The following is a 57671-nucleotide window of genomic DNA, read 5'->3' as shown; positions in this document are numbered from 1 at the left end:
TTCAGCGTTGTCACGAAGAAAATATCGGGCTGTTAGTTGACTGGGTTCCAGGGCATTTCCCAAGTGATCCGCATGGGTTACATTGTTTCGATGGCACACACTTATACGAACATGCTGATGCAAGACAGGGATTTCATCCTGATTGGAACACGTATATTTATAATTATGACAGGCCTGAAGTACGCAGCTTCTTAGTTGCAAACGCGATGTTTTGGCTGGAAGAATTTGGTATAGATGGTTTGCGTGTTGATGCCGTTGCATCAATGTTATACCTAGACTACAGCCGTGAAGAGGGGCAATGGGTCCCCAATTGTTATGGTGGTAGAGAAAACCTTGGCGCAATCGAGTGTTTAAAGCAAGTTAACCTTCGCAGCTATGCAAATAACCCGGGCATTATGATGGTTGCTGAAGAATCAACTGCGTGGCCAGGAGTGACCCGTCAAGTGGATCATGATGGTTTAGGCTTTGGTTACAAGTGGAATATGGGCTGGATGAATGACAGTTTGCATTACATGCAACGAGACCCACTTTACAGACAACATCATCACCATGAAATGACATTTTCAATGGTCTATGCATTTAGTGAAAACTACATATTGCCATTAAGCCATGATGAAGTAGTGCACGGCAAAGGTTCGTTGATCGAAAAAATGCCAGGAGATGATTGGCAAAAGTTTGCAAATTTACGCGCATATTATGCTTTTATGTGGGCGCATCCGGGTAAAAAATTACTCTTTATGGGCGGAGAATTCGCACAGCGCAGTGAGTGGAACCATGATCAATCACTGGATTGGCATCTATTAGAACACCAAAGCCATAATGGTATTCAAAATGCCGTTAAAACGTTAAACAAAGTGTACAAGTCTACACCAGCTTTGTATGAATTAGATTCAGAGCCAGCTGGCTTCAGTTGGATTGATAACCAAAACGCACAACAAAGTATTTTTAGCTTTGTTCGTTATGCTAAAAAAGCGTCAGATTATGTTGTGGTGGTGTCTAACTTAACACCTAATGTATACCAAGGATATCAAATCGGTGTGCCGTCAAAAGGGCTGTTTGAAGTGGTACTTAATACCGATGATGAGTTATTTTTTGGCTCTGGCGTTAAGGTTAATGACGGTTTAATTGCAACTGAAGCATCACCGAGTCATGGCCATCAAAATAGTATATTAATCACATTACCACCGCTTGCGACAGTCTATTTGAAAAAGGTGTGCAATGAGTCTATCAATTGAGTTAAGCCAAGGGGCAATTAGCCCTTTAGGTGCGTCAATTAAAGATAATGGCGTTAATTTTGCAGTTTATGCCCCATTGGCAAAGCAATTGTATGTCTGTTTATTTGATGCCAGCGGGCATACCGAAGTGCTTAAATTAGCAATGAACAACAACGAAGGCGGAGTTTGGAGTTTATGTATTAGCCCGCTGCCAGTCGGTACGTTATATGGTTTTCGTGCTGAAGGCGAATATCAGCCTAAAAAAGGACTCCACTTTAACAGTCAAAAATTATTAATAGACCCATACGCAAAAGACTTATTTGGTGAGTTTACATGGAGTGAGCGCCATTATAGTCAAATGCCTATTGGCACATTAAGTGCTGTAAATAACGCTATTGATATGCCAAAGTCAAAAGTGACGCAGTTAATGCCATACCAAGGTGTTAAACCTAATCATAGTTGGGGCAAAACAGTCATTTATGAGTGCCATGTCAAAGGCGCAACTGCGCGCCACCCAAGTATACCTGAGCATTTAAGAGGTAAATATTTGGGATTAAGTCACGCTGTGTTTATTGAACATTTACGAGAGCTGGGCGTAACAACACTTGAATTGTTACCAGTGCATAGTTTTATCAGTGAACAATTTTTAACAGGAAAGGGCTTACAAAACTATTGGGGCTACAACAGCTTAAACTTTTTTACCCCTCATAAAGATTACCTTGTTGATGATGAAATAGCTGAATTTCAGCAAATGGTCACTGAGTTACACAGTGCTGGGATCGAAGTCATACTTGATGTGGTTTACAACCACACCGCAGAAGCTGGAATTGACGGCCCATTACTATCATGGCGGGGGTTAAATAATCCCGGTTACTATCGCTCTGTTGCGGAAGACCCAAAGGTCTATATTAATGATACCGGCTGTGGCAACACACTCAATATTGACGACCCATATAGCTTAAAAATGGTCCTCGATAGCTTGCGCTATTGGGTCGAAATCATGGGGGTTGATGGCTTCAGATTCGACTTAGCTTCAATTTTAGCTAGAACCGCTCACGGCTTTAATCAGCATCATACATTTTTACAAGCAATCAACCAAGACCCAGTTTTATCAAAAGTTAAGCTGATTGCCGAGCCATGGGATATTGGCCCAGGAGGTTACCAATTGGGTGCTTTTCCTGCACCGTGGCGTGAGTGGAATGATAAATACCGTGATGTTGTAAGGCGTTTTTGGTGTGGTGAACAAAATATGTTGCCTAAATTAGCTAAGAGATTACATGGTTCGTGCGACTTGTTTGACCACAATTTAAGAGGTCCGCTCAATAGCATTAATTTTATTACTAGCCATGATGGTTTTACGCTTGCTGATTCGGTCAGTTATGAAGAAAAACATAATGAAGCCAATGGTGAGCAAAACCGAGATGGGCACAGCGCTAATTATTCCTTTAATTGCGGTGTTGAAGGGTTTAGTAATGACCCTGAAATAACAGCTCTTCGTTTGCAGCAACAAAAAAATATGTTGCTCACATTGTTGTTGTCTAAAGGCGTGCCAATGCTAGCGTCAGGCAGTGAAATGGGCCATTCGCAAGGGGGTAACAATAACGCTTATTGTCAAAACAATCGTACTAGCTGGCTTGCATGGAAAGACTCGCAGCGTAGACATCCGCTAACACGATTTATTGATGACGTTTTACGATTACGTAAACAACATTGCGTATTTAAACATCGCGTATTTTTGCATGACACAGATAAGCGATTTGCAGTGCATTGGTTTAATGAGCTCGGCATGCCTATGCAAGAGGATGATTGGCATGATGGCAGCAAGCAATTTTTGATGTATAGCTTGCACGATGAACAATTAAAATCTGCATTACTAATTATATTAAATGCCAGTGACGTAACGGTAGCTTGTACGCTACCAGAGGCCGAAGAAGGTGATTGGCAGTTAAACATAACAAGCGTTGAAGAAGGTGTTTTAAAAGACACAAAACAATTTGAAGTTGCTGCGCATAGCAGTTGGGTATTTTCAGCTAATTTAGAAGGCGAATGTCATGGCTAAAAACAGTGAGCAAATATGTGTTGCAAAGGGCTGGCAAGATGCCCCTTTGATTGATGAAAGTACATTGGAAGACGATTTATCGCGGCACTTTTATTACACTTTAGGGCGTGACAAAGTGGGTAAGTCTCAGTTGTATTTATACAACGCACTAGCATTTACTATCCGTGACCGATTAGTTGCTCGGTGTCGTGCTACCAAACAGCAAATGAACAGTGAAAAGCGTCGTAAAACTGCTTACATATCGCTTGAATTTTTAATGGGCCGAGCCATGGGTAATGCGATTTTAAATCTAGATTTAGACGACCAAGTTAGCCAAGCATTGCAACAATATTGTACTAATATTGAAGATGTCGCCCAAGCAGAGCATGACGCAGGGCTAGGTAATGGTGGCTTAGGGCGCCTAGCCGCTTGCTTTTTAGATAGTTGCGCAAGCCTTGCATTACCTGTGGTGGGTTATGGCATTCGTTATGAGTACGGTATGTTTAATCAAGCAATTGAAAACGGTCACCAAGTAGAGCAACCAGATAACTGGCTTCGCGAAGGGCACCCATGGGAATTAAGCGCGCCAGAGCAATCTAAACGGGTAAAATTCTTTGGTCACGTTGAATGTTACACCGATAAAAATGGTCGTGAACATCGTCAATGGTTAGATACGCATGATGTACTCGCTGTCCCCTACGACGTTCCTATCCCTGGTTATAAAAATGATATTGTAAATACCTTACGTTTATGGAAATCTGAGGCCACCGACGAATTTGATTTAAGTGAGTTTAATGCAGGTAGTTATTCTGAAGCTGTTGCCCATAAAAACTTAGCCGAACAAATTACAATGGTGTTGTACCCTAATGACAGTAGTGAAAATGGTAAGGAATTAAGGTTACGCCAACAATATTTCTTATCGTCTGCGAGTCTACAAGACACAATTGCAAGTTGGGTATCACAGCATGGTGAAGACTTTAGTGATTTTGCTGATTATCATGTTTTTCAACTTAATGACACACATCCTAGTATCGCTGTTGCAGAGCTGATGCGTTTACTTATTGATGAATATGAGCTTGATTGGGACAAAGCGTGGCAAATTACAACAGCCACAATGGCGTACACAAACCATACTTTATTACCCGAAGCGCTTGAAAAATGGTCAGTATCGTTATTCTCTCGCTTATTACCGCGTATTTTAGAAATCATTTATGAAATAAACGCCCGTTTCCTAGCTCAAGTGGCGCAAGCATGGCCTGGGGATGTAGCTAAACAACAAGCACTTTCACTCATTGAAGAAGGTCCTGAGCCACAAATTCGCATGGCCTATTTAGCTATTGTAGGCAGCTATTCTGTTAATGGTGTCGCCGCGTTGCACACAGAGCTATTAAAAGAGGGGTTATTTAAATCATTCTTCGAGTTGTGGCCTGATAAGTTTAATAATAAAACCAATGGTGTAACACCTAGGCGTTGGCTTGCTCATTGCAATCCTAAATTGACCCAGCTTATTAGTGACAAAATTGGCAGTGAGTGGGTGGGTGAGTTTGCTCAAATTAGTCAATTACGCCGCTACTTTGATGATGAACAATTTCATACGCAATGGCAGCAAGTGAAGCTTGAGAATAAACAGCGTTTAGTTGACTTAGTAAAAGAACGTTGTGACGTCGAGTTTGATAAACATATGCTGTTTGATGTGCAAGTAAAGCGTATTCATGAATACAAACGCCAACTATTAAATGTGCTGCATGTAATTCATCTTTATGATCGTATTCGCCGCGGTGACACTGAAAACTTAGTGCCTCGCTGTGTACTGTTAGGTGGAAAAGCTGCACCGGGTTATTACATGGCAAAACGCATTATAAAGTTGATTAATAATGTTGCTGAAGTTATTAACAAAGACCCATTAGCCAAACCTTATTTACGGGTTGCATTCTTGCCAAATTATAATGTAACAGCAATGGAAACTATCTGTCCTGCAACGGATTTATCAGAACAAATATCCACGGCCGGTAAAGAAGCATCAGGCACTGGTAATATGAAGTTCATGATGAATGGTGCATTGACGATAGGTACCTTAGATGGTGCAAATATCGAAATAAGGGATGCGGTAGGCAAAGATAACTTTTTCTTATTTGGTGCCAAAGCACAAGAAATAGAGTCTATTAAGCAAAACTATAATCCGTTGCATATTATTCACTCTACACCTGATCTACTTAATGTAATGCAACTAATTGAAAGTGGTCACTTTAACTTATTTGAACCAGGTTTGTTTGATGACATTATCGGCGCGATTAAAAGCCCGCACGATCCTTGGTTAGTTGCTCACGATTTTGAGAGCTTTGTAAAAGCCCAGCGTGACGTGGAGAGCGCGTATCAAAACCAACCTCATTGGACTCAAATGAGTATATTAAATACGGCCGCCAGTGGCGTATTTTCAAGTGATAGAACAATTAGCCAATACAGCGATGAAATTTGGCATTTGACACCTTTAACAGCAAATAAAACGAACATCAGCACAGATTAATACGGAGATAAATTATGCCAAGTTATGCAAATCGTTACATAAGTAGTTTAACAAGAGAAACCTACGCGCTTATTTTAGCAGGAGGGCGAGGGTCGCGACTCCATGAATTAACTAATTGGCGTGCTAAACCCGCTGTATATTTTGGTGGTAAGCATCGAATTATAGACTTTCCGTTGTCCAATTGTATTAATTCAGGCATCAGGCGAGTGGGTATTGCGACACAATATAAATCGCATTCATTAATTCGCCATGTTAATCGTGCATGGGGCCACTTCAAAAAAGAACTGGGTGAATCGGTAGAGATATTACCAGCATCACAGCGTTATGGTGACGAATGGTACTGTGGAACTGCTGATGCTGTATTTCAAAATATGGATATTATTCGTCATGAATTACCAAAATATGTGATGATTCTGTCAGGCGATCACGTTTACCGTATGGATTACGGTGCATTATTGGCTAAGCATGTTGAAACTGGCGCTGATATGACGGTGTGCTGTATCGAAGTTGATTGTGAAGAGGCGGCAGATACCTTTGGAGTAATGACCGTTGACGAAGAAAAACGTGTAAAACGTTTTGATGAAAAGCCAGCTTCTCCAAGTTCTATTCCGGGTAAACCCGGTACGTGTTTAGCGTCGATGGGTAATTATGTTTTTAATACCGACTTTCTGTTTGAGCAATTAAAAAAAGATGCTGAAAATGAAGGGTCAGGCCGTGACTTTGGTCATGATATAATTCCTTCAATTATTGAGGAGCATAACGTTTTTGCATTCCCATTTAGAGATCCCGCACATGAAGGCCAACCTTATTGGCGCGATGTAGGTACACTTGATTCATTTTGGGAAGCTAATATGGAACTTGTTATGCCAGAACCACAATTAGATTTATATGATCCAACGTGGCCAATTTGGACTTATCAAGAGCAATTACCGCCAGCTAAATTTATTTTTGATAACGATGATAGAAGAGGTATGGCAGTTGATTCAACCGTATCAGGTGGCTGTATAATTTCAGGATCAGTAGTTAGAAAATCCTTGTTGTTTTCTAATGTTCATATTCGTTCCTATTGTGAAATTGAAGAGTCAGTCATTTTACCAGGAGCAATTATTCATCGTAACTGTAGAATACGCCGTGCCATAATTGACCGTGGCTGTGAAATTCCTGAAGGTGTTGAAATTGGTTTTGACAAAAAAGCCGATAAAGAAAATGGCTTTAGGGTGTCTAATAAAGGTATTGTGCTTGTTACCAGAGACATGTTAACTGAGCTTGCCAAAAAAATTGAATGCCAAGAGCAAGAAAAGAAACGTTTAGCTTAAGCTGTAGGAAGTAAATAAATAATGCATGTATTGATGGTTGCGGCCGAAAATGACGCGTTACCTAATGCCAAAGTTGGGGGAGTTGCTGATGTAATACGCGATTGCCCAAACGCATTAAGTAATAAAGGGATTTCTGTAGATGTTATAATTCCTGACTACGGATTTAGTCACTTAGACAGAGAACTGTTAGGGACACTGAACGTGGCGTTTGCAGGCCATAGCCATCAAGTTGATGTATGGCAAGTGCATATTGCTAACTCAACATCAAGACAACTTGTTTTGTCGCATCATTATTTTAGCCAACACAATGGCAACGTTTATTGTAATGATGAACCAGGTCGACCTTTTGCAACTGATGCCACTAAATTTGCTTTGTTTGGTGCGGCTGTGTGTGAAGGGTTACTGCAAGGGATTATTCCATCTCCCGATGTTATTCATTTACATGACTGGCATAGTGCATGTGTTGCTTTACTATTTAAGTTTGATAAACGTTTTGAAGCTCTGCTCAATACAAAGTTGGTGTTCACTGTGCATAATATTGCATTACAAGGGATCAGGCCGTTTAAAGGCGATGAATCAAGCCTAGAGGCTTGGTTTCCATCGCTTGGTTATGATGGTCATGTGTTATGCGACCCACGTTACCCGCATTGTTTTAACCCAATGCGAAGTGCCATTAACCTCGCTGATAAAGTGCATTTAGTATCACCCAGTTACGCCAAAGAGGTGTTGTTACCGAGTGAACCAGATAAAGGGTTCTTTGGTGGTGAGGGGTTGGAAAAAGACTTACAGAATGCTGCTACTTTGAACAAAGTAGTGGGTGTGCTCAATGGCTGCGAATATCCACTAAGTAACGGAAAAGAGCCAGCTTCGCTAGACGCTTTATATGATGAAATAGAGGCGGATCTATTTACATGGATGGCTAAAAGTAAGCAATTAGAATCAGGTTACTATATTGCACACCAGCGCTTATTGTCATTTATTAAACACAGTAGTAAAGGCCCATTGGTGACAAGTGTCGGGCGTTTAACTGAGCAAAAAGTATTGTTGTTACGCCAACCATATAACGATGCATTACTTGTAGATGAATTATGTAAGCAGTTGTCAGAACTCGATGGCAGGCTCATCATTTTAGGGTCTGGTGACAGTGCACTAGAAGATGTATTAACTCAAGCCATGGCAAGAAACAGCAATCTTTTATTTTTAAAGGGCTATGGGCACAAGATTGGCGAATTGCTTTATCAACTAGGGGATTTATTTTTAATGCCTAGTTCATTTGAGCCTTGTGGTATTAGCCAGATGTTAGCTATGCGTGCCGGGCAGCCATGTTTGGTGCATCAGGTTGGTGGACTGAATGACACGGTGACGCATTTAGAAAATGGGTTTTGTTTCACAGGCAACACGCTAGAGCTGCAATGTGAAAACCTCCTAAATTGCTTTATTGAGACACTTACACTATATAATAAAGAGCCAAAGAAATGGCTTCAAATTGTTAATAATGCGCGCAATGCCCGATTTACCTGGGATGAAGTCGCACAACAATATATAGACATCATGTACAAATAAGCTAAAAAGATTACTTTTTATAATTTTACTAGTTATAATGTTTGGATACATAAAGTGATTAAATGATTTTTTACTACTTATTAAACAAGTAGTAAAAAATCCAGAAGAAGGGCAATCTAGTGCAAGTATTTGTTGCGCGTCAAGCAATATTCAATCGTCGCCAACATGTTGTTGCGTATGAATTGTTGTTTCGTAATAGTACAGACAATTTTTTTCCTAATATCGACGAAAGTGTCGCTACTGCAAAGCTTATTATGGAAAATCAGCTCAACTTTGGCACCCGTCACATTACCTCTGGCAAGAAAGCATTAATCAATATTGGCCCCGATTCATTAAAAATGGATTTATGCACATTTTTACCTTCCAATGATGTTGTTCTTGAGCTACTCGAAGATATAGAGCCGACAGAAGAGAACTATCAACTTTGCCGCAATCTGTTCCATAAAAACTACGTTTTAGCACTTGATGATTTTGTTTATGAGCCTAAGTGGGATCGCTTCCTTAAGTTTATAAAACTAATTAAATTTGATATTCAGATCACCCCGCTTAAACAATTAAGTGGTTTAATTGCAGAGCTGAAGAAGAATAAAAAAATTAAATTATTGGCAGAAAAAATTGAAACCACAGAGGACTTTCAATTAGCACATAAAATGGGGTTTGATTATTTTCAAGGCTACTTTTTTGCTAAACCTAAAGTAATTGAACAAAAAGACATTGATATGAATCATGCGCTGGCTTTATCAATTTATGCGCAAGCGATGAAAGAAAACCCAAATATCAACACAATTGCAAGTCTGTTTCAGTTAGATACAGCCCTTGCGTTTAAACTATTAAGGTTGATAAACAGCGGTGTTTTTCCAGTGCAAAAAGAAATAGAATCGATCAGACAGGCTTTGGTTTACTTAGGGCAAGAGCATATTAGAAAATTTGTTAGTTTAATAATTACTGCACATGTGTCTAAATCTAAACCTGCTGAATTGGTAAAAATGTGTATAATTCGCGCGAGATTTTGTGAACTACTTGCTCAGAAAGTGGCCCCGAGCCAAGCTAACAGTGCATTTTTAACCGGACTCTTTTCATTACTGGACGCTATTTTAGATAGGCCCATGGCGCAACTACTTGATAAGTTACCTTTCCCAGATGATATTAAATCTGCACTTATGGCGGAAAAGAATACACTTTTCTATATATTGGAAACAGTCAAAGCGTATGAGTCTGGTAGCTGGTGGGCATTGGAAAAAGCAGTGGTATTGTTAAATACTTCAAGCGATGGATTACCTAAATTATATGAAAATGCGTTAAGCTGGTCGAATACTCAAAAATATCATTAGAGCTCTGTAATGCGAAATAAAAACATGGACGTAATTCGTGGCATAGCCGTTTTAGGCTTAATGTACATGAACGTTTATTTCTTTGGTTTATTTGAATTTGGCTATGTAGCACAACCAGTTCCCCCTTTATCCGATTATGTAATTCAGACTGTAAACCTCTTTTTTATTGATGGCCGTTTTCGTAGCTTGTTTTGTTTACTGTTTGGTGCGGGGCTATATATACAATGGCAGCGATATCAAAATATCAAAACTCTTAAGAAGCGTTTAAACGTTTTGGCGGTATTTGGCTTACTACATGGTTTTTTGCTGTGGGCGGGTGATATTCTGTTTATATATGCCTGCGCAGGTTGGTTGACGTGTAGATATTTAAACGCAGACAACACACTAATTATTAAGCGTGCATGGCAATTTTTGCTAATAGGCGCATTGATGAGCGTGGTTTTAATGTTAATGGAGCCCCATATTGCTATCAATCGCACTGATAGTGCATTTTTACAAAGTTATGAGCAAACAGTGTCGAGCTTAGGCAATATAATGGGCACAAATGCGGTAATGTTTGTCATTATGATCATTGCAGTGCCTTTAATTACGCTATGGATGAGCGCTGCCGTAATGCTTGTTGGCGTATATATTTATAAATTAAAAATATTTGATGATGGTTTACCGGCTGCCACCGTTCGTACTGTTGGATGCATTGCTTTTTTACTGTCATGTTTAAGAGTGCTATTGGAGTACCAACATTTTCAATTGACTCAAGTGCTGAAAGAACCATTGAATTGGCTAGCCGCTTTATTTACCGCTTTACTGTTAATTCATATCATTGTAAAAGCAGCTAATAAGGATAATTGGATCATAATCGGCTTTATGCGATTAGGTAGAATGTCTTTAACCGCTTATATTTCTCAAACGGTATGCTTATTTTTGCTATTCAAAATAGTGTATCCACATTGGATATTAAGTTTTAATCGGCTTGATTATTTTTATCTAGTGTCAGTACTTGCATTGATCCAATATTTTAGTTTTTGGCTTTATAGTTGTTATTTTAAAAAAGGGCCACTTGAATTAGTCTGGCGAAAACTGTCAAGGTAAAGCTAGTAGGCTATGCTTAAATTCTGGCATATAAGATTAGGTCACAATATGAAAATTCTGCTTTTAATACTGTGTTTAATTGTGAGCTCACAAGCCGCGGCAAGTAATGCAATTTCAGTTTTATTTGTTAATCCATCAATTGAAGGCGAACCATTTTGGGCCAAGGTTCAGGCTGTAATGGAAGTCGCAGCAAAGCAAAATAATGTTAAGCTTGATGTTATTTATGGTGAAGGGAATCGTTATATCCAGTTAGCCGAACTTAAAAAATATCTTCAGTACAGAGCCACTCCAGATTACGTTGTTTTATTAAATTACCCCGGTGGTGCTGAGCAATCCATGTCACTACTAGAAAAATTTAATGTAAAATTTATTACCTTAGAGCAAACAATTACAGGCGAAGAGCGGGCAGCTATTTTAGGCCCTCAAGAGCAATTTAAATTTTGGCTTGGTGAAATCTACCACGATAACTTCACCGCAGGCTTTATGTTAGCAAAGGCACTGCTAGAAAAAGCAACAGCGAAGGCGCTTACACCTCATGTGGTAGCTATAAATGGTCACTATGGCACTGAGTCGGATGCACGAAGCGATGGGCTAAAAGCCTATTTGAAGCAGAATGACTTAACTCTTAACCAAACAGTATATGCTGGTTGGTCTAAACCTGAGGCGATGGATAAAACTAAAAAGTTACTTAAAAGATATCCTGAAACCAATATCATTTGGAGTGCATCTGATTTAATGGCATTAGGTTCTTACACCGCAGTAAAAGAGAATAATGAACACCCTTATTTAATTGGCGGGTTTGATTGGCTCAGAGATAATTTAAATTTAATAAAGCAAAATAAACTCACTGCCAGTGTAGGGGGGCATTATATGATGGGAGGTTGGGCACTCACTACTTTGGTTGATTATCATAACGGGCATCCTTTTTGGCATAACAACACCAAGGTTGAGTTTGAACTTGGGGTGATTACGCAGGACAATATCAATAAGTATGAATACCTTATAGATATTGACGATTGGTCTTTTTTAAATTTTAAACAACTTTCCTTATTCCACACTAAACAGGCTAATTATGTATTTGATGTGTCTCAATTACGTAAAGACAAAAGCCAAAGTGAAAATTAACCGCGTAAAAACTTTAGCCCTAGCTCATACCCAAACCAATCCAATATGCATAGTTCAGCGTTTCACTGGGGATGATATAAAGGCGTAATTTTCAACAATGTTAGTTCATTTTAATAAGTAACCTGAACTCTGGATAATAAATTTATCTCCAGCGGCTACTTTCAACGCTAACTGCGTTGAATTTACTTGCAATAGACCAGCTATTGACGCGTAAATTCGCCTTGTTATCGCTAAAAGTCTCCGGCTGGAGACTAATAAATATATTTGTAATTTAATATCAAGACATTAGTACATCTCTTAACCAGAGTTCACGTTAAGTAACAACAATAAAGTAAGTGCTTGTGAAACGCCCCAGTGTTGGTTTAAAAGCGATATATACTGCGTATTGATTACAACAATAGAACCACTATTATTTGCAATCAATCCCTTGCCTTAATCGCTTTTAATTCCAACTGTAACTCGCATCTTAGGGCGGTTTGGGTATACAATATCGGCCTTTAAAATTAAAACGAATTGGCCATGACAGATTTAAAACGATTAAATAAATTTATAAGTGACACTGGTTTTTGCTCGCGTCGTGAAGCTGATAAGTATATTGAAGACGGTCGTGTCACTGTGAATGGCAATCGACCTGAAATGGGTGTAAAAGTGGCGGTCACTGATAATGTATTGGTTGACGGTAAACCACTTAAAAAAGTGCCTAAACGCGCGTATATTGCTTACAATAAACCGGTAGGTATTACCTGTACTACCGAGCGTAAAATTCAAAGTAATATTGTTAAAGCGGTTAATTACCCGGACCGAATTTTCCCTATTGGTCGTCTTGATCGCCCCTCTGAAGGGCTTATCTTTTTAACCAACGAAGGTGACATCGTTAACAAAATCCTTCGTGCCGGTAATAATCATGAAAAAGAATACGTAGTAACTGTTGATAAACCCCTTAACCGCCAGTTTGTAAATAAAATGGCCGGTGGCATTCCCATCCTCGATACAGTCACTAAAAAATGCAAAGTAACGCAAACCGGCGCAAAAGAGTTCACTATTATTTTGACTCAAGGCTTGAACCGACAAATACGTAGAATGTGCGAATACCTTGGCTATGAAGTAGTCACATTAAAGCGCACGCGTATTATGAACGTGACGCTCAAAGGTTTAAAAGTAGGGCAATGGCGTCATTTAACTGAGCAGGAAATGGCATTAATTAATGATTCAATTGCGGACTCTGGCAAAACAGAAGAGCGCTCAATTGATGAAAACAAACAAGCCACAGCCGATGTTAAAAAACGTGACTTTCAAAAGCACGTTGAAAAAGCAAAGTCGCAGCAGCCAGCAATAGCCAATAAGTCTTTTAATAAACCTCGTGCAACAGCAAAACGCAGAACAGGCACACTCAGTTTAAAAAAGTAACTCAGTAAACTTTTAAAAGGCCAAGTAATGTGAATTACTTGGCTTTTTTTGTTAGCTTTTCTTAGGCACTTTAATTCTAAACACCATGGTATAAAGTACCGGCACTACGATTAATGTCAGTATTGTAGCAAATCCTAATCCAAACATAATGGTTACTGCCATTGACTGGAAGAACACATCAAATAACAGTGGAATCATGCCAAGTATTGTGGTGATAGCAGCCATCGCCACAGGGCGGACACGGCTTACACCGGAATCAAATACGGCTTGGTAGGGGTCTTTGCCTTCGCTGAGTTCGAGGTTTATTTGATCGACTAAAACAATGCCGTTTTTTATCAGCATGCCACTCAAGCTTAATAAGCCTAATAAAGCCATAAAGCTAAATGCTGCATTCATTAGTAATAAACCCGCGCTAACACCAATGATGGCCAGTGGCACAGTGGCCCAAATAACGAGTGGCTTTTTAACAGAGTTAAATAACAACACCGTCACTGCAAACATGGCGAGGTAGCCAAGAGGCAATGAGCCAAATATCGCTTTTTGTGCTTTTGATGCTGACTCAAATTCGCCGCCCCATTGCAGCTCATAGCCATGAGGGAGTTTTATTGCTTCAATACCTCCCCTTACACGAGCAAACAGTTTAGCAGGCGTTTCATCACCAATGACATCGTGGTCGGCCATAACTGTGATGGTACGTTTGCGGTCGCGACGCATTATCAGGCTGTCTTCCCATTCTACAACAAACTCATCAACCACTTGGGTAACGGGCACAAACACGCCAAGTACAGGGCTGTATATTTGTAAGTCACGCAGGCTTTCAACGTTCAAACGCTCTTCTGCAGGAGAGCGGGCAATGATCGGTAATTGTTGAGTGCCGTCTTTATACACGCCGACTTTTTTGCCTGATAAACTAGTCAGTAATAGTTGATCTAAGTCTGTTTTAGCAATACCTAAACGACGTGCTTTTTGCTCGTTTAGTTGAGGTCGAATTAGTTTTGAGCGCTCGCGCCAATCATCACGAATATTAAACGCGCCAGCATCTTGGCTGAGTACTTCTTTGGCTTCTTTAGCAAGCTTTCGAAGTATCACTGGGTCAGCACCAGAGAAGCGTGCTTCAATTTTAGCGTCTGTCGATGGGCCAATTTCCATCCGCTTAATTTTAAGTTTGGCATCAAACACGTGGCTGTACTCATAGTCACGTACTTTAGCAATCATAGTGGAGACGGCTTCACGGTCTTTTACCCGAATAATTAATTGCCCATAAGCTGGGTATGATTTTTCAGGTGCGTAGGTCAACATAAAACGTGGCGCGCCTTGGCCTATGGTTGAGGTGACTTCTTCTACCAGTTCATCTTTTTGTAAAAAGGCTTCAAGTTTAGCAACGCCATCCATGGTCGCATGGATATCAGCGCCTTGTGTATGCCAGTAATCTACATAAAACATCGGGGTATTTGATGCAGGAAAGAATGCTTGTTTAATGAATTTAAAGCCAAAAATTGAGCTGACAAGCAGCACTACCATTAATAACAAGGTCGTTTTACGAAAACGCATTGCATTACCTAATAGACTTTTATAAATATTGAACATAAAGCCTTGGTAAGGGTCTTCTTCGGTATTTTGATTTTTAAACTCAGATTGTTTAAACATTAAATCAGCAAAAAACGGCGTTAGGGTAATAGCTGTTATCCAGCTTAAAAGTAATGAAATAAGTAATACCCAAAATAGGCTACCAGCAAATTCACCACTGGCATCAGAGCTTAACCCAATAGGCGCAAAAGCGGTGATTGCGATTACCGTTGCACCGAGTAAAGGCCATTTTGTTTGCTGCACAATATTAGCCGCGGCTTTAACTTTTGTTTGCCCGCGCTTTAAGTTGATTAATATTCCTTCAGTGACAACGATGGCGTTATCGACCAACATACCTAATGCGATGATCAAGGCGCCTAGCGAAATACGCTGCAAATCTATCGCAAATAGCTTCATAAAAATGAAGGTTCCTAATACGGTAAGTAATAATATAACGCCAATTAGTACGCCACTTTTAAGCCCCATAAATACCAGCAATACAACGATGACGATTGCAACAGCTTCTAATAAACTAATAATAAATCCGCTGACTGATTTCTCTACTTCGACTGGTTGGTTATATACGGTGTTTATTTCCATGCCATGTGGGCGTTGGTATTCCAGTGATGCTAAATGGGCTTGAATATTTTTGCCAACATCCACCACATTAACGCCGGTACTAAAAGACACACCGACTAATAAAGCTTGTTGTTGGTTAAACCGCATTACGTTATTAGGTACTTCGGCGTATTCACGGTATACCGTTGCTACATCACCCAAATAAATTAATTCACTTGCGCCTGGTTTTGAAATGAGTAAGTTTTCAAGTTCAGTAACGTCTTTAAACTCCCCTGTAGGGTGAAGCCGTATTGATTCATCACCAACGCGTACTTTACCTGCATTAGACACAGTATTTTGTGATTGGAGTAACTGGTAAATTCGATTGGGGGCAATCCCTAATTGCGCAAGTTTACGGGTAGAAATTTCTACCATAACTTGTGCTTGTTGTTCTCCACTAACGGTCACTTTACTTACGCCATCCACCAAAACTAGCTCACGCTTTAGGTAATCAACGTAGTCTTTGAGTTCATCATACGAGTACCCATCGCCAGTGACGGCGTACATTACACCATAAACATCACCAAAATCGTCCAGTACAGTGCTTGGATAAACACCGCTTGGTAACGAGGATGCATTGTCATTAATTTTGCGGCGTAGTTCATCCCAAATTTGACGTAAATCCTGCTTGCGATAAGTACTTTTCATTTCAACGGAAATTTGCGATTTTCCCGGTGATGATATGCTTGTCACATAGTCAACATAGGGCAATTGTTGAATAGCGTTTTCGATCGGGAAAGTAACTTCCTCCTCGACTTGCTGCGGTGATGCGCCAGGGTAGAGTGTAATAACCATGGCTTTTTTTAGTGTAAACTCGGGGTCTTCTAGCTGCCCAAGGCCTAAATAAGAAACCGCACCACCAATTAATAAAAGCAGTGCAAACATCCAACTAACCACTTTGTGTTTGATAGCAACTTCTGCAAAGCTCATTTTATAGGCCTCGCTCTTTTTGCCACGGACGTACTTGCATGTCTTCTTTTAGGTAATGCACACCGGCAGCGACCACAGTTTGGCCTTTTTTAAGCCCAGAAAGTACTTCTATGCCACTTCTATGCAATTGGCCCACTTCAACTGCTTGCTTGTTTACTTTGCCTGTTTGTTGATTATACACCCAAACATAACTGCTATTAGCTTGCTCTGTTGGCTCAGAAAACACTGCTTCAACTGGTAATAAAATGTAACTCGATTGTGAATGTGTAATTTTGCTTAAATCGATATCAACTCGGCCAGTCATGCCTGCAAGCAGATTGAAATCTTTTGGTACTGGCAGTGAAAACACAACTTTGTATGTCAAAGTGGCAGGATCTGCTTGAGTATCAAACTCTTTAATAGTGAGAGTGTATGATTTATCGGGATAACCATCGAATACCACTGTGGGCTGATAGTTTGCATCTTTATCAATACGGGCGATGAGCTTCTCTGGTACTTGAATAACGACATCCATTAAATCACGGGTTTCTAAGCGCAAAATATTTTGCTTTGCTTGAATGTTTTCATAATTTTTAACAAATACCTTTGCAACGGTGCCACTAAATGGCGCGCGTAGCTCACTGTTATCTAAGTTCGTTTTAGCTATTTTTAGCGCTGACTCTGCAACTTGTTTGTTCGCTAGTGCTTGGTCTAGCTCTGATTGGCTGGTGATGGATTTATCAAATAACTTTTTGACTCGCTGTAGTTGTGACTGAGCTAGTTCAAAACGTGCTTTGCGTTCATCGTACTGGAGTTGAAAGTCTTCTGGGTCAAGTTTGGCAAGCAGTTGCCCTTTTTCAACATGCTGACCTGCTAAGGCGGGAAATTTAAGTAATTCGCCATTTACCCTAAAGGCCAAATAAGACCCTTGATTAGCGACTACCTCTGCAGGGAAACTGCGTATGGTTTCGTCTGAATTAGCACCAATATCGAATAATTTTACTGGACGAATAGGCTGCTCTATTGTCGTATCCTTGGCTGCTTCTTTACACGCAACTAAACTCAGCATGAGTGATGATAAAATCAAAACTGACAACAGTTTCATGGTCTTCTCCGTGGCTATGAAAACATAAATTAGATGCAGCATACGCCGCAAACATATAAAATAAAAATTATTAAATTTTAAAAAGATCATAAATAAAGTTTATGGTTATTTACAAGGATGCAAAATGAACCTTGTTCAACTAAAGATGCTAGACGCTATCGTGTCAACGCAAAGCTTATCAAAAGCGGCAAATGTATTGCATAAAACGCAACCAGCTTTAACGCTTGCTATAAAAAAACTTGAGCAAGAGCTCGGTTTTGAGTTGCTCGATCGTACACAGTACAGGTTAACCCTCACTGAAAAAGGGAAGTTGTTTCACCGAGAAGCTGTTCAATTATTGGTAGCGCAATCTCATTTAAGTCAGTTAGCCAGCGAGCTTGCACTAGGCAATGAAGCAAGTTTTAAAATTTGTTATGAACAGCTCTGCCATGCACCTTTATACAACGATATAATTTGTGAAGCATTTACTGAGTTTCAAAGTACAGAATTTAGCGTTAGCAGCGGTAAGCGATTTGCGTCTTTAGAGCAAGTGAATAAAGGACTAGCTGATTTAGGAATAGGACCTTGGTTTGACCTTTTTCATGCAACTGGTGATTTAGAAAGTTTACCAATAGGAAAGCTAGATATTGGTATTGTGTGCGCAAAGGGCTTGGTACCAAAACAAGTTAACTACGAGCAGCTTCAGCATTATCCTTGCCTTGCAATGTTCGAAAGTGAAATGAGCTTTGACTCTGAGCGACTTTCTTATTCAAAAGGCTCGGCAATTATGAAAATTGATGACATTGCCACCTTAAAATCTTTTTTAGTCTCCGGAGCTGGTTGGGCAATGATCAGTATAGGACACTGTCAAGCTGAGCTTGATGCAGGTCTATTACAACAGGTTGAAGTATTGGACAGAGAGCATATGTTTAGCGCTCAAATTCGCGTTTTTAGACAGCATGCAACGCATCATGGCCCTGTTGCTCGAGCAATATGGCAAGGTTTTAAACAAGCAAGTGAACAGTTTAAAAATGAAAGACAATAAAGCATCCAAAGAAGAAAAAATTTTTACTGTAATAGCAAATATTCCAGCAGGTTCTGTTGCAAGTTATGGGCAGGTTGCTGCAATGGCTGGACTTGTTAATAATGCGCGTTTGGTCGGGCGGTTATTAAAGCTAATGCCAAAAGATTCAACTATCCCTTGGCATCGCGTGATTAATAGCCAAGGGAAGATCTCTTTTGCAAAAGGTACAGCGCAATACATTCGGCAATATCAGTTATTGCTCGCTGAAGGGATTGTTTTTAAAAACGGCAAAGTCAATATGAGACTGTATCAGTGGCAATAAATTGGGTGATTAATAAACATATTGGTTAATTGCAATAAAATGGCAAACACAGCCTAACATCACAAATACATGCCAAATTGCATGGCTAAATTGACGGTGTTTGGCACTATAAAAAATGGTGCCTAAACTATAAAATAGCCCGCCACTGAGTAGCCACCACAGTGCATTGATATTAACATTTAAATAGAGTGGGTATACAATTGCCACAGCAAACCATCCCATTAATAAGTAAGTGGTGAGCGACACCCTTTTATTTTGATTTTTTACAAATAATTTGTAGCAAACCCCACCTAAAGCTAAAGACCAAATAAATACCAAAGTTAAAACGGACACTAAGCCAGATAAACAAAGCACGAGAAATGGTGTGTAAGTGCCCGCAATTAAAATATAAATAGCGCAATGGTCACACTTTTTATAAACAGCACGCGCTCGCTCAGATGAGCTACTGTGATAAAGAGTTGATGCTAAAAATAATAAAAAAAGGCTCACACCATAAACTAGTGCGCTTACACCTTGCATCACGTTTTCAGATTTTACTAGCAGCTGCCAAAGCACGTATATCGAAAAAATAACGCCAGCACCATGCGTCACCACATTTAATTGCTCTTCTTTTTTTGAATAAGCAGGGATAACACTCATAACACACTCATTAAGATTAATGGCTAAAGGAGTTTCAGTGTACAAGTGTACGCTGAAATTTTCAATGTAAAATTAGAGGCTAAATTTTGGTTAATTTAACTAACTACGGTGGCTAAAAAAACCATGACCTGAATGTTCGCTGAAAGTGTATTTATTTTTATCAATACATATCAATAAGTTAAATTTTATTTTTCAGTTGGCACAACCTTTGATTAAGTAATAGCGACTAACTTAATAACTCAATAAGGAATACCATTATGAAAAGCTTAATGAAACTATCGGTTGCGGCACTATTGGTTGTTGGCTCTACACAAGTAAGTGCAAATGATGGTCAATTAGACCTTACACAAACGCTATCAAATAACATTGCCTCATACATTGAAAAAACCAGCAATGAACTGCAACAAAACTTAAAGCAATCATTACTAGTTGATTCACAAAACATGTTAACAAACCTGTTCTCAGAGCAAGCAGAAAAGGTAACTAATGTGGCTAAAACCAATACTAAAGAGCAAATAGTTTCAGTAGAAACAACAAAAGTAGAGGGTTAATCTGATGAGCAGTGAATTAGGATTATTTGTTTTAATGTTAGCGCCTGTTCTTAGCTTGTTAAGTGCTTATGCTTCATTTGAACTGTTAAGAAATATTGCTCAATGGCTAAATGTAGGCTGATCGATTAAAACAACTTTTGATGTTGATCTTATACACTGCGATGCACGTAAAGTAATGCATAGTTAAATTAATGTAGTAGGGCAATATGATACGTGCAATCTTCCCATTACCTGTTTTTATTTTACCTGGCGGGTATACGCGACTTAGAATATTTGAAACGCGTTATTTGGACATGGTCAAGGAAGCGCTAAAAAATGATGGTCAATTTGTCCTTTGCGATTATGACTCGCAGACATATAGCAATGTTCCTGAAACAGGTTGTCTAGTAAAAATAGTTGATTTTGATCAGGATGATAATGGCAATTTGCTGATAGATATCAGTGCGCAATCAGTTGTCACCATTAGTAATGTTACCTTCAGTAAAAACAAATTACGCTATGGCGAAACCAAACTACTACAGGGCCCTGGCTGGCTTAGCCATACTCAGCCTTTGAGTTTTGACGACCAAATACTTAGAGACTCTCTTGAAAAATTATTTGCAGAGAATCATGAGCTTTCTTCCATTTATAAATCTACCTGTTTTGATGAACTACCTTGGGTTATAGCCCGTTGGCTTGAACTAATTCCTATATCTCATAATAAAAAACAACAACTTGCCTTCAATTCTGGCTTTGCGAATATCCAAAATTTCCTCCATACTGTAATTAATAACGAATTTACCTAAAAATGTGATCTTATTATTTATCTCTACGTATTGAGTAGAAGTGAATATAAAGGGGAACTAACAATGGTAAGTCAACAACCTTCAACACGTTGTACACCTAAAACAGGTAACTTCACTGCCATGGCGGATACACCGAGCAAAGAACTTGCGGATTCTTTATTTGCAGTTGCATCAAGCAGAGATAAAAAAGCATTTGCTTATTTATTTTCTTATTTTTCTCCAAAGATAAAACGCTTTGGCATAAAACAGTTTAACTCTGAGGCACAAGCTATGGAGCTTGTGCAAGAAACGTTAACCTCAGTGTGGCGAAAAGCCCACCTATATAACAATGATAAAGGTGCAGCGACTACCTGGGTTTACACTGTAATGCGAAATGCATCGTTCGATATGCTTAGAAAAATGAAAAGCACAAAAGAAGATTGCATAAGTGAAGATATTTGGCCCTTGATCGAACAAAATGAAACTGAAAACTATGAGTTCAGTGATCACTTAGAAGATAAACAAATTAAAAATTATCTTGAAAAACTACCTCAGGCTCAACGTGATGTTGTGCGTGGCGTGTATTTTCAAGATATGTCACAAGAGCAACTGGCTGATCAATTAGGTATACCAGTTGGAACAGTAAAATCCAGACTTCGTTTAGCGCTACAAAAACTTCGCAACGAGATGGGAGAAAGTCATGATTAAACACCATCCAACAGATGAAATTTTATCTCAATTTGTTTCAGCAGACTTGCCTGCAAGTCTAAGCGTAGCAGTTGCTATACATGTTGATATGTGTCCGTGTTGTAAAAGTAAAGTAGCTGCAATTGAGGCTAAAAAAGCGGAACAAGTGTTTACTGACGAGTCTATTAATAACTTTTTAGCTGAAGAAGAGTTTGAAGGTGCTTCAGACTTGCTTGATGCTATAACAATGGATGAATCAGTTGACGAAATATATGAGGTTAAACCTCAAAGCATTAATATAAACGATCAAGAATATCAATTGCCTCGCAGTTTATCGCGTATCCCACATAGCAAGTTTATGCAAATGGGTAAGCTTTCTCGCTCTCGTGTTGCTTTAGATGATGGCTCATTACGTTCAAGTTTGTTACATATTGCCGCAGACGGAGAGATACCTGAACACACACATACAGGTTTTGAGCTCACTCTTCTACTTGAAGGGGAATTTAGTGATGAAACTGGAAAGTATGTACCAGGTGATTTTATGATGCTCGATGGTCGTCATAATCATACACCAGTAACTAAAGAAGGTTGTTTGTGCTTTACTGTTGTCAGCAGTGCTCTACACTTTAATAAAGGGTTAAGTAAATTATTAAACCCAATAGGCAATTTTATATACTAGGATGAGTATGCAAGAACAGGTTATCAAGCTAGGCATAAGTGCGTGCCTAGCTGGTGAAAAAGTACGTTTTGACACAGGTCATAAAAGATCAAATTTTTGCATGGACGAACTTGGTAAGTACGTTGAGTATCAACGTTTTTGCCCAGAGGTTGCTGTAGGTTTACCTATACCTAGGCCTACCATTAGGCAAGTCAGAGTGGGCGACACTATCAAAGTATGTAGACCTGATGGAACGGGTGATGTAGGCCCTAAGCTTACTGAGTATGGAAAAAGAGTTGCTACTGAACAAGCGTCTACCTTAAGTGGTTTCATTTTTTGTGCTAAGAGTCCGAGTTGTGGAATGGAGCGCATTAAAATTTATAACGAAGCTGGAACAGGTAATACTTCTGAAGGTGTCGGTTTTTTTGCAGAGCAAATAATGGCCCATAATCCATTATTACCTTGTGAAGAAAATGGCCGTTTAAATGATATGCACTTGCGTGAAAACTTTGTTATGCGCATTTATACGTATAAAAATTGGCAGTTACTTACTGAGCAGCCTATTACTGTGCATCGTTTGACTCAGTTCCACGCAAAATACAAATATTTATTAATGGCGCATAATTATCAGGCATATAAAGACTTAGGTAATTTGCTTGGTACTTACGATGGCGCTGATTATGACGCACTTGCAGATGAGTACATTTTGGGTTTGATGACTGCGCTTAAAAAGCCTGCTTCTCGAAAGAACAACAGCAACACGTTGATGCATTTACAAGGTTATTTCAAAAAAGTTCTTTCAAAGATAGAAAAGAAAGAACTGCGTGATGCCATTGATGAATACAGAGAAGGTATTGTTCCACTTTATGTACCTTTGACCTTGGTTAAACATCACCTCAAGGTTCACCCTATCGAATACCTAGAGCAGCAAGTTTACTTTAACCCCTATCCTAATGATCTAAAGTTACGTTTCGGAATTTAATGGATACAATATTTTGGTTTAGGCGCGATTTGCGCCTTTTTAATAATTTTGCATTATATGATGCAATTGAAGCAGGCTGTAAAAATGCCCTATTTTTTGTTACGCCAGGTCAATGGCAGCAACATGAGGTTGCGCCAATACAGATTGATTTATTAAAAAGGCGTATTAAATTTCTAGGCAAGTTGTTAAGTGAGCATGGTATTGCGCTTCACGTCATCGAGAGTACAAATTACACAACATGTACAAAAGATCTGTCTGATTTTTTATCGTCAAACAATGTTAAGCATGTTTATGCTAATGCAGAATATGAAATCAATGAGCAGAATCGCGATACACAATTCCTCAGTGAAGCGGACAAGTTAAATGTGTCTGTGCATATGTATGACGGCGACTTAATAGCCCCTCCAGGTTCTGTTACTACAAAAAACGGTGAAATGTATAAGGTGTTCACACCATTCAAAAACGAATGGTTAAAACAGCATCATGACACGCATTTTTATTTCAGAGAATTGCCTAACACGTTTTCTGAGGTTCAATTCCAAGATGACTTACTGCTTAAAGGTGATGGTAGTTCAGATAAGTGGCCAGTTGAGGATGAAACATTGAGTCAGGTTATTCATCGTTTCATCGATGAGAAACTTACTGATTATAAAGAATCACGTGATTTCCCCGCAATAAAAGGAACATCTGGGTTAAGCCCTTATTTGGCTCTAGGTATCGTTAGTACTCATCAGCTTATTGCGCTTGTGCAGCAGCGTCATGTTGATGTGTTATCTAGTGCAAAAAGTAACTTATTTACATGGGTTAATGAATTAGTTTGGCGCGAGTTTTATCGCCACCTTTTAGTCGCTTTCCCGCTTTTAAATAAATATAAGAACTTTAACGAAAAGTATGATGCGGTTAAGTGGCGTAAGAGTGAGGCTGAATTTCAGTCTTGGTGTGAAGGTAAAACAGGCTATCCATTAGTGGATGCCGCGATGCGCCAACTTAACGAGACTGGTTGGATGCATAATCGATTGAGAATGGTCGTGGCAAGCTTTTTAACAAAACATTTATTGATTGATTGGCGCAAAGGTGAACGTTATTTTATGCAGCATCTTATCGATGGTGATTTAGCATCTAATAATGGTGGCTGGCAATGGGCTGCTAGTACAGGATGTGATGCTCAGCCTTATTTCAGAATTTTTAACCCGATAACGCAAAGTGAGCGATTTGATCCGAAAGGCGAATTTATTCGTAAGTATATACCAGAGCTTAAAAATGTTCCTGATAAGCAGGTTCATTTTCCGCATAAATATTTAGCGAGTATTGGTAGAGAAGCCGATTACTGGCCTGCGATAGTGGATCACAAAGCTGCAAGAGAAAGAGCACTAGCCGCATTTAAGGTATAACGAAGGAATATAATGAGTACGCAAAGAGTTGAGTCATTCGTTAATATATATCAACAGCTGGATAAGCATAATCTTCACCTTTTAAGTGATATATATGCGCCTAACATTCTCTTTTCGGACCCTCTTCATGAGGTTGCTGGACTGGATGATTTACACAATTATTTCTCAGATTTATACAGTAATGTCCAAGAGTGTGGTTTTGACATAACAAGCCACCATTGCTCTGGCGATAATGCTTTTGTTTATTGGGTGATGAAATACAGACATCCAAAATTAGCAAACAACAAAGAGATTACAGTTAAAGGCCACAGTCACCTTGTGTTCGATGGCGATAAAATAGTTAAGCACCAAGATTATTTTGATGTAGGTGCACTTTTGTACCGTAATATTCCTTTAGTAGGTTCTATTATTAAACTTATAGATAAAAGGGCGACGCAATCATGATTACGTTAATTACAGGTGCGACATCTGGGATTGGTGAAGAGTTAGCTAAACAGTATGCAGCACAGGGTGATACTGTTATCGCGTGCGGCCGCAATACGGATAAGCTGGCTGAGATTGCGACACATCAAAATATCGAGCCATGCAAGTTTGATGCGACTGATTTACAAGATATAAAAAGTGCAACCATTGCATATACCCAATTTGACCGTGTAATTTTAAACGCGGGTAATTGCGAGTATATAAATGATGCGCGCAATTTTGATAGCAGTTTATTTACTCGTGTAATAAACACAAATCTTTTGTCTGTTGGGTATTGTTTAGAAGCGTTATTGCCAAAAATAAAATCAGGTGGTCAACTTGTTCTTGTCAGCTCAAGTGTGACTTATCTGCCTCTGCCCCGATCAGAGGCTTATGGTGCCTCAAAAGCAGGTGTAAGTTATTTAGCCAAATGTTTAGCTGTTGATTTGAGTGATGTAGATGTCACTTTGGTTCATCCTGGGTTTGTTAAGACACCACTGACAGACAAAAATGACTTCCCTATGCCGATGGCTGTTTCTGCAGAAAAAGCAGCTGATTACATCATCTCTGGTGTTAAAAAACGTCGCAAAGAGGTTCATTTCCCCTACCGGTTTACACTTATTTTAAAATGCCTGCGCATTTTGCCATTACCATTATGGCTTAAATTAGCAAAAGGATTATCTCGTTGAAAAAAATTGCAATTATTGGCTCTGGTATCTCAGGCCTAAGCTGTGCTCATCTACTTCACAAACAATACGATGTTACAGTCTTTGAAAAGAACAATTATATTGGTGGTCACACTGCAACTGTTGATGTCGATATTGAAGGAACCAGCTACGCCATCGACACAGGTTTTATTGTATTTAATGATAGAACTTACCCATATTTTGAAAAACTACTCAGCCGAATTGGTATAAGCCGTAAACCTACCCAGATGAGCTTTAGTGTTCACAACGAACAAACTGGTTTTGAATATAATGGACATACATTCACAAGTTTATTTGCTCAAAAGCGCAATATTTTTCGCCCTCGATTCTACAAGTTATTAAGCGATATAGTGCGTTTTAATAATCTATGCAAAGCCCTCCATAGTGAAAACACCTATGAGAAACAAACACTAGGTCAGCTATTAGATGAGCATAGTTTTAATGATTTCTTTAGATACCATTATATATTACCCATGGGCGCCGCTATTTGGTCTACTAGCATAAAAGAAATGAGTAATGTTGGCGTTGAGTTCTTCGTTAAATTTTTCTTTAATCATGGTTTATTAGATATCACTAACAGGCCTCAGTGGTATGTAATCCCTGGCGGTTCAAGAGAATACATAGCACCCCTTATTAACGGTTTTGAAGATAAAATAAAACTAAATAGTGATATTGCAGGCGTTGAGCGGCTAGACGATAAAGTTATTATTCATTTAAAAAATGCTCAGCAACAACTGTTTGATAAAGTCGTTTTTGCATGTCATTCAGATCAGGCTTTAGCCTTATTATCATCCCCTAGTGACGATGAAAAGAGGGTGCTTGGCGCTATTCCTTATTCTGAAAACTCAGTAATTTTACACACTGACACATCAATCTTACCTAAACGAAAAGCGGCGTGGGCAAGCTGGAATTACTTATTGAACGACAGTACAGATAAAGCGGCTGTGGTAACTTATCAAATGAATATCCTTCAGGGTATTCAGAGCGACACGCAGTTTTGTGTTACGTTGAACCACAAGCAAGGTATTGATAAAAGTAAAATCTTACGTGAATTTACATACCATCACCCAGTGTTTAATGAAATATCAATTGCTGCTCAACAACAAAAGCACAGTATTGATGGCGAGAATAATACTTATTTTTGTGGAGCTTATTGGTATAACGGATTTCATGAAGATGGGGTTAGGAGTGCCGTTGATGTAGCGCGTCAATTAGGTGTTGAATTTGAATAGTGCCGTTTTTACAGGTGATGTGCGTCACCGCAGGTTTGCTGTAAAATCCCATGAGTTTAAATACCCACTCTATATGATGTGGGTTAATTTATCACAACCCTCATCGCTTAATGGTATTCACCCACAGCTGGGCACATCAGGCTTTAAAGCATTAAAATTTGAACAGTCTGACTATTTGAAAGATGGCACTGATAAAGATAATGAAGCAATCGTTAAACGAGCAATAAATAAAATTAATGAATTAGGTGTAACCGACGAGTTTGCAAATGTGTACATGCTTGGTCAGCTTCGTTGCTTAGGTATTTATTTTAGTCCGGTTAACTTCTTTTTGTATGAAAAACCCGATGGGCATTTAAGTCATATGGTTGCTGAAGTAAGTAATACGCCATGGAACGAAAGGCATTACTATTTAGTAGAACTTGAAAAGAAAGTGAACTTTAAGAAGGTATTTTCCGTATCACCTTTTATGAATTTAGATATGAATTACCACTGGGCAACACGTTTTAATAATGACAGTGTGTTAATTCATATTGAGAATAAAAAAGACAATAACGTGTTGTTTGATGCAACACTTAGGCTAAAACGGCAATCGTTAACTAAAGAAAATGTATCTGCTATTTTTAAACAGTTCCCTGCGATGACATGGACTATTTTTAGAGGCATTTATGTTCATGCATTTAAGTTGTTTTGTAAACGAGTGCCATTTATCGGTCATTCAGGAAGCGGCATTTGAGTCTGCTTCAAACTAGTTAGGTGATTTAATGGAAAAAGTATCCAGTTTGTCAAACAGTCAACCCAGTGGATTGCTAATAAAAATTTATAAAAAGCTGGTATTTGGTGCTTTCAATAGCATTGAAACTGGTCGTATATCATTGATTGATGGTAACGAAGTTATTCATTTTGGTAATGAAGATGAAAAAGAATTAGCGGTTAAAGTCGTTGTTAATGATCAGGCAATGTATAAATCATTTGCGCTTTCAGGCAGTGTTGGCGCTGGTGAATCATATATTTTGGGACATTGGGAGTGTGACGATTTAACAAAGTTGATTGAGATATTTGCTATTAACCAATCTCAATTAGATGCTTTTGAGAAGAAGTTTGCTTTTTTCAGCAACATCTTTTTTAGACTTAACCACATCAGAAACAAAAATTCTGAGAATGGTTCGAAGAAAAACATCGTCGCTCATTATGATTTGGGTAATGATCTGTATTCTTCTTTTTTGAGCACTGAAATGCTTTATTCAAGTGCCGTTTATCCTTCACAAGATGCCTCTCTTGAGCAAGCACAAAGCCATAAGCTTGATTTAATATGTCAGCAAGTAGACTTACAACAGGGCGATAAAGTCATTGAGATAGGCACAGGGTGGGGCGCTTTTGCGATACATGCAGCAACCCATTATGGATGTCATGTTACTACAACAACAATTTCGGATGAGCAGCACGCTTATGTTGCACAGAAAATCAATGAGCTTGGACTAAAAGATAAAATAACTCTGTTAAAGCAAGATTATCGATTACTAGAGGGTAAATTTGATAAATTAGTTTCAATTGAAATGATTGAAGCTGTTGGTCATGAATATTTACCCAGCTTCTTTAAAAAATGTAATGACTTGCTTAAAGAATCTGGAGCTATGCTGATTCAAGCAATCACTATTGCTGATCAACGTTATAAGCATTATTTAAAAAACTCTGATTTTATTCAGCAGTATATATTCCCAGGTGGTTGTCTACCTTGTATCGATGAAATGAACAAGCAAATAAAGCATCAATCTGACATGGTAGTTCACAGTGTTAAAGATATCGGTGTGCATTACGCTAGAACATTAGCAGACTGGCGCACTCGTTTTATTGCAAGCTGGCCTGAAATTGATAAAGCAAAGTTTGATCAACGCTTTTATAGATTGTGGTTATTCTATCTTGCTTACTGTGAGGGAGCTTTCAGAACACGGGTTACGAGTACTGTGCATCTTGTCGCCAGAAAGCCACGCTTTACCCATTCAGGTGACGGCATTGCGCTCGATTATTAATTTTGTTTTATTCCAAGGAGTATGGTTTTTGGCCTTACTCCTTGAAAATAAAGCACTAATACCGATTGTAGGCATAATTATTTTGATGCTTTTTTTATCACAACAAAAAAAGCAGGATATGATTTTGTTGCTACTCGGGCTTGCTATTGCCCTAGTTTTTGAATTTGTAATGGTTAGATTTGAGTTATTGGGTTTTAAAGTTTATCCATTCCCACTTTGGTTTGCGCTACTGTGGAGCGCTCTCATATTAACTATTAACACATCAATGCAATTTTTAACTCGCCTACCTTGGTATTTAAGTATTTTTGTATGCGCTGTATTTGCACCGGCAAGCTACTGGGCAGGCGCCAGATTTGAAGTAATTACAGTTATCCAGCCAATTTGGTTTTTCTGGATTGTTTATGGCCTATTATGGGCTGTAATGTTTAATTGTATTTTAGCAACAAACAAACTAATTAGCTCAAAGATAAACAGCTCATCTGTTTCCCCACATACTTAGAAGTATTCTTCCACTGTCAAATAAAGGATTTTTTATGCGTGTACTACTTATATTTTTGTCTCTATTTTCACTCGGAGCACTCGCAAGCTCTAATGATAGTAATGAGTTCAAGTTAGTGGGAGAAAGTCGGTTTGAATATTATTTTTGGGATGTCTATGACGCTAAACTGTCATCACCTACAGGGAGTTATGAGTTCGGACAACACCCTGCGCAACTTTCTTTGACTTATTTACGCGACTTTGCCGCGAAAGACATTGTTAAAGCTACAAATGAGCAGTGGGATCACCTGGGTAAAAAAGATTTAATTAATAAATACGATGATGCATTACTTAAGTTATGGCCTGATATTAAAGAAGGCGAAACACTTACTTTTAGAACAGACGATTCAGGCAATGGCACTTTTTATCACAATGATAAAAAATTAGGTGGAATAGAAGACGCTACTTTTGCCGATGACTTTATGGCTATCTGGTTATCACCCGACACCTCAGAGCCTGCAATGCGCAACCAATTAATAGGGAACCCTAAATGAAATTACTTAATACTGCTATTTTACTCATTTTATGTTTATTTTTAGCCAGCTGTGCGGCTCCTGACGTTGAGCATTACAAAGGTAGCTCCCCAGAGTTTAATTTTAAACAGTTTTTTAACGGCAAACTTAAAGCATACGGTGTAGTACAAGACTTTAAGGGAGAATTAACCCGTAAACTCGTTGTTGATATGGATGCTAGCTGGGAAGGCAATGTAGGCGTCATTGAGGAAGATTTTATATATGACGATGGTGAAACACAGCGACGTGTTTGGACTATCACTCTTAACAACGACAATACTTTAACGGGAACAGCTAGCGATGTGTTGGGTATTGCTAAAGGTGAGAGTAGTGGCAGTGTATTTCATTGGACTTATTCGTTAGAGCTTTTAGTTGATGGTAGCCAAATTGAGGTCAACTTTGATGATTGGATGTATCAGGTAACAGATTCTCGCTTGATAAACCGCACTTCAATTGATAAGTTTGGCATTGAGGTTGGCGAAGTAACCCTAGTAATAGAGAAAGTTGAATAGTGTTAGGTTTTATTATGACGACTTTCAGGTATTGTATGGCTTTGAGTTGTTGTTAATTGTCGCTTTTTGACGACAATAGTTATAAATTTTACACATTTTTTAATAATTTACGCAAAAACGGCAATTTGCTGTTGCCATCAGTTTAAAAATGCATAAAGATAGGTTTTGCGAAGGCAAAATAATAACGAATAGGAATTTAACAAATGAATAAAGCTCAATTAGTTGAAAAAATCGCTACTGATGCAGAAATCTCTAAAGCAGCAGCTACACGTGCACTTGATGCATTCACTGGTGCAGTAACGACTTCATTAAAAGAAGGTAATTCAGTTGCGCTAGTTGGTTTTGGTACTTTCTCTGTAAAAGAGCGTGCTGCACGTACAGGTCGTAACCCACAAACAGGTGCGGAGATTCAAATTTCAGCTGCAACTATCCCAAGCTTCAAAGCGGGTAAAGGTCTTAAAGACCAAGTTAACCCTTAATAGTGTTACCTGAATAAATAAAAAGGGCTGTATAGCCCTTTTTTAGTGTTTGTTAAGCTTTAAGCGCTTTGTCGCCTCTGCCAATACCAACGGCTCCAGAACGAACAACTTCTATTACATCTGTTTCATGACGTAATGTATCTAAAAACGATTCGATCTTGTCTGTGCTGCTTACCAGTTGCAAGGTATAGCTGTTTCGACCCATATCTAAGATCGCACCTTGAAACACATCCACAACACGTGTTACTGCCGCACGTTTTGTTTCATCTTGAGCAAAAACTTTAACTAACAGCAGTTCACGCTCAATGTGCGCCATCTCTGTTAAATCAATAATTTTAAGAACATCAACAAGTTTATTAACTTGTTTTGTAATTTGTTCAACTATTCTGTCATCGCCAAGTGTGGTAATTGTGATGCGTGACAGTGAGTGATCATCCGTAGTACCTACTGTTAAACTATCTATGTTATAAGCACGTTGTGAGAACAAACCGACTATGCGTGATAGTGAACCAGGCTCATTTTCTAATAAAATTGATAAGATACGACGCATTATGCTTTTACTCCTTTACGTAACCACATTTCATCTATTGCACCAAGCTTTATTTGCATTGGGTAAACATGCTCTTTTTCATCAACACAGATATCAAGAAATACTAGCCTGTCAGTAATCGACATCGCCTTTTCAATGGCTGGCTGTAATTGATCTAAAGTGTCTACGCGAATACCTACATGGCCATAACTTTCAGCTAATTTAACAAAATCAGGTAGTGAATCCATATAAGAGGATGAATGACGTCCGCTATACATCATATCTTGCCATTGTCTAACCATGCCTAAAGAGCGATTATTTAATGAGACAACTTTAACGGCAAGATTGTATTGTAAGCATGTTGAGAGCTCTTGAATATTCATTTGAATTGAGCCATCACCGGTAACACAAATCGATTCTTTATCAGGGAATGCTAACTTAACCCCCATAGCAGCAGGGAGACCAAACCCCATGGTGCCTAGACCGCCAGAATTTATCCATTGGCGTGGATTTTTGAAAGGGTAGTATTGAGCTGCAAACATTTGGTGCTGACCAACATCTGAACTGATATATGCATCGCCATGCGTTGCTTTATATATTGCTTCAATTACCGCTTGAGGTTTTATTTTTTCACCTTCTGTGCTGTAGCTTAAGCATTTTTGCTCACGCCAACTTATAATTTGTCGCCACCAATCTTCTTGCGCACTGCGGTCAATGTTAATTGGACTTTTATCGATTGCCGTTTGCAGTTGTTCAAGGACTGTGGCTAAACAGCCTACAACGGGGATATGTGCTTTTATTGTTTTAGAAATAGATGTAGGGTCAACATCAACATGGACAATTGTTGCATTAGGGCAAAACTTTTTAACATTATTTGTTACTCGGTCATCAAAACGAGCGCCTAATGCCAAAATAACATCAGCATTAGCCATGGCTTTATTTGCTTCCAAACTGCCATGCATTCCCAGCATCCCGATAAAGTTAGGATGAACGCCTGATATGCCACCTAAGCCCATTAAAGTGTTAGTTATAGGTGCATTTAGTGACTCTACCAAGTGTGTTAGTTGCTCTGATGTATTAGAAATAACAATACCGCCACCTGAGTAAATAACTAACTTCTTAGCCTCAAGTATCGCATTCACCGCTTTGCGTATCTGTTTAGAATGACCTTTAGTGTTAGGGTTATATGTACGTAGTTCAGTTGATTCTGGGAACTTAAAATCATATTTAATAGCAGGGTTAAGCATATCTTTTGGCAGTTCGACAACAACAGGTCCAGGTCGTCCAGTGCTTGCGATATAAAATGCTTTTGCCAATATAGCCGGGATTTCTTGTGCACTACGACAGTTAAAACTGTGTTTTACGATAGGGCGTGAACAACCCACAATATCTGTTTCTTGGAATGCATCATCACCGATTAAACTGGTAGGAACCTGACCTGACAAAACCACCATAGGAATTGAATCCATGTAGGCTGTTGCTATACCTGTAATACAGTTTGTAGCGCCAGGTCCTGAGGTTGCCAATACTACACCTACCTCACCTGTTGCACGGGCGTAACCGTCTGCCATGTGTGTTGCTGCTTGCTCATGACGCACTAGAATATGTTCAACGTCATCCTGTTGAAACAGCGCATCGTATAAATCTAAAACTGACCCGCCAGGGTAGCCAAAAATATACTTAACCTTTAACTCTTTTAATGCCCGAACAACTAGTTCAGAACCATTATATTGTTGTGTACTCATCCTCATTCCTCTGTGTACCTAGTATTCTGTTTGGTATTTTATTTACCAAGTCGTTTTTTAATGCATAAAAAAACCCCCGTTATTAGCGGGGGTTTTTAAAAAGCGTTTTCACTTTTCAACACATCCCCGCTGGACTTAAGACTAAGACCAGTACGAGTACGTTTACAAAGCGAAGTTGTTGTTTCATTTTGAGTTTCTTTTTATATAAATAATAGGGTGATAAACCAATACGAATAACGCATGTATGATTTTTTATTCTAATAGGTTATTTTTAAGGCTTTTATGGTTCAATGTCAACCTAAGTACGTGTTTAATTTGCATTGAAATTCCTTTATTTGGCTTTTTATGATTGTAATTTAAATTAAAAGTTAGAAATGCTATTTTTATATGCAGTCTTTATGCATTTTTATATCAATGACAACGTTTCATTAATGTGAACATGGTTTAATTTTGCTATTATTACGCCATAGTCTGTAGTAGGAATTCTTATGAAACGTTTATATGTGATATTAATTGCTGTTAGCTTATTGTTTGTAGGTTATGCGAGCGCTAAACCTCATCAATCTAGCCCAACTGATATAGGGGTAGTCAATAAAGAACGAATTCTTTATTGGTTAAACAAGCGAGGTGAATTGAATGAACTACAAGACAAAGAAGCTGCACTTTCACGCTTTATAGGTACCCCGACGCCTTACTATCCAAGTAAACTGAAAAAGAACATTCCACCCTCACTAGAAAAACTACAGCATCTAAATAAGTCATATACTTCTTCGATAACACCAAATGATACTGAAACCACTGTAAAGGTATTGGTTATTTTGGTCGATTTTCCTGATTTACCGTATGATGATAATGGATTAGAAGAAGGTGATACAGCAATGTATTACCCGCTTTATGATAAACAGCATTATCAACAAATGCTCTTTTCAACAACGGGTTATGAGGGGCCTAATGGGCAAAATCTCAATAGTGCATTTCAATTTTATCAGCAAGCTTCAGGTAATACCCTTTCATTCACTGGTGAAGTATTTGGTTGGGTACGTGCAGATAAAAACGCGAAAGCCTACGGCGAAAGAGTCGGTGATGATAAAGACATTGATGCACCAAGTTTAGTTAGAGAAGCAGTTGAAAAAGCAGTTGATCAGTTTGATATCGATTTATCACAATACGATTTGACCGATTTAGATGACATAGATGGCGATGGAGTTACAAACGAGCCAAATGGCATTATTGACCACGTAATGATTTTTCATTCAAGCGTGGGTGAAGAAGCGGGAGGCGGTGTATTAGGTTCAGATGCAATATGGTCACATAGATTTTATGTTTACAATGAACAGTTTCAGCCTACTGATTTACCAAATACCTCTATCGATTTATTTGGCTATACCATTAATCCACTTGATGCAGGAATTGGAGTGGTAGTACATGAGTTTGGCCATGATTTAGGTTTACCAGATGAATATGATTTAAATAATTCAGATATAGGTGAGCCAGTTGCATCATGGTCAGTTATGTCAGGAGGCAGTTGGGCGGGAAACCCTAGAGGCTCAGAACCCGTAATGTTTAGCCCTTATGCATTGGAATATTTGCAAAACCGTTACAGTGGTAACTGGTTAAATCAACTTACGTTTGATTTAAGCGAAGTGAATGAACAAACAAACCAAATATTACATCACACGAGCGCGACCACTGACGACCTCAATCAAATTAAAGTTATTCTCCCTGCAAAATTAAAATCATTTTTCTCAGCTGTTGAGGGTAAGTTTCAATACTACTCAGGCAGTGGGAATAACTTAATTAATACTATGCGCAAGTCAATTACCATCCCCGCTTCAAGTGAACAAACGTTACTCGAGTTAACCGCTTTTTATAGTATTGAAGATGGTTATGACTATGCTCAGGTGATGGTAAACGGCGAGGCTATTTCATCACAATACACGAAGACTAATAATCCATATTACTCTAATTTAGGGCCACACATAACGGGTGATTCTTCATCAAATGGTGACGCGATGCTCCCTAACAATCATCTAACACATCAATTTGACTTGTCTGCTTATGCAGGGGAAACAGTTACATTAGAGTTTCGTTATGTAACTGATAGCTATGTTAATTACTTTGGTATTGTGTTTGATGACCTAAAATTAATACAGCAGGGTGAAATTGTCTGGACAGATAACGCTGAACAAAAGACTAACTTTGAATTAGCTGGTTATTCACGTGTAGGTGCTTATATTTACGATACAGCTAAACATTATTATTTACAGCTAAGAAACTACGCTGGGATAGATAGCGGCTTGCAAAAAGAGCAATATTCACCGGGTTTGCTATTGTGGTTATCCAGCACCGATTATGCAAATAACAATACATCAGAACACCCAGGTGAAGGCTTTATTTTAGTAGTCGATGCCGATCAAAATATGATCGCAAGAGGCACAACGCAAAGCCCAGCTAATACAGAGATTCAATTAAGGGATGCAGCGTTTAGTCTATTTGAGCAACGCCAAGGTTTGGGTGATAATAACCTTGCAGCCGTTAGTGAATTTAATGATGGCAATGATTATAGTTTTGCAGTGCAGCCACAGTCTGGAGTTAAATTAACACCATTTGGCTTTGGTTTCTCTATTGCTGATCAAGCTGTTGATAACTCAACAATTGAAGTTGATTTAAGCTATATAGAAAAGTTGGGCATTAGTTACACAGCAGACGATTTAAGAGTCACATTCGAGGTGAGTGGCTTACAGCTGTCACCAACAGACAGTTTTGAATGGCAATTTGGCAACGGATTCGAGAGTGAGGAGTTAAATCCTACAGCAACCTACACTGACTATGGCCGTTATGTAGTTACCTTTAGCCGACTAACGGAATCAGGTGAAAAAACGGTTGAAAGCCAAGAAGTCCTGTTAACACAACCATTAGGTTTTAACGACTTCGAGGCTTCAGTTAATGCAAGTAACTTAACTGGCTTTGTAACTGCGTCGGGTGGTTTAGCACCCTATACTTATCAATGGGACTTTGGAGATGGTAACACTGCATTATCTGATACTGTTTCACACAATTATAGTTTTAGCGGCAGCTATGCGGTTAAAGTAACGGTTAGAGACAGTTTAAATCAAACGATAAGCTCTACAAAGAATGTGTCGGCAGCTGTGCCTTTATCTGTCTCAGCCAATTACACGGCTACTAACTTAGTTGCAGCGTTTAGTGCACAAGCGACAGGTGGTTTTGGTGACTACACCTACAGCTGGGAATTTGGTGATGGATCAACAAGCGTTAGTGAATCACCAAGTTATACCTATGATAGTGCGGGAAGTTATCAAGTTAGTCTCACCGTAACTGATTCTAAATCCAATCAATCAGTGAGCAAAACGCTGCCTGTTACAGTACAAGAGCAGAAAGCCAGCTCAGGAGGCGGTTCGTTTGGTTGGATTTTAATATTTGTTTTAGCAGTAGCTAGTAGACGCATTTGGTGAAGTTACTCCCATAAAAAAGCCAGTTAGTTAACTGGCTTTTAAATTTAAAACGTATGTTTAAATTATAAACGGTCAATCACTGATTGAGTAAAATCAGTTGTTCCGTGGCTGCCACCTAAATCACGCGTCGTACGATCTCCAGATTTAATTACTTCAGCAACAGCGCTGCGAATACGTTCTGCTGTATCTGCCATTTCTAAATGCTCTAACATTTGAATTGACGCTAAAATTACAGACGTTGGATTTGCAAGGTTTTTACCCGCAATGTCAGGCGCGCTGCCGTGAACAGCTTCAAAGATTGCAGCATCTTCACCAATATTAGCACCTGGTGCCATACCTAAGCCACCGACAAGGCCCGCACATAAATCAGATAAAATATCACCGAATAAATTAGTAGTCACAATAACATCAAATTCTTCAGGGCTCATTACTAGTTTCATACATGTCGCATCAACAATCATTTCTGTTGATTCAATTTCAGGATAACGCTCAGCAACTTCACGTGCTACTTTTAAGAACAAACCTGACGTAGACTTTAAGATATTGGCTTTGTGTACAGCCGTTACTTTCTTGCGGCCTTCACGTACTGCAAGCTCATAAGCAAATGTTAAGATCTTTTCAGCGCCTTCACGAGTGATCATTGACATTGCTTGCGCTTCGTTACCATCTTCTGATACAACTTGACCAAGGCCTGAATACATACCTTGTGTGTTTTCACGAACCGTGATGATATCGATGTCTTCGTAGCGTGCTTTTGTACCAACGAATGATTTTACTGGGCGAACGTTCGCGTATAAACCAAATTGCTTACGTAAAGTAACATTAATTGATGTAAAACCCTCACCTACAGGAGTGGTTAATGGACCTTTTAGAGTAATCTTATTACGCGCAATGGTATCGATAGTGTCTTGAGGTAATAATTCACCTGTTTTTTCTAACGCGGCTAGACCTGCATCAACGAATTCGTAATCAAAATCGCATCCTGCGGCTTGTAATATCTCAAGAGCTGAATCAATGATACTTGGGCCGATGCCGTCGCCTTTGATTACTGTGATGGTTTGTTTAGCCATGAATTTTTCCTATTAAGCGGTGACGTAAATTAATCGCACATGTTTTTGCGACTGCTTGTTAGTTATTTACGTGAATGAGTTTGAAAATTTAAGCGGCTTTTATAGCAATATATTCAATAGATTTCCACTAAAACCCGCTAAATTAGGCAATATGTCTAATAAAGTGCGCCTATTATACGCTAGATGACAAATGTAATGGTGGCAACTGTGCATAAAAATTCGTTATGCCTTCCCAGCCAAGATCTTTTAAAACGCTATCTAGGGTTTGTTTTTGCCAACTGCTATTAGGCATCTGAGGCTGATATACGTTTAATGTAATAACTTTAAGCGCAACCCATAATTTTGCTTTTACTGATAGGTGCTGTTTGGTCTGTTGTTCGGCATCAAGTAGCGCTTGTGTCCATGGATTATCATCAAGTAGTTGCAACAAAGATACACTTAATTCTTCTACATTATGATTATTAACTCCAAATAACCATGAAATTGGCCGGCTAACATTTGTTTTTGGGTCTTTTTCACACAATGTTTTGCGACTTAATTTATTGCTAGAGTGGGTTAGTAAATAATTTATGTACGCATATAAGGGGAGCGATACTTGTTCAAACTGTATTTCAGTTTGTTTACTTAATAATAAAGATAGCAAGCGTGTTATTGCTGTTAAGCGCACTTTTATGTGCTCTTTTAATGGGTGGTGTTGTATATCAACGAGTTGCTCAAATAGCACACGCTGAATGATTGCTGGCGCATTATCAATTCCCACCATGGTTAAGCAATGGCGTAAGTCTTTTGCGGCCAAATGCTCTTTATTATAGGGTTTCACAGCCTCTTTTAGACTATCAATTGTAGTAGTGTGGCCATTTAATAATTTTTCTAGATTACGATATGAGTACTCTTTTTGAATTTTCAGATTACCAATCAGCTGTAAAATATTACTCTGCTCATTAATAGGGTCGCTATCAATTGAAGGTATGTGTTCATTAAACCAAATGCTAAACAAAAGCCGTTTATCTTTTGTTGGACGCTGCTTAGCATTGCAATCTAACTTTGCAGAAACACCATGCCATCTTGCTCTTTTAGTATCGTTTAAATCAATTAGAATATGTTTATTATGTGTTTTGCTACATACATAAGTAAGTTGCTGCTCTGCAACGCTAACATGACTACCTGGTAAGTAGGGGCCAATATTGGCAACTAACTTTTTAAGTGCATTTTGCGCGAAACTATTTGGCGTTCTAATGTAAATATCTGAAATAGCTTTATAAAGGTTAACGTGATCATTAGCTGCCCTATAAGTAATATTCATAGCAATGATATTTGCCAGTGCGACTAAAGTTGTAGCACCATCGTAAATCATTATTTTTGGCGCGCTCAGTAATGCTTGTTTGTATTTGTTTAATGGTGCCAAAATACGGGCAATATCGTTAGAGGGGAGGTTCGCTGACTGTAATAATTTTACAGCGAGTTGATGACGTGCCTGCCATTGCTTTTTTTCTTCGTTATTTAAAGGCTGTTGCGCTGCAAGCTTATTAGTTTGGGTTTGAACGCACAGATAGTTTGTTAAGCAAACCGCTATTAGTTGTTGGCTAACTTGTGAGTTGTAATTTAAACTTTTACAAAGTGCTGCTACAACAACACACTGATTAACAACTAAGTTAGTAGTGTAGCCAAAATCAGAAACATATAGGCATAATTGAGCTTGTAATGCGTTGGGGTGGGTTTCATATAACTTATAAAACTGTTCAGCCTGCTTAGATAAAAGAGGATAAATTGAGGGCCACTGGCTTTTATTGTAGTACAAACGTAACATCTCATGAGTTTGCTTAAATAAGCTGGCTAAATGCTGTGGTGTTGGTTGCATAGTAGTCGTTTAACTTTTTTGCATAAAGGCATCGTGAGCACTTGGGCCCCATAAAACTAATTCACCATTATTAAACAGAAGCCCGGTGCATTCATCCATGGTTGTTATACCATCTGATTTTATATGCTGAGTACGATAAAAAACAATTTGCCATACATCATCGCCGCTGCGTTTTGCAAAAGTGAGGTCTGGACTGCCTAAATAGTCTAAAACAGCATTCAAGGTTGTTGGCTCTTTGATGCTTAATTTGGCGATATAACGTTTATTAAAAGCTTCTCTGTCTTGCCATATCATGGCTTGCGGGTCATCTTTATAAAAGGTAATCACTAACGTAGCTATCAGTGCGTAAACACCTAGCCCTAATATGATATAACGGATGACCTTTTTAAACATTGTGTACTCTTAAAGATGATTAAAATAACGTGTTGCTTTAAAGCAATACTTGAAATTGAGCCTGCATAGTAGTTATTAAGTATACGCGTTGATAAATCGCAGAGCCAGTTTAACTAATCAACAAAGTCTTAATTGCTTTAAGCTAAACCCTAGATGTATATCAGTCCTTAAACTCACAAGTTGCTTTGATACAATATAGTCTTGCATCCCTTCATCCAACTTATTTCTTGCAGCATGAGAAATTGTCTCATCAGAAATTGCATTGGCAATGTTTTGATGTTTACTGATAATCTCTTGTGCAGTTTTAAGGCCAATACCTTTAATGCCAGGGATGTCGTTTGTTTTATCACCAGCAAGCGCCCAAAAATCAACTAGTCTATTTTGTTCAACGGTAAAGCGCTCATATATGGCATTTCTTTGGATATATTCTTTCTTAAAATAATCGTAAATGTGAATTTTTTCACTCAATGCAGGTAAAAAGCCTTTATCGGTCGAAACAATTGTACTTGAAACACCATGGGATGCAGCCTTATGAGCAAGAGTTGCGATAATATCGTCAGCTTCGTCGTTATCGGGTGCAAATACAACAACCCCTATTTGCTCTATTGCACTTTTGAACTGCGTTAAGTTCTCTTTTAGTAAAGCAGGCATTGGGGCACGACTATTTTTGTATTGTGGGTAAAAATGATAACGCCAACTTTTATCTCCATCAAAAACAGCGATAGCATGGGTGGCATTCGTTACACGGAGCAGCTTTTGACATGCGTGTGCTACTCTTTGGCAGCAAGTGATAATCATTTGTTGCTCACTGTACTTATTTTGATTACTGTCAACAGCATAGATGCGCCTAATCAAATTAAGCGCATCTATTAAAAGTAATTGTCCTGACACTGTTTTTCTCTTTTAAGCGTTTACTTCATAACATGGGACATATTTTGAGCCCGGTAGTTTCATTCGACCTTGTTCAACAAATGCTTTAAGTAATTTATCCATGTTTTTCATGAGTTCGGGCTCACCACTGAGAATAAATCGACCATGCTGTTTAATTGCTTGAATCCCTTCATCTTTAACGTTTCCAGCAACAATTCCAGAAAATGCACGGCGAAGATTAGCTGCCAGCAACTGTTTAGGCTGATCAAGGTGTAAATCTAGTCCAGACATATTTTCGTGTGTTGGAGCAAAAGGTTGCTGAAAGTCATTGTCGATTTTCAGTGTCCAATTGAAGTAATAAGCATCACCTACACTTTTTCTGTAATCACGTACTTGGGCCATAGATGATTTCAACTTGATTGCTACTTGCGCAGGATTATCAACAATGACTTCAAATTTTTCTAGTGCTTCACTTCCAAGTGTTAACTCGATAAATTTACAAAGCTCTTTGAAATACTCTTCACTTTCCTTAGGGCCCGTAAGAATAACTGGTAGAGACTGTTTCTGATTATCCGGATGTAATAAAATACCCAATAAGTACAGCAGTTCTTCAGCAGTCCCAGCGCCACCAGGAAAAATAATTATGGCGTGAGCTGTGCGGATAAACGCTTCAAGGCGTTTCTCAATATCTGGTAATATAACTAGTTCGTTTACAATGGGGTTAGGTGGCTCAGCAGCGATGATGCTTGGTTCAGTCAAACCCAAATAGCGATTATCTGTATTTCGCTGCTTGGCATGACCAATTGTGGCTCCTTTCATAGGTCCTTTCATAGCGCCTGGGCCACAACCTGTGCAAATATTTAAACCGCGTAAGCCTAATTCATAACCAACTTGTTTAGTATATTTGTACTCGATTTCATTAATAGAGTGGCCGCCCCAACATACAATCATACTAGGATCAGAGTTAACTCTTAACGCGCCTGCATTGCGCAGCATATCGAATACCATGTGGGTTATTTTTTTTTGTTCTATTAAGTCTTTTTCGTATTTTTGACAAATAAACAGAATATCGCGAATAACCGAAAAAATATGTTCATGAATCCCAGTGATTATCTGGCCATCAACGAATGCTGTTTGAGGTGGGTTTTCTAGCTCAATTTTAATACCACGCTCACGTATTAGTAAGCGAATATCAAAATCTTTGTATTTATTATATATCTCAGAGCTTGAGTCCGTATGGCTGCCGACATTTAATACTGCGAGTACACAATTTCTAAATAAAGTGTACCGCTCACTTGCAGAGGATTGCTCTAATAAATCAACTTCTAATTGCGACAGTAAATCTAACACGCCTGTAGGGTTTAACTGAATTAACATAGGCATTCTCCTTGCTGACTGTTATTACTTTTATGTTAAGAATTGATACATAGCTTGTCTCGACCAGATTTTTTAGCCTTGTATAAAGCATCATCAGCGCGATCAAATGCAATTAAAGGTGTATCTCCTTTTTTGAATTGCGTAGCTCCAATTGATACAGTAATTTGAACACTTTTGTTCTTAAATTTAAACGGAATCGATTTAATTGCTTCTCGAAGTTTTTCAAGTGGCGCAGTAGCATGATCCACTGACATGCCTGGCATAAGTAATACAAACTCCTCACCACCGTAGCGTGCAATGAAATCAGATTTTCTAATCGACATTTGCAATGCTTTAGCAATAACCTGTAATGTTTTATCTCCAGCACTATGGCCGTATTGGTCATTGATAGATTTAAAGTGGTCAACATCAATAACAACTAAAGTAAAATCAGATTCTTGCACTGAGAAAAGATGAAACTCATGGTTAAACCTCTCATCAAACGCCGCGCGATTTGGTAATTTAGTTAGTCCATCAAGTAAACTTTTAAATCGTTGTTCATGCAACCGCTTTTTGTATTTAGAGAGTTTGCTTTCTAAGCTACCAACACGGGTATTTATATCTTGGAAATTTTTAATAAGGGCTTGTCGGTCTTCTTGCTCAAGGCGCTCTTTTGCAATTAAATCGTGACTTAACGATTTTAACTCATTATCCACAAGCGCTTTTAAAGATGAAATAGATGTCGCATCTTGAGTCTGTTTTGTTAGGTTAACTATTTTGCTTTCAATACGTTTATTTAGCGTCTCAAACTCAGTACTCATTGACTCTGAGTGTTTGCTAGTCGCTACAATTGAGTGATGAAGATCTTCAAGAGTCTGATTCAACGACACTAAAAAACTTTGCGCGGATTGGCGTTCATCGCTGATATTTGTGGCAACAATTCTTATTATTTCAATAGCTGAGGTTAATAAGTCTTCAACTGAATCTGTTTCTGAAATCTTATTTTTAATGGCCTTAACATTGTCAGCTGCTTCATCTTCAAAAACAAGATCATTAGCCAATGTTAAAAGCTCTTTGGCTAACCTAGGCTGGGTAGTTGAGTCTTCGGTATTACTTACTGATAGTTTAACGGTTAAGGCTTGATTATAAATAGATACAAGCTTATTCAGAATGGGAATAAAATCGTTTGTCGATTGTATTTCATTTAATTGGTGGTCCAGTAAATGACGTAGCATACGGCGCGTGTCATCAGGTAAACCTTTGGTTTTTTGTAATAACTTACCTGCGGTTAAAACACTCGTGTGTAGCTCTCGTTGATGCGATAATTGTTGTGCTTCTTGATTTTTTAAAAGGCTCAGGATTTCAGTGATCAGTGGTGCTAAATTTTCAAAGTCGACACCTTTACTTAGGGCGCTTCTAAACTTGGCTAAACGGTTATCCAATTCGATATCCATACCTTTGCAACTTAATGAAAGCTTAGCTGCAAAATTAGTCAAAGTATCTACTTGTTGCTTTCGAGCAGTTTCAAGTACTTTTCTGGTATCGATAGCTTGTTTAAGCTTTTTATTTAAAACTTCGAGCTGGCCTGACACTAATACATACCGCCATAAAATTTAATCATTTATAAGCGTAAGTTTACAACAAATCCGACACAAATGTAGGTGCTATGTCAAAAACTTAGTATTTGGTGTTGATTTTTATTCATCGAACCTAAACTGTGGGCATTTTATCGCTTTTATTACACATCATTTAACTTCATTGATAGGCTCTAGCTTAATAAATTTAAAATAGTAAGAGTTCCCATGAAAAAGTTATTAGCCATGTCGCTTGCGACTGCATTTTCGTACTCAGCTTGGGCTGATGTGAATTATTCATTATCAATTACAGAGCCTGAGCACCACTTAGGTAATGTGAGTGTCGAGTTTCCTGTCTCAGCTCAAGCTCATTTAGATATTAAATTGCCAGCATGGCGAACGGGACGCTATGAGATTTTAAATTTAGCCAATGGTGTGCGCTATTTTTCAGCGAAAGATGATGACGGCAAGGCGCTTAACTGGGAAAAAATTAATGCCAGCACATGGCGTGTACATTTAAACGATCCAACTAGCGTGAATATCGATTACCAAGTCTATGCCAATGAATTAGGCAAGCGCGCAAGACATATAGACGACAGCCATGCATTTATCGATGCATCTGGCTTTTTTATGTTTAGTGAATCGTTCCGTCAAGAACCAGTAACAGTTAATCTAAATGTGCCGAAATCGTGGCGTTCTGTATCGGGCATGGAAAATGCTGGTTCAAAACATCGTTTTAAGGCGGCTGATTATGATGTGCTGGTAGATTCTCCTATCGAAACTGGGATAAATGATTTTTATACTTTCAAAGTAGATGGCCGACAGTACGAACTCGTTATTTGGGGTGAAGGTAACTATGATGTTGACCTGATGCTATCTGACCTTAAAAAGCTGGTCAAAACAGGTAATATTATTTGGGATGATTACCCGTATGAACGTTATGTGTTTATGGTTCATGCCACATCGGGTGCAGGTGGTGCAACTGAACATTTAAATTCAACTATTATCCAACGTCCACGAGATAGGTTTGGTTCGCGCGATGATTATCTTGCTTTTATTAGCACCGCAGCCCATGAGTTTATTCATACTTGGAATGTTAAAGCATATAGACCAGAAGGTTTGATGCCTTATGATTACACCAATATGAACTTTGATAAACTGTTATGGATTGCAGAAGGTTCAACGAGTTATTTTGAAGATCATTTACTCGTGCGCTCTGGTATATCAACCACCGATGAGTTTTTTAAAACCTTGACGAAAACTGTAAACCGCCATTTAGCCACGCCTGGTCGTGAAGTACAAAGTGCCAGTGAAACTAGCTTTGACAAATGGATCAACCAAGGGGGCGATCACGCCCGAAATTATGGCACGAATATTTATTTAGAAGGTGCATTAATTTCGATGGCGTTAGATATCGATTTACTTGAAAAGAGCCAAGGAAAGCAAAGTTACCGTGACGTTCATCGCGCTCTATATAATAGTTATAAAATGCCACACGGTTTTACCGCTGAGAATGTAAAAACGATCTTGAAAGATTTAACAAAAAGAGATTACAGTAATTGGTGGGCTAGCAATGTAGATAGCCCAGCTGCTATTGATTTTGATAAGTTGTTAGCAAAAGTAGGTTTAATTCACACCCGTCCAGTGGGAGCAAAGCCGCAAGCGAGTATTGATAGTTTTGCCAAGAATACGGGCGAGTTATTAACGCTTACTCATGTGCGTCGTGGTGGGGCTGCTTGGCAGGCAGGTTTAACGATAAATGATAAAATTGTTGCTATTGATAAAAAGCATGTAGGTAAAGATTTAAAAGCAAGCTTAGAAACGTTTAAAGCAGGCGATAAAGTTTCGATTGATTTTATACGTAGAGATGCATTGCAAACAACGACAATAACGCTAAGTGAAGGTTTTGATAAAGCGAAAAAGATAACAGCAAATGCTGATGCAACAGAGCAACAAATGGCGTTATTTAAAGCATGGATAGGTGTAGAGCACCCACATAAGGCTAAGTAGCCTAAACTCTGCAGACTAAGGGCGATATTTGTGTTTAATATCAATATATTAGTACATCTATTAACCCTAGTTCAGGCTAAATAATTAATTTAGTTTTTCAAATAGAAAGGAGCTCAGGCTCCTTTTTTGTTTGAAATGTTCTTGGTGTATTTCGTTTATGAACTCGCTGGTTGCTTTTTTATTATTAATGTTTGCTATTAATTGTTGATATTTTCGTTTAAAAAATGCTTTTTGTACCTGCTTTTCACTACGCATTTTAATATCACTTTCTTGTTCAGTACATTGAGTTACCGGAAATGGCATGAGTGAAAAGCCTGGTACGCCGGTTTGCCAAATATGCTGTAAATCACAATCAACAGGTCTGCCAAACTTTTCAGTGGCAGCCAGCAATTGCTTTGCTCCATCATAACTTATTGCTGTTGCGCAGCAGCCAGACATCAGCTTTTTATGGACCACTAAAGAGTAGGCATTATCTAGATGCTTTTTAAAAATGATGCTTCTTTTTCGTCCTTTGTATGCACTGAGCTTAATCAATTGCCATTTGATATCTAAATCATTGATACCTTTAATTGCCGTATGTATATCGCTTGTCAACGTGAAGTCATCTTCAAAAATTAATGCATAATCATGTTTTTGATCAACAATTGCTTGCCATGCTTTTCGGTGACTTAAATAACAGCCGATTTGACCTTTACTTAATGGGTAATGGTAGTTCTTTTTATTCAACGTTGTGCAGTAATGTTTATTAACCTCAGATTGTGACAAGGTCGCACCATCAATAGCCTCAATTCTAGTGAAGGGAAGTTTGTATTTGTTAAACTGCATTACACTGTTTGCCAAGCGTTGTGGTGAACGCTTTAAATTGATTAAGAAAATAGGTGGCATAAAACACATTCACATAATGTAAGATTTTACGTTATGTTAATGAGTACATGTGACACACCCATGGCAAGTTTATGTCATATTATTTGCAATGTAGCTAATCCCATCCTTTTTAACGTTATATTATAACTATTACTCGCAGAAAGATTGACCTATTCAATGTTTGGCGCGTACCCTATTTAAGACATAATAAAAAGGATTAAATAAAATGCGTTTAAAACCCCTTATTGCACTGTGTGCTTTGGCATTTACAGGCACATCATTTGCTGATGAAGGTATGTGGCAACCACATCAACTTCCAGAGCTTGAATCTGTATTAAAAGCGAAAGGACTTGAGATTGATGCAAAATCAATCTCCAAATTAACCGAATTTCCGATGAATGCAGTTATAAGCCTTGGTGGGTGTACTGCATCGTTCGTATCACCTAAAGGGTTAGTGGTAACTAATCATCACTGTGCTTATGGTTCTATTCAATATAACTCAACACCAGAGAATAATATTTTAGAAAATGGCTTTTTAGCAAAAAATTCCTCTGATGACCTACCGGCAGCTCCAGGGTCGCGTGTATATGTTACAGAAACAGTGACCAACGTGACTGAAAAAGTAATTAAAGGCACTGAAAAGCTTAGCGCAAAAGCACGTTATGACGCGCTTGAAAAAAACCAAAAACAACTTGTTGCTGACTGTGAAGCTGATGATAATTACCGCTGTAATGTCTATTCATTTCATGGCGGGTTAGAGTTTTACTTAATAAAATCACTCGAAATTAAAGATGTTCGTTTAGCCTATACTCCAGCTATGGGTGTAGGCAAATACGGTGGTGATATAGATAACTGGATGTGGCCGCGCCATACTGGGGATTTTGCATTTTACCGTGCCTATGTCGGTAAAGACGGTAAACCGGCGGAATACAGTGAAGATAACGTTCCCTTCGTGCCAGATTCATATTTGAGCGTCAGTGCAAAAGGCGTTCAAGAGGGGGATTTTGTTATGGTAACAGGCTACCCGGGGCGAACCAATCGTTACCGTATAGCTGCCGAAGTCGATTACGTATTTAATACCAGCTACCCAAAAGCCCGTACCCATAATACTAAGTATGTATCATTAATCGAAGAAAACGCTGAAGATGGCAGCAAAGCTCGAATTGCTTATGAAAGCACTATCGCAGGTTATAATAATTATATTAAAAACTACGGCTCAATGATCGAAAGCTTTAATAAAGGCACTATGTATGAGCGTAAAAAGCAGTTTGAACAAGCGTTAACAAACTGGATTAACAACGACCGACGATTAAAAAGGCAATACGGCAACGTATTAGCTGAGCTTTCGTCATTAGTTGAACAATCACAACAGCATAACGAACGCGATCGCATGTTAGGTTACGTGCATCGTTCACAAATGATCAGCACAGCTCGTCGTTTATATCGCCTGGCATATGAAAAGCAAAAACCAAATAGTGAGCGTGAATCTGGTTTTCAAGAGCGTGATATGCCAAGACTTGAAGCTGGCTTAAAACGTATGACTCGCCGCTTTGATGAAGGTGTTGATAAAGCTATTTTACTGCACTTTTTAGAGCTTTATGCTGCATTACCGAAACAAGAGCGATTTGCTGAAGTTGATAAAGCGTTTAACTTACAAAATGGCTTTGATAAAGCAAAACACAAAGCATTACTCGATAGCATGTATGCTAAGTCATCACTTAATGATGAAGACACACGTTTAGAATTGGCTGAGCAATCATTTGCGCAAATTAAGAAAAGTAATGACCCGTTTATTCAGTATGCTGATGCTATCTTCAAGGTAATGAAAGCGCAAGAAGATAAAGACAAAGCACTTGCAGGCAAATTACAAGCTGCACGTCCGCAACTGATGGCAGCGATCATTGCATTTAATAAAGCAAAAAATAAACCTGTGTATGCTGATGCAAATAGCACGCTTCGCGTAACCTATGGCACAGTGGGTGGTTATTCTCCACAGGATGGATTAGTAGCAACACCGTTTACGTCGCTTGAAGGGTTACTTGCTAAAAATACCGATGTTGAACCATTTAATGCCCCTGAAAATCTGCAAAAGCAAATTAAAGCTAAATTATATGGCGACTATACTGGCGGCATGAACACAGTTCCTGTTAACTTTTTATCAAACGTTGATACAACGGGTGGTAACTCGGGATCACCAACATTAAATGGTAAAGCAGAACTTGTAGGCTTACTGTTTGATGGCGTATACGAAAGTATTATTGGTGACTGGGATTATAACCCTGCGTTAAATCGCTCTATTCACGTTGATTCACGATATATGCTGTGGGTGATGGATAAAGTTGATAACGCACAAAATTTACTAGACGAAATGAAGATTGTTAAGTAATAGTTTAAATATTTTTTACCCAAATAAGCGCTGATACTAATCAGCGCTTTTTTATATATTTCAGTATCCTGTAAAAACTTCCTTCCCCTAGTGTTCCATATTTTGTTTATTTATTAGTAAAAATTGTTTTACTTTAGTTGCGGATATGTTAAAAAGTAACAGTTGCTTTTTAGTTAATAGTTATAAAGTAACAATAGTAAGTAGGCAAAAACATTGTATAAACCATGTAATGTCTGCTTTAAATTCAAGGGGTACGTTAGTTGTTGTTTTACTAGCTCACTGGTTTATGAAAATGAAGAGATTATAAAAATGTCAAAACTAGTCATCGATACAGGAAAAAATCAGACCAAGCGAACAAGGCTAAGCCTTGCTGTTACTTATGCGTTGATGGGGTTAAGCCCACTATTTGTTTCATCTTTTGCTCTGGCCGAAAATGACAGCGCTGCCAAAACGGATGAAGATATAGAGGTCATCGAAGTAAGCGGTATTCGTGGAAGCATTAATAGTGCGCAAAATCTTAAGCGGTTCGCTGATACTGTGAAAGATGTTATCACCGCCTCTGATATTGGCGCATTGCCTGACAAATCGGTGACAGAAGCTTTACAGCGTGTACCTGGTGTAACAATTGAGCGGTTCGCTTCTTCGGATGATCCTAAACATTATGCAGATGAAGGGACTGGTGTATTAGTACGTGGCCTAGACAGAGTTCGCTCAGAAGTAAATGGTCGAGACGCATTTAGTGCCAACGCAAGTCGAGGTCTAAGTTATGAAGATTTTCCGGCAGAGTTACTTGGTGCTGTTGAAGTGGTAAAAAACCAAACTGCTGATTTGATTTCTGGTGGTATTTCAGGCACGGTTAATTTGTTAACACGAAAGCCTTTTGACTCTGATAAGCAACTTATTTCTGTCAATGCAAAAGCAAACTATGCTGATTTTAGAGAAGAAGTAACACCGTCATTCTCTGCTTTATTCTCTGATACGTGGGAAACTAATTCAGGTAAGTTTGGATTTTTAATTGCCGCTTCACAATCTGAGTTTAAAACCCGCGGGGATGGTGTTGGCTTAGGTAATTTTCATTCACGAGGAGATGCTTTTATCCCAACGCTTGATCAATGGGGCGGCATTACAGGGGTAGACCCTTCTTCACCTGTGGATGGCCCAGCGCTTCCTAATCAGCCAGCGGGTAGTATCTGGCATGTGCCTGTAGCGATTCATATGAGTACTGCAGATAACGACCGTAAACGCCAAGGTCTAACGTCATCATTACAATGGGCAAATGATGATGAAACAATCGTTGCAACAATTGAGCATATTCGTTCGAAGGCATCTTTAGAGTGGAATGAACGTCAAATAGGTCAGGCTGCACAGGGATTTAAGGGATTCATGGGATCATCTCAGAATTGGCAAGATGATGCTGCTAATGGATACCCGCTAACAACGAGTGATAACTTTGTCACTTCAGGTGTTGCTTTAGGTGTCAGCCCTGAGACCCCATTTTTTTACCGTAGTCGTTGGAATTACAATGAAAATACAGTCAATGACACCTCATTTAAATTGACTTTAAAGCCTGTTGATAGGTTAACAATTGACCTTGATTATCAAATGATAGACTCAGATAAACATGTTCAAAACTACAGTATGTCAGGCCAAACACGTGGTAATCATGTGCATGTTGTATCTCCTTACTTTTTAGATATGCGTAATAGCAGACCAACCGTTGAATTTTTAAGTGATAACATAATGACAGCGGGTTGGTCACCAAATGAAGATTGGAATGGGCCCGTACCTAACTTATTTTTGGGCAGTGGTATGGAGCAAGTCGAGCACAATACGGCCGAAGCTGACAGCTATAAAATTGATTTTAAATATGAATTAGACGGTAACTTTACCAGTGTCAGTGCTGGTGCTTATATGTCAGATAAAGACCTTACTGTAAGAGACACGGCTTATGAAGGGTGGTCAGCAATTGGTACCCCTTGGGTGCAAGACGACCGTAATGCCGCCGCTGCAGTGAATCGTCCAGAGCTATTTGAACGAGTTGATTTTTCAGATTATTACAATGGGCAAGTATTACTTGGAGATGTAAATAACTTTTTATTCCCTAAAATGTCTCTTGTAAAAGACTATGCAAATTCTCTGCGCCAAGGTTGTAAAGACGGATGGCATAATGCAACAAACAGTGCGGCAAATAATGGCGTGTGCACTGGCACCTATGTTCCTTATGAGGACAAAGCTGACCGTGTAGATGGTCCATTTGCAGCCCACAATATAAGTTCAAGTAATGAAAAGCGTACCGAGTTTTATGTGCGAGGAGACTTCGATTTCGAGTTTAACGATATGCCAATAGTGGGTAATGTGGGCTTACGTTATGTTAATTATAAACTGCAATCGACCGGCGCTGTTGTACAACCTGCAACGATTAAACGAGGTGAAGAAGGGACTTCATTAAACACGGTTATGCAGCAGGACGAATACAAACGTTACTATGATCTTGCTAATGGTGAATCAACGTTAAGCACAGTGGATGGCACAGACTACAGTACAATTCTACCAAGTTTAAACCTCAGTTTTGGTGTATCTGAAGACGTTGTCGTGCGTTTTGGTGCATCAAAAGCCTTGTTCTATCCCAACTTGATGGATGCCAGAAATATAAGCATTATCAATTTAGACTATACGCGAAGATTACAAACACCTGGCGCTGATTATGATGAAGTAAACAACCCAGTGGTGGGAATTGACGATATTGAAGTAACGGCGCTTTCGGGTAATCCTAACATAGAGCCGGAAGAGTCTATTAATACAGATCTAACCACTGAATGGTACTTTGCGGAAGCAGGTTATGTCACTGTTGGCTTATTCCATAAGAAATTGGACAATATTATTCGTAACAGGGCATTCAATTTAGATCGAACCTTTAATGGTGAGCAGTACGATATTTCTGCCTATGGTCCGGCTAATACAGGGTCAGGCACAATACAGGGTGCTGAATTTTCATACTCACAATTTTATGACATGCTGCCAGGTGCTTGGAGTGGTTTAGGGTTACAATTTAACTTTACCTTAATCGATCAGGATGGGCTGGAAGATCCAAATGAAGTATCTACGGGTACATTAGCGTTTGATGAAAACGGCGATCCGATCACTGATACCCGTAATACATTCCGTGTTTTCAGTGGATTACCTCTGCAAGGTTATTCTGATAAGAACATGAATTTAGTCGGGATGTACGAATACGACAAAATATCAATGCGTGTTGCTTACACATGGCGCTCAGAGTATCTACTCACACTTCGTGAATCTGAAGAATATGTTCCAGCATATGCTGAAGCATCAGGCATGATGGATGCGAGCATTTACTACAGCATTAATGATCATTGGAAAGTAGGACTTGAAGCAAGTAACTTATTAGATACCGAAACAAAAACTCGATATCAAATGGATCAAGCGGGCACCAAAACTCAAGCTTTAAACTTTACAACAGACAGACGTTTTGCGTTAAGTGTCAGAGCTAGTTTCTAACTCTATGCTTGTCAGCTCTGTTAATTACCAGAGCTGACAAATTTATTTTATAACTGCGGTTGTTAATAATAAGGATAAAAATGCCTGAATTGATTAAAGGAAGTGGCTGTATAAAGCAATTACAGCAAACTGGTTGGGATATATTAAAAGAACAAGTTAGTTTGCCAGTAGCTGTTATTAAACAAGACAAAATCAAGAAAAATGCAAAGTGGATGGCAGACTTTACCGCTAAACATAACATGTTGCTTGCCCCACATGGTAAAACAACCATGTCGACAGAGTTGTTTAAGGTGCAACTAGACGCAGGTGCATGGGGGATGACTTTAGCCACGGTTCCACAAGTTATAAGTGCATTTGAAGCAGGTATTACACGTGTGATTATGGCAAATCAATTGGTCGGTAAATTTCATTTTGACCAAATAGGTAAATGGTTAGAAAGTAGCGCAATTGAGTTTTATTGTTTTGCAGATTCAATAGACAACTTAATAGACATAGGTGAGTTTTTTGCTGAGCGTAATTTAAGCGTTAATATTTTATTAGAAGTAGGTATAAAAGGTGGGCGTTGTGGCTTACGTTCAGCAAAGGAAATATCAAGTTTAGTGGCAACCTGTGAGCAATATTCCAGCCTAAAATTAATGGGTATTGCTTTTTATGAGGGGGTTATAGGCGGTGAAAACCCAGCCCAGCAAGTAAAGGTTTTTGTTGATGAGGTGAGTACCCTTGCAAAAAAACTACAAGTTGAAAACCGCTATAATACAAAAAAACCTATTATCACCGGAGCAGGTTCAGCATGGTACGACATTGTAGCAAAAACGCTTTATGACAACACATGCTCAGGCAACTTCAACATTATACTTAGACCCGGTTGTTATCTGATCCACGACACTGGCATTTATCACCAGGCGCAGCAGGCGATAATATCGAGAAGTCAGGTAGCTTGTGATATCACTGGCGAGTTAGAAAATAGTTTGAGTATTTGGGCGTATGTCTTATCAATACCTGAGCCTGGTCTTGCAATTATGGGTATGGGCAAACGTGATGTGGCTTTTGATGCAGGTTTTCCAACAGCAGAGCTTATTTACTCTATTAAAACAGGGCAATTATCGAAAGTTAATAATGGATTCAAAATTGAAAAAATAATGGATCAACATTGTATGCTACGTTACCCAAACGAACAAGCCCTCCGGGTGGGAGATATGATGAATTTTTCGACGTCTCATCCTTGTTTAACTTTCGATAAATGGCGTCAAATAGGTGTTGTTGAAGATGATTGGGTTATCACTAAGACCATTTCAACACAATTCTAGAAAGGTTTCTTATGGATATAATAAGTAAAATAAAAGAAGGCCTTGGACACTTTAGTCCAGCAGAAGATAAAGTGGCTAGGTTGATTTTGTCTGATTTGAATTTTTCAGCGACCGCTTCAATCAATGAATTAGCAGACAAGGCTAAAGTGAGTCATGCCAGTATCACTCGCTTAGCTCGAAGCTTAGGCTGCGAAAATGTGCGAGATCTAAAATTTAGATTAACTCAATCTGCGGCGATTGGAGAGCGTTTTACTACTCCAGAAATCATTGAAAAAAAACAACTATCCCACGTATATACATCTATTCATGAAATTTTAGAATTGAATGCTGGAGCCATTGATGAAGCAATTGTTGAGCAAGCCAGTGATGCTGTTTGTCATGCTAGGCATTGTTTAATTTTTGGGGTTGGTGGAGGCAGTAGTATGTTAGCTCAAGAGTGCCAAAACCGCTTTTTTCGACTCGATGTACTTTCTAATGCCTATAGTGACCCTATGATGATGCGCATGGCTGCCTCAACAGTAAATAAGGGAGATGCAGTCATTTGTTTATCTCTTAGTGGCGTTTCACCCGATGTGATGGATGCTGCCAAAATAGCCAAAGAATATGGGGCTGTGATTATTACCATTTGTCCTGATAGTGAACTTTCAGCACTCGCTGATTTTCAATTGCCTATTAAAACACAGGAAAGTGATTATATTTTCAAACCAAGTGCCGCAAGGTACGTAATGATGGCAGCTTTGGACATTCTTTCAAGTGAAGTGGCAATGCGAAATCAGCGTCGCTCAAAAGAGAAGTTACGTCGCTTGAAAATTCAACTTGATCAACATCGAGACAAAAATAGCAATATGCCACCTGCCGATAAGCGTTTTCCGCTAGGGGATTGAACACGTGAAAAACACATCAGCCGATTTTATTATTCAAGGAGCTCGGGTCTTTATTGATAAAGAAAGCCCAATAGAGCAGCTCGATGTTGCGATAAAGGACGAGTTTATTTTAGCTATAGGAAAAAACCTAAATATAGACACGAGAAACATTATCCCCGCGCAAGGTTTGATTTTAGCGCCAGGGTTTATTGATGTTCATACCCATGATGATCTCGAAGTGCTAAGAAACCCATCAGTACCAGCTAAGCTAAGTCAGGGGGTGACTACAGTAATTGCTGGTAATTGTGGAATTAGCGCTGTACCAACAACTGCTGTCAGTGCAGTGCGTGATCCCATTAACTTACTTGGTGGGCAAAGTGAGTTTGTTTATCCCGATATGCTGAGTTATAAAAAAGCATTTGCGAAGGTGAAACCCAGTGTGAACTTAGCAATGTTAATAGGCCATATTAGTTTACGTGCGCAAGTGATGGATAAGTTAGAACAAGAAGCAACCTCTAGTGAAATAAATGAAATGAAAAGCTTGTTAGCCGTTGCTATGCAACAAGGAGCGCTTGGTTTAAGCACAGGGCTTGCGTATTACAATGCTAAAGAGGCCAGTGAGTGTGAAATTAATGAGTTGGCTAAAGTTGTCACACCATTTGATGGGCTTTATACCACCCATTTGCGCAGTGAATTTCAGGGAATTATATATGCTATGGATGAAGCATTTGCTACTGCTAAACAGGCCAAACTTCCTTTAGTTATTTCGCATATAAAATGCGCAGGACAAGAGAACTGGGGACGTTCAAAAGAAGTCCTTGCACACTTTGAACAACAAAAGCAGCACCAGCATTTAGGTTGCGATTGTTATCCTTATTCTGCGAGTTCAAGCACTTTAGACTTAAAACAAGTCAACGACGATACAGAGATTTTCATTACATGGTCTAAATCGTTTCCTGATATAGCGCAGCAAAGTTTGAGTGATATTGCAAAGCAGTGGGATGTTTCACTACTTGAAGCCGCTTCACGTATACAGCCAGCCGGCGCTGTTTATCACTGTATGTTGGAATCTGATGTGAAAACATTTTTGGGTTACGAACACAGCATGATTGGTTCGGATGGTTTACCGTGTGATCCACACCCACATCCAAGGTTGTGGGGGACATTCCCTCGCGTGCTGGGCCATTATTGTCGCGATGAAAAATTGCTTTCATTAAATCTTGCTTTACACAAAATGACAGCGCTGCCAGCTGAGAATTTCAAATTGTGCAAACGTGGCAAAATTGAGGTCGGTTTTTTTGCTGATCTGGTGTTATTCGATCCAGAAAAAATTATAGATAACGCAACTTATAGCAAACCTCAATATAAAGCGAGCGGAATAGAAATGGTTTGGGTAAATGGGGTTATAAGCTACCAATCAAGTAATAACGCAACTGAGTATTCAGGATTTGGTCGAGCTGGGCAATTTTTGAATCGACATAATTTTAGTTAATGAGGAACGTATGACAATAACAAGAATAGGTGCTGAAGGTGGCAAGGGAACGGGTGGCCAACATTTACCTTTTTCGCGTGCAGTAGAAGCTGGTGGTTGGCTTAAAGTGTCAGGTCAAACACCGATGAAAGATGGTGAAATAGTAGAAGGTGGAATAGTACCACAGTCACGTTTAGCAATAGAGAACTGCATTGCAATAATGGCTGAAGCAGGTTACGGACTAGAGCATGTGACTCATGTTTCGGTGGTGCTTACTGATGCTCGATATTTTCAGTCTTTTAACAAGGTCTTTGCGGAGTTTTTTGGTGCTCATCCGCCTGCGCGAATTTGTATGGTTGCAGATTTAGTTGTCGACTGCAAAGTTGAGGTTGATGTGACCTGTTACAAAAATAGCTAACACACCCTGGGGAGAACGTATGTTTGCTAGTCAATCCTATTATCTGCTGGCTTTTTTTACATACTTACTGATTATGATTTTAATTAGTTGGTTGGTATCGCGAAAGCAAAAGAATGCGAGTGATTATTTATTGGCCGGACGTAAAGTGCCCCTTTTTCTTACGCTTGGTACGACGGTTGCTACTATGGTAGGCACAGGCTCCTCGATGGGAGCTGTAGGGTTTGCATATGAAAATGGTTGGGCTGGCGCTTTATATGGTGTTGGCGGTGCTGTGGGTATTTTACTGCTAGCGTGGTTGTTCGCACCTGCTCGTGATCAAGTATTCTCAACGATGAGTGAAGAGCTGGCAAGTTACGTGGGTAACCATAAGTGGGTCAAACAAATTTTAGCGGTTGTTATCTATGCTGCAAGCATAGGTTGGCTTGGCGCTCACCTTATAGGTGGTGGTATGTATTTATCTTGGTTAACAGAGCTGAGTATTACGCAAGCCAAATTATTAATAGGAGCTGGACTTGCAGTTTTTATTATATTAGGTGGTTACTCAGCGGTTGTATGGACAGATTCTTTACAAGCTATCATATTATTTATTGGTTTTGTGTTGATGGCCTATTTTTCACTTGAAAATGTTGGCGGGTTAAGTACCTTAAACAACGGTGAACTAGTTGCTAAACAAGGTGTTTTTTCTTATAAAAATG

General features: G+C 38.9%; 47 protein-coding genes (2 of these 47 running past the window's edge). 35 read left to right on the top strand and 12 right to left on the bottom strand.

Features of this window, described 5'->3' with window-relative positions:
• The 9 genes from glgB to rluF all read left to right on the top strand — a co-directional run.
• Window positions 1-1235, top strand: partial view of a 1,4-alpha-glucan branching protein GlgB gene (glgB, locus tag ACHUE3_RS02400; protein WP_394189809.1) — the 3' portion only. It extends 988 nt beyond the left edge of the window; the window shows 1235 of its 2223 coding nt (coding positions 989-2223); the start codon falls outside the window, past its left edge; the stop codon is at window positions 1233-1235.
• Window positions 1219-3273, top strand: a complete 2055-nt coding sequence (gene glgX / locus ACHUE3_RS02395; RefSeq protein WP_394189807.1) for a glycogen debranching protein GlgX — start codon at window positions 1219-1221, stop codon at window positions 3271-3273. Before glgB ends, glgX begins: the two co-directional genes overlap by 17 nt.
• Window positions 3266-5776 (top strand): glycogen/starch/alpha-glucan phosphorylase, encoded by a 2511-nt coding sequence (locus ACHUE3_RS02390; RefSeq protein WP_394189806.1) that lies wholly within the window; start codon window positions 3266-3268, stop codon window positions 5774-5776. Before glgX ends, ACHUE3_RS02390 begins: the two co-directional genes overlap by 8 nt.
• A 14-nt stretch (window positions 5777-5790) precedes the next feature.
• The gene (glgC, locus tag ACHUE3_RS02385; protein ID WP_394189804.1) at window positions 5791-7092 is read left to right on the top strand and encodes a glucose-1-phosphate adenylyltransferase; all 1302 of its coding nucleotides are present in this window, start codon (window positions 5791-5793) and stop codon (window positions 7090-7092) included.
• Window positions 7093-7113: 21 nt separating this feature from the next.
• Entirely contained in the window at window positions 7114-8655 is a 1542-nt protein-coding gene (locus tag ACHUE3_RS02380; RefSeq protein ID WP_394189802.1) for a glycogen synthase, read from the top strand.
• A gap of 119 nt (window positions 8656-8774) precedes the next feature.
• A complete protein-coding gene (locus ACHUE3_RS02375) occupies window positions 8775-9986 on the top strand; it encodes an EAL and HDOD domain-containing protein (RefSeq protein WP_394189800.1) in 1212 nt (403 codons plus the stop codon).
• Window positions 9987-9995: 9 nt separating this feature from the next.
• Window positions 9996-11075 carry a DUF418 domain-containing protein gene (locus ACHUE3_RS02370; protein ID WP_394189798.1) on the top strand — a complete coding sequence of 360 codons (1080 nt, stop codon included), beginning with the start codon at window positions 9996-9998 and terminating at the stop codon, window positions 11073-11075.
• 48 nt (window positions 11076-11123) lie between these two features.
• Window positions 11124-12200 (top strand): ABC transporter substrate-binding protein, encoded by a 1077-nt coding sequence (locus ACHUE3_RS02365; RefSeq protein WP_394189796.1) that lies wholly within the window; start codon window positions 11124-11126, stop codon window positions 12198-12200.
• A 519-nt stretch (window positions 12201-12719) separates the two neighbouring features.
• Window positions 12720-13607 carry a 23S rRNA pseudouridine(2604) synthase RluF gene (gene rluF, locus ACHUE3_RS02360; RefSeq protein ID WP_394189794.1) on the top strand — a complete coding sequence of 296 codons (888 nt, stop codon included), beginning with the start codon at window positions 12720-12722 and terminating at the stop codon, window positions 13605-13607.
• A 51-nt stretch (window positions 13608-13658) separates the two neighbouring features.
• On the opposite strand, the gene ACHUE3_RS02355 is transcribed toward rluF, so the two are convergent.
• Both ACHUE3_RS02355 and ACHUE3_RS02350 read right to left on the bottom strand, forming a co-directional pair.
• Window positions 13659-16721, bottom strand: coding sequence for an efflux RND transporter permease subunit (locus ACHUE3_RS02355; RefSeq protein ID WP_394189792.1), 3063 nt, complete (start codon window positions 16719-16721; stop codon window positions 13659-13661).
• Between the two features lies 1 nt (window position 16722).
• A complete protein-coding gene (locus tag ACHUE3_RS02350; protein WP_394189790.1) occupies window positions 16723-17805 on the bottom strand; it encodes an efflux RND transporter periplasmic adaptor subunit in 1083 nt (360 codons plus the stop codon).
• 124 nt (window positions 17806-17929) lie between these two features.
• Here ACHUE3_RS02350 and ACHUE3_RS02345 point away from each other — a divergent pair, with 124 nt between their 5' ends.
• Both ACHUE3_RS02345 and ACHUE3_RS02340 read left to right on the top strand, forming a co-directional pair.
• A complete protein-coding gene (locus ACHUE3_RS02345) occupies window positions 17930-18829 on the top strand; it encodes a LysR family transcriptional regulator (protein ID WP_394189788.1) in 900 nt (299 codons plus the stop codon).
• Window positions 18816-19130 carry an MGMT family protein gene (locus tag ACHUE3_RS02340; protein ID WP_394189786.1) on the top strand — a complete coding sequence of 105 codons (315 nt, stop codon included), beginning with the start codon at window positions 18816-18818 and terminating at the stop codon, window positions 19128-19130. The genes ACHUE3_RS02345 and ACHUE3_RS02340 overlap by 14 nt, the downstream gene beginning before the upstream one ends.
• Before the next feature lie 9 nt (window positions 19131-19139).
• On the opposite strand, the gene trhA is transcribed toward ACHUE3_RS02340, so the two are convergent.
• A complete protein-coding gene (gene trhA / locus ACHUE3_RS02335; protein ID WP_394189784.1) occupies window positions 19140-19769 on the bottom strand; it encodes a PAQR family membrane homeostasis protein TrhA in 630 nt (209 codons plus the stop codon).
• 257 nt (window positions 19770-20026) lie between these two features.
• Between trhA and ACHUE3_RS02330 the strand changes: the two genes are divergently transcribed.
• The 15 genes from ACHUE3_RS02330 (at window position 20027) to ACHUE3_RS02260 (ending at window position 31270) form a co-directional block, all read left to right on the top strand.
• Window positions 20027-20320 (top strand): hypothetical protein, encoded by a 294-nt coding sequence (locus ACHUE3_RS02330; protein ID WP_394189782.1) that lies wholly within the window; start codon window positions 20027-20029, stop codon window positions 20318-20320.
• 206 nt (window positions 20321-20526) lie between these two features.
• On the top strand, window positions 20527-21105 hold the full coding sequence (locus ACHUE3_RS02325; protein WP_394189780.1) for an LON peptidase substrate-binding domain-containing protein: 579 nt from the start codon (window positions 20527-20529) through the stop codon (window positions 21103-21105).
• Window positions 21106-21168: 63 nt separating this feature from the next.
• Complete coding sequence (locus ACHUE3_RS02320) at window positions 21169-21792, top strand: sigma-70 family RNA polymerase sigma factor (RefSeq protein WP_394189778.1); 624 nt, start codon at window positions 21169-21171, stop codon at window positions 21790-21792.
• The gene (locus tag ACHUE3_RS02315) at window positions 21785-22450 is read left to right on the top strand and encodes a ChrR family anti-sigma-E factor (protein WP_394189776.1); all 666 of its coding nucleotides are present in this window, start codon (window positions 21785-21787) and stop codon (window positions 22448-22450) included. Before ACHUE3_RS02320 ends, ACHUE3_RS02315 begins: the two co-directional genes overlap by 8 nt.
• Window positions 22451-22457: 7 nt before the next feature.
• On the top strand, window positions 22458-23411 hold the full coding sequence (locus ACHUE3_RS02310; protein WP_394189774.1) for a YbgA family protein: 954 nt from the start codon (window positions 22458-22460) through the stop codon (window positions 23409-23411).
• Window positions 23411-24802, top strand: a complete 1392-nt coding sequence (gene phrB / locus ACHUE3_RS02305; RefSeq protein WP_394189772.1) for a deoxyribodipyrimidine photo-lyase — start codon at window positions 23411-23413, stop codon at window positions 24800-24802. Before ACHUE3_RS02310 ends, phrB begins: the two co-directional genes overlap by 1 nt.
• A gap of 12 nt (window positions 24803-24814) precedes the next feature.
• Window positions 24815-25246 carry a nuclear transport factor 2 family protein gene (locus ACHUE3_RS02300; RefSeq protein WP_394189770.1) on the top strand — a complete coding sequence of 144 codons (432 nt, stop codon included), beginning with the start codon at window positions 24815-24817 and terminating at the stop codon, window positions 25244-25246.
• Complete coding sequence (locus ACHUE3_RS02295) at window positions 25243-25953, top strand: SDR family NAD(P)-dependent oxidoreductase (protein ID WP_394189768.1); 711 nt, start codon at window positions 25243-25245, stop codon at window positions 25951-25953. The genes ACHUE3_RS02300 and ACHUE3_RS02295 overlap by 4 nt, the downstream gene beginning before the upstream one ends.
• Window positions 25950-27203, top strand: a complete 1254-nt coding sequence (locus ACHUE3_RS02290; RefSeq protein WP_394189766.1) for an NAD(P)/FAD-dependent oxidoreductase — start codon at window positions 25950-25952, stop codon at window positions 27201-27203. Before ACHUE3_RS02295 ends, ACHUE3_RS02290 begins: the two co-directional genes overlap by 4 nt.
• Window positions 27196-27936, top strand: coding sequence for a DUF1365 domain-containing protein (locus ACHUE3_RS02285; RefSeq protein WP_394189764.1), 741 nt, complete (start codon window positions 27196-27198; stop codon window positions 27934-27936). The genes ACHUE3_RS02290 and ACHUE3_RS02285 overlap by 8 nt, the downstream gene beginning before the upstream one ends.
• A gap of 28 nt (window positions 27937-27964) precedes the next feature.
• Window positions 27965-29230: a class I SAM-dependent methyltransferase gene (locus ACHUE3_RS02280; RefSeq protein ID WP_394189762.1), complete on the top strand. Its 1266-nt coding sequence runs from the start codon at window positions 27965-27967 to the stop codon at window positions 29228-29230.
• Window positions 29130-29729: a DUF2878 domain-containing protein gene (locus tag ACHUE3_RS02275; RefSeq protein ID WP_394190264.1), complete on the top strand. Its 600-nt coding sequence runs from the start codon at window positions 29130-29132 to the stop codon at window positions 29727-29729. Before ACHUE3_RS02280 ends, ACHUE3_RS02275 begins: the two co-directional genes overlap by 101 nt.
• A gap of 34 nt (window positions 29730-29763) precedes the next feature.
• Window positions 29764-30261: a chalcone isomerase family protein gene (locus ACHUE3_RS02270; RefSeq protein ID WP_394189760.1), complete on the top strand. Its 498-nt coding sequence runs from the start codon at window positions 29764-29766 to the stop codon at window positions 30259-30261.
• A complete protein-coding gene (locus ACHUE3_RS02265; protein WP_394189758.1) occupies window positions 30258-30791 on the top strand; it encodes a DUF3833 domain-containing protein in 534 nt (177 codons plus the stop codon). Before ACHUE3_RS02270 ends, ACHUE3_RS02265 begins: the two co-directional genes overlap by 4 nt.
• Before the next feature lie 203 nt (window positions 30792-30994).
• Window positions 30995-31270, top strand: a complete 276-nt coding sequence (locus ACHUE3_RS02260) for an HU family DNA-binding protein (protein ID WP_058559313.1) — start codon at window positions 30995-30997, stop codon at window positions 31268-31270.
• 52 nt (window positions 31271-31322) lie between these two features.
• Here the strand turns inward: ACHUE3_RS02260 and ilvN are convergent, their stop codons facing one another.
• Together ilvN and ACHUE3_RS02250 are read right to left on the bottom strand one after the other, a co-directional pair.
• A complete protein-coding gene (gene ilvN, locus ACHUE3_RS02255) occupies window positions 31323-31820 on the bottom strand; it encodes an acetolactate synthase small subunit (RefSeq protein ID WP_099293450.1) in 498 nt (165 codons plus the stop codon).
• A complete protein-coding gene (locus ACHUE3_RS02250) occupies window positions 31820-33544 on the bottom strand; it encodes an acetolactate synthase 3 large subunit (protein ID WP_394189755.1) in 1725 nt (574 codons plus the stop codon). The genes ilvN and ACHUE3_RS02250 overlap by 1 nt, the downstream gene beginning before the upstream one ends.
• Before the next feature lie 488 nt (window positions 33545-34032).
• On the opposite strand from ACHUE3_RS02250, the gene ACHUE3_RS02245 reads away from it, so the two are divergent.
• On the top strand, window positions 34033-37017 hold the full coding sequence (locus tag ACHUE3_RS02245) for an immune inhibitor A domain-containing protein (protein WP_394189753.1): 2985 nt from the start codon (window positions 34033-34035) through the stop codon (window positions 37015-37017).
• 62 nt (window positions 37018-37079) lie between these two features.
• Here ACHUE3_RS02245 and ACHUE3_RS02240 read toward each other — a convergent pair whose 3' ends face one another.
• The 6 genes from ACHUE3_RS02240 to ACHUE3_RS02215 form a co-directional block, all read right to left on the bottom strand.
• Window positions 37080-38087, bottom strand: coding sequence for an isocitrate dehydrogenase (locus ACHUE3_RS02240; protein WP_394189751.1), 1008 nt, complete (start codon window positions 38085-38087; stop codon window positions 37080-37082).
• Window positions 38088-38259: 172 nt separating this feature from the next.
• On the bottom strand, window positions 38260-39945 hold the full coding sequence (locus ACHUE3_RS02235) for a hypothetical protein (protein ID WP_394189749.1): 1686 nt from the start codon (window positions 39943-39945) through the stop codon (window positions 38260-38262).
• A 9-nt stretch (window positions 39946-39954) separates the two neighbouring features.
• Window positions 39955-40338, bottom strand: a complete 384-nt coding sequence (locus tag ACHUE3_RS02230) for a DUF3192 domain-containing protein (protein ID WP_394189747.1) — start codon at window positions 40336-40338, stop codon at window positions 39955-39957.
• 117 nt (window positions 40339-40455) lie between these two features.
• Window positions 40456-41229: a flap endonuclease Xni gene (xni, locus tag ACHUE3_RS02225; protein WP_394189745.1), complete on the bottom strand. Its 774-nt coding sequence runs from the start codon at window positions 41227-41229 to the stop codon at window positions 40456-40458.
• A gap of 12 nt (window positions 41230-41241) precedes the next feature.
• Window positions 41242-42585, bottom strand: a complete 1344-nt coding sequence (gene ppnN / locus ACHUE3_RS02220; RefSeq protein ID WP_394189743.1) for a nucleotide 5'-monophosphate nucleosidase PpnN — start codon at window positions 42583-42585, stop codon at window positions 41242-41244.
• 35 nt (window positions 42586-42620) lie between these two features.
• Window positions 42621-44156: a diguanylate cyclase gene (locus tag ACHUE3_RS02215; protein WP_394189741.1), complete on the bottom strand. Its 1536-nt coding sequence runs from the start codon at window positions 44154-44156 to the stop codon at window positions 42621-42623.
• Window positions 44157-44366: 210 nt separating this feature from the next.
• Between ACHUE3_RS02215 and ACHUE3_RS02210 the strand changes: the two genes are divergently transcribed.
• On the top strand, window positions 44367-46148 hold the full coding sequence (locus tag ACHUE3_RS02210; protein ID WP_394189739.1) for a M61 family metallopeptidase: 1782 nt from the start codon (window positions 44367-44369) through the stop codon (window positions 46146-46148).
• Between the two features lie 84 nt (window positions 46149-46232).
• On the opposite strand, the gene ACHUE3_RS02205 is transcribed toward ACHUE3_RS02210, so the two are convergent.
• Window positions 46233-47033 carry a glycosyltransferase family 25 protein gene (locus tag ACHUE3_RS02205; protein WP_394189737.1) on the bottom strand — a complete coding sequence of 267 codons (801 nt, stop codon included), beginning with the start codon at window positions 47031-47033 and terminating at the stop codon, window positions 46233-46235.
• Window positions 47034-47238: 205 nt separating this feature from the next.
• On the opposite strand from ACHUE3_RS02205, the gene ACHUE3_RS02200 reads away from it, so the two are divergent.
• The 7 genes from ACHUE3_RS02200 to ACHUE3_RS02170 form a co-directional block, all read left to right on the top strand.
• Window positions 47239-49398, top strand: coding sequence for a S46 family peptidase (locus ACHUE3_RS02200; protein WP_394189735.1), 2160 nt, complete (start codon window positions 47239-47241; stop codon window positions 49396-49398).
• 309 nt (window positions 49399-49707) lie between these two features.
• Window positions 49708-52917 (top strand): TonB-dependent receptor, encoded by a 3210-nt coding sequence (locus tag ACHUE3_RS02195; RefSeq protein WP_394189733.1) that lies wholly within the window; start codon window positions 49708-49710, stop codon window positions 52915-52917.
• Window positions 52918-52997: 80 nt separating this feature from the next.
• Window positions 52998-54224 (top strand): amino acid deaminase, encoded by a 1227-nt coding sequence (locus tag ACHUE3_RS02190; protein ID WP_394189731.1) that lies wholly within the window; start codon window positions 52998-53000, stop codon window positions 54222-54224.
• Between the two features lie 11 nt (window positions 54225-54235).
• Window positions 54236-55108, top strand: a complete 873-nt coding sequence (locus ACHUE3_RS02185; protein ID WP_394189729.1) for a MurR/RpiR family transcriptional regulator — start codon at window positions 54236-54238, stop codon at window positions 55106-55108.
• A gap of 4 nt (window positions 55109-55112) precedes the next feature.
• A complete protein-coding gene (locus ACHUE3_RS02180; RefSeq protein WP_394189727.1) occupies window positions 55113-56579 on the top strand; it encodes an N-acyl-D-amino-acid deacylase family protein in 1467 nt (488 codons plus the stop codon).
• Between the two features lie 10 nt (window positions 56580-56589).
• The gene (locus ACHUE3_RS02175; RefSeq protein ID WP_058559330.1) at window positions 56590-56976 is read left to right on the top strand and encodes a RidA family protein; all 387 of its coding nucleotides are present in this window, start codon (window positions 56590-56592) and stop codon (window positions 56974-56976) included.
• A 19-nt stretch (window positions 56977-56995) separates the two neighbouring features.
• Window positions 56996-57671: the beginning of a sodium:solute symporter family protein gene (locus ACHUE3_RS02170; protein ID WP_394189724.1), read on the top strand. Its footprint extends 761 nt past the window's final position; the window shows 676 of its 1437 coding nt (coding positions 1-676); it begins with the start codon at window positions 56996-56998; the stop codon falls past the right edge of the window.

Source organism: Pseudoalteromonas atlantica, from assembly GCF_043641955.1.
GTDB lineage: Bacteria > Pseudomonadota > Gammaproteobacteria > Enterobacterales > Alteromonadaceae > Pseudoalteromonas > Pseudoalteromonas atlantica_A.
Note: the sequence above shows the minus strand (reverse complement) of the source record. Positions and strands in the feature narration are given on the sequence as shown.

What these genes read in the sequence shown, in the direction of transcription:
- ACHUE3_RS02190 (WP_394189731.1), top strand. Translation starts at nt 52,998, where the DNA reads ATGCCTGAATTGATTAAAGGAAGTGGCTGTATAAAGCAATTACAGCAA.
- ACHUE3_RS02345 (WP_394189788.1), top strand. Translation starts at nt 17,930, where the DNA reads ATGAACCTTGTTCAACTAAAGATGCTAGACGCTATCGTGTCAACGCAA.
- rluF (WP_394189794.1), top strand. Translation starts at nt 12,720, where the DNA reads ATGACAGATTTAAAACGATTAAATAAATTTATAAGTGACACTGGTTTT.
- ACHUE3_RS02195 (WP_394189733.1), top strand. Translation starts at nt 49,708, where the DNA reads ATGTCAAAACTAGTCATCGATACAGGAAAAAATCAGACCAAGCGAACA.
- ACHUE3_RS02260 (WP_058559313.1), top strand. Translation starts at nt 30,995, where the DNA reads ATGAATAAAGCTCAATTAGTTGAAAAAATCGCTACTGATGCAGAAATC.
- ACHUE3_RS02325 (WP_394189780.1), top strand. Translation starts at nt 20,527, where the DNA reads ATGATACGTGCAATCTTCCCATTACCTGTTTTTATTTTACCTGGCGGG.
- glgX (WP_394189807.1), top strand. Translation starts at nt 1,219, where the DNA reads ATGAGTCTATCAATTGAGTTAAGCCAAGGGGCAATTAGCCCTTTAGGT.
- ACHUE3_RS02185 (WP_394189729.1), top strand. Translation starts at nt 54,236, where the DNA reads ATGGATATAATAAGTAAAATAAAAGAAGGCCTTGGACACTTTAGTCCA.
- ACHUE3_RS02370 (WP_394189798.1), top strand. Translation starts at nt 9,996, where the DNA reads ATGCGAAATAAAAACATGGACGTAATTCGTGGCATAGCCGTTTTAGGC.
- ACHUE3_RS02295 (WP_394189768.1), top strand. Translation starts at nt 25,243, where the DNA reads ATGATTACGTTAATTACAGGTGCGACATCTGGGATTGGTGAAGAGTTA.
- phrB (WP_394189772.1), top strand. Translation starts at nt 23,411, where the DNA reads ATGGATACAATATTTTGGTTTAGGCGCGATTTGCGCCTTTTTAATAAT.
- ACHUE3_RS02340 (WP_394189786.1), top strand. Translation starts at nt 18,816, where the DNA reads ATGAAAGACAATAAAGCATCCAAAGAAGAAAAAATTTTTACTGTAATA.
- ACHUE3_RS02310 (WP_394189774.1), top strand. Translation starts at nt 22,458, where the DNA reads ATGCAAGAACAGGTTATCAAGCTAGGCATAAGTGCGTGCCTAGCTGGT.
- ACHUE3_RS02355 (WP_394189792.1), bottom strand. Translation starts at nt 16,721, where the DNA reads ATGAGCTTTGCAGAAGTTGCTATCAAACACAAAGTGGTTAGTTGGATG.
- ACHUE3_RS02240 (WP_394189751.1), bottom strand. Translation starts at nt 38,087, where the DNA reads ATGGCTAAACAAACCATCACAGTAATCAAAGGCGACGGCATCGGCCCA.
- ACHUE3_RS02320 (WP_394189778.1), top strand. Translation starts at nt 21,169, where the DNA reads ATGGTAAGTCAACAACCTTCAACACGTTGTACACCTAAAACAGGTAAC.
- ppnN (WP_394189743.1), bottom strand. Translation starts at nt 42,585, where the DNA reads ATGTTAATTCAGTTAAACCCTACAGGCGTGTTAGATTTACTGTCGCAA.
- ACHUE3_RS02200 (WP_394189735.1), top strand. Translation starts at nt 47,239, where the DNA reads ATGCGTTTAAAACCCCTTATTGCACTGTGTGCTTTGGCATTTACAGGC.
- ACHUE3_RS02235 (WP_394189749.1), bottom strand. Translation starts at nt 39,945, where the DNA reads ATGCAACCAACACCACAGCATTTAGCCAGCTTATTTAAGCAAACTCAT.
- ACHUE3_RS02205 (WP_394189737.1), bottom strand. Translation starts at nt 47,033, where the DNA reads ATGCCACCTATTTTCTTAATCAATTTAAAGCGTTCACCACAACGCTTG.
- ACHUE3_RS02230 (WP_394189747.1), bottom strand. Translation starts at nt 40,338, where the DNA reads ATGTTTAAAAAGGTCATCCGTTATATCATATTAGGGCTAGGTGTTTAC.
- ACHUE3_RS02265 (WP_394189758.1), top strand. Translation starts at nt 30,258, where the DNA reads ATGAAATTACTTAATACTGCTATTTTACTCATTTTATGTTTATTTTTA.
- ACHUE3_RS02300 (WP_394189770.1), top strand. Translation starts at nt 24,815, where the DNA reads ATGAGTACGCAAAGAGTTGAGTCATTCGTTAATATATATCAACAGCTG.
- ACHUE3_RS02245 (WP_394189753.1), top strand. Translation starts at nt 34,033, where the DNA reads ATGAAACGTTTATATGTGATATTAATTGCTGTTAGCTTATTGTTTGTA.
- glgC (WP_394189804.1), top strand. Translation starts at nt 5,791, where the DNA reads ATGCCAAGTTATGCAAATCGTTACATAAGTAGTTTAACAAGAGAAACC.
- ACHUE3_RS02280 (WP_394189762.1), top strand. Translation starts at nt 27,965, where the DNA reads ATGGAAAAAGTATCCAGTTTGTCAAACAGTCAACCCAGTGGATTGCTA.
- ACHUE3_RS02350 (WP_394189790.1), bottom strand. Translation starts at nt 17,805, where the DNA reads ATGAAACTGTTGTCAGTTTTGATTTTATCATCACTCATGCTGAGTTTA.
- ilvN (WP_099293450.1), bottom strand. Translation starts at nt 31,820, where the DNA reads ATGCGTCGTATCTTATCAATTTTATTAGAAAATGAGCCTGGTTCACTA.
- ACHUE3_RS02270 (WP_394189760.1), top strand. Translation starts at nt 29,764, where the DNA reads ATGCGTGTACTACTTATATTTTTGTCTCTATTTTCACTCGGAGCACTC.
- ACHUE3_RS02315 (WP_394189776.1), top strand. Translation starts at nt 21,785, where the DNA reads ATGATTAAACACCATCCAACAGATGAAATTTTATCTCAATTTGTTTCA.
- trhA (WP_394189784.1), bottom strand. Translation starts at nt 19,769, where the DNA reads ATGAGTGTTATCCCTGCTTATTCAAAAAAAGAAGAGCAATTAAATGTG.
- ACHUE3_RS02390 (WP_394189806.1), top strand. Translation starts at nt 3,266, where the DNA reads ATGGCTAAAAACAGTGAGCAAATATGTGTTGCAAAGGGCTGGCAAGAT.
- ACHUE3_RS02175 (WP_058559330.1), top strand. Translation starts at nt 56,590, where the DNA reads ATGACAATAACAAGAATAGGTGCTGAAGGTGGCAAGGGAACGGGTGGC.
- ACHUE3_RS02250 (WP_394189755.1), bottom strand. Translation starts at nt 33,544, where the DNA reads ATGAGTACACAACAATATAATGGTTCTGAACTAGTTGTTCGGGCATTA.
- ACHUE3_RS02365 (WP_394189796.1), top strand. Translation starts at nt 11,124, where the DNA reads ATGAAAATTCTGCTTTTAATACTGTGTTTAATTGTGAGCTCACAAGCC.
- ACHUE3_RS02380 (WP_394189802.1), top strand. Translation starts at nt 7,114, where the DNA reads ATGCATGTATTGATGGTTGCGGCCGAAAATGACGCGTTACCTAATGCC.
- ACHUE3_RS02210 (WP_394189739.1), top strand. Translation starts at nt 44,367, where the DNA reads ATGAAAAAGTTATTAGCCATGTCGCTTGCGACTGCATTTTCGTACTCA.
- ACHUE3_RS02330 (WP_394189782.1), top strand. Translation starts at nt 20,027, where the DNA reads ATGAAAAGCTTAATGAAACTATCGGTTGCGGCACTATTGGTTGTTGGC.